Below are 57671 nucleotides of genomic sequence, written 5' to 3' on the forward strand. Positions count from 1 at the left end.
CATGCTGCGAAACCAGAGAACCGCGCTAAGGTAGGCGGTATCATGATTTCAGCCGCTTTAACTTCATTCTTAACCGGTATCACCGAACCCATTGAATTTGCATTCTTATTTGTAGCACCTGTGCTTTACGCTATTCACGCGGTATTGGCTGGTCTTGCATTTGTGATAACCAACTCTTTGGGCATGGTACACGGTACGTCATTCTCTCACGGTTTGATTGATTTCATCGTGCTATCGACTAATGCTCAGAAGTTCTGGTTATTCCCAGTAATTGGTTTGGGTTACGCAGCTATCTACTACACCGTATTCCGCGTAGTAATTGCTAAGTTAGACTTGAAAACACCTGGTCGTGAAGATGAAGATGATGCAACTGCAGCGGTTGCGGTATCTGAAGATGAAATGTCTAAGAGCTTAGTAGATGCCTTTGGTGGCAAAGCTAACATCGTAAGCTTAGATGCGTGTATCACACGTTTACGTATTCAAGTTAAATCTGTTGAGTCAGTTGACCAAGCTAAGTTGAAAGGCTTAGGGGCTGCGGGCGTAGTGATTGCTGGTCAAGGTGTTCAAGCTATTTTTGGCACTAAATCAGACAATCTTAAAACAGACATGGAAGCATACTTACAAACTGTTTAACGGTTAAAAATGCTTAAACAAAAAGGAGGCTTAGGCCTCCTTTTTTAATGGTTTATTAGAACTTAAAGCCGTTCGAGTTTTGCTTCTATTTCGGCAATCTTATTTGTGACTACCTTTTCTAGGTGTTTCAGTTCTGCAAGCACTTGTTGTTTAGTATCTTTCTCTTGTTGTTCCCTACGGGTAATTTTATCTAACTCTTCAACAATAAAGCGAAGATTGGGATTAATCTCAGTGGTATCTTTGTAAGTCCCTCTGCCACCATCTACTAGTACTGTTTTTTTCTGTCGTGGATATTTAAATTTGACACTGCGAGTAAGAAAGTCACCTTTTTCCTTATGGAAATAGATTTTGAGGGTGTCTGAATTAGCTTCTTGACGAAGGCTGTAGCGCTCAATTTCACTTGGATTGGTGATCCCAATACTCTTTAAGTTTTTATACATAGATTTTCCTTCGTAGCGAGTCGTTGTTCTAGTGCTGAATACAGTAACCGCGGTAATCATCTGCAGAGTCTGTATATAGCAGCATAGCCCAATAAAAATAGAAGGAGTGTGAACTAAGAAGGTTTTTAACAAGGAAGAGGGATAGTGGAACTAAACTCGAACAGCAAAGGCTGCTCGAGTTTACAATTGATTAGTTGTGAGCGTGTAGCTCTTCGTTTAAGGCAATAGCTGTTTTATTGGTTAAACATTCAATCGCGCCACTGATGCTGTTGCGGCGGAACAATAAGTCAGACTTGCCAGCTAATTCACGCGCTTTAATTGTTCCAGCTTGCTGTTTGTTTTCATCTATCAGGATAACTTTGGTCCCCGAGGTGATGTACAAGCCAGATTCAATGGTACAGCGGTCACCCAATGGGATACCAGTACCTGCGTTTGCGCCAATCAGTGATTCTTCTCCTACAGAGATGATAATGTTGCCACCACCAGATAAAGTGCCCATGGTGGAGCAACCTCCACCTAAATCAGAGCCTTTTCCTACAAATACACCAGCAGAAATACGTCCTTCAATCATACTGGTTCCGGCAGTTCCCGCATTAAAGTTACAGAAACCTTCATGCATAATAGTGGTGCCTTCTCCAATGTAGGCGCCAAGGCGAACACGCGAAGTAGCTGCAATACGCACGCCACTTGGGACTACGTAATCGGCCATTTTAGGGAACTTATCTACCGAGGTAACCTGAAGCAGTTCGCCTTTAGCGCGTGCGGCCAACTGGCGGCTTGGTAGTTCGGCTAAATCAACAGCACCTTGGTTAGTCCACGCAACGTTTGGAAGAACTGCAAAAATGCCGCTCAAATCTGTTCCGTGAGGTTTAACTAAGCGGTGAGACAGCAAATGAAGCTTCAAATATGCTTCAGGGGTCGACTCTGCAGCGTTATCTTCACTTAACAAACAAAGAACACGTGGCTGAGTACTACCTAATAAAGCTTGGTAAGCGATAGCTTGATCTTTAAGGCCTAGTGCTTCTGCGTTGGCGATTAGGCTGTTTAAGGCTGCGTCGTCTAATTCAATGTCTTGTTTGCCATTGTTGTAAGCTAAGCCTTTGGTTAGGGCGCTTACTTCTGCTTCACTTGGGTTTAATACAGGAGCAGGATAAAAAACTTCTAGCCATTGGCCCTTTGCGTTTTTACTTCCCACACCAACGGCGTAACTAAAAAAGTCTTTAGACATGATTGTCTCCAAATAGTGGTTGAGCTTGCTAAATATTATTGTTTGAGTGCTTGTTCCAGAATGCTTTTTAGCTGTTGCTTTTGCTCTGGGCTTAGCTTTTCACGTTCACAATTGCTAATGCTGAAAAAATCTTCAGCCTTTTCACCAATAGTGGTGACTTTGGCAGCGTGAATCGTATAATTAAAGGATTGAAATACGGCGCTTATTTTAGCCAATAAGCCTGGCTTATCCAAGGCCACAACTTCAATCAGGGTTCGATTGCCTTTGGTGGGTAAAAACTCCACGCGAGGGGCAATAGAGAATTGTTTAAACTGTCGAGGTAGTCGGCGTTGCTTTAGATCGATGGGCACAGCAACATGCAGCTTTTCAGCAAGTCTTTGTTGCAACAATATCCCGCGCTCTACCGATAGTGGTTCGCCATCTTGGTCAAGTACCACAAAAGTATCGAGTACAAAGCCGTCTCTGCTCGACATGATTTGCGCATCATGAATGTTAAGATTCTTTTGGTCCAACTCTGCAGCAACAGAAGCGAATAAATGCGGAATGTCTTGGCAGTGAATAAATATTTCGGTGCCACCGCGAGTGGCTCTGCGACTTACTAATACTAGAGGTTCGTCTTCACTGTGTCCCCATAAGTGGTCACTATGCCAGGCAATTTGTTGCGGGGTATGACGCAAGAAATAATCAACTCTAAAACGTTGCCATAGGCCACGAATTTGCTCTTCAGAATATCCTTTAAGGGCTAAGCGCTGAATGGCTTTCTTCTGCTTGTCACGAATAACACCGCGAATATCAACGGGGTTTTCTAAGCCGCGTCGCAGCGCTTTTTGAGTAGAATTATAAAGTTCACTGAGTAGTGTGCGTTTCCAACTATTCCAGGTGTCATCGTTGGTAGCGCAAATATCCGCTACCGTTAAACATAACAGCATGTCTAAATGGCGCTGATCGCGCACCACTTTAGCAAACTCGGTAATCACTTCAGGATCGTAAATATCACGCTTTTGCGCGGTAACCGACATTAATAGATGGTGTTTAACTAACCACGCTACTGTTCTGGCCGAAGGTTTGCTAAATCCATGGGCTAAACAAAATTCCTCGGCGTCTACCGCTCCTAGTGTGGAATGGTCGCCTTTGCGGCCTTTGGCTATGTCATGAAAAATGGCAGCCAATACCAGAATGTCTGGTCGTTCTAAACGCGGATAAACCTGACAACAAAGCGGGTGGACTTCTTTTGTCGCGGGGTCTTTAAAAGAGTGAATCTTTCTTACCAAACGATGGGTATGTTCATCAACAGTAAAGGCGTGGAACAAGTCAAACTGCATCTGACCAACAATCCGGCTCCAAGCGGGGAAGTAGGTGGACAACACTCCGTAGCGATGCATTAAGGTAAGCGGTAAGCCCGTTACATTAGGGTGTTTAATTAAACGCCTAAAGTATCGGCGACATTCAGGTAAATCTTGTAGCCAATGAGTCAAACGACGCCTTGCTTCACGCAACTGACGTAAGGTGGCCGAATAAATACCGGTAATTTTGGGGTTGTCTGCAATGTGTAAAAACATCACCAAAATTTGTTCTGGCTGCTCTAGGAACAGTTGTGAGTTAGCGCTATCGATTAAATTACCACGCAGCATGAAATTTTCATCTACTGGCTGCACATCCATGGCGGTATTGCCGAGAATAGCTTCATCAAATAGCTGCAGCAGCATTTCATTCAGTTCAGAGATTCGGCGAACGGTTTGGAAGAAATGTTTCATTAAGCGTTCAACCGGCGCGTTATGGTCACCGCTATAACCTAAAGATTGTGCGACCGCCAACTGGCGATCAAACAGCAATCGGTCGTCACTTTTGGTTAAGTGGATATGCAGAGCAAAACGTACTCGCCACAAAAAGTCGCGACAATCTTGCAGCTCTCTACATTCAGCCAGGGTGAGGAAGTTTTGCTTGGTCAGTTCTTCTAAATCACTACTGCCAAAGTGGCGTCCGGCTACCCAACAAATAGTTTGTATGTCGCGCAGCCCACCGGGGTTGGCTTTGATATCTGGTTCTAGTGAGTACGAGTTGCCCTTGTACTGGCGGTGACGGGATAACTGTTCGTCTTTTTTGGCGCGAAAAAAAGCTTCGCTAGGCCAAAAACTATCGGCGCAAACCGCCATACACAGCTCTTGATAGAGATTTTTATCGCCAAATAGTAAGCGTGATTCTTGCAAGTTGGTGGCAATGGTAATGTCTTCTAAACCGAGTTCTAGACATTCCTCTAAGGTACGCACACTTTGGCCCACGTCGAGGCGGATATCCCACAACAGGGTAATGAACTCACCAATCTTCTCGGCAATCTCGGGTTTTACTTGTTGGCGGCTAAGAATAAGAATGTCGATATCGGAGCGAGGGTGCAACTCACCTCGACCATAACCACCCACTGCGAGTAAGGATAGTTCTGGGTATTCAGCCAGTCCAAAATGTTGCCACAGACAGTGTAGTAATAGATCCATTTGCTGAGAGCGCGATTGAACTAACTCAACAACATGCACACCTTGGTTAAATTGATCAGCCAAGTACTCTTGGAGTTTATCTAAGTATTGCTTACTGCTTTTTAGTGAAATTTCTTCAAGGCAGGGCAAAGGCGGTGCTGCTAGCGTCGTTTCCATGACTAAACCTCTGTGACCGTTGTTGACTAGTGCTTAATAATGCGCGGTAGTTCTTCTTCATCACGAAGAGTCAGTACTTCTACGCCATCGTTGGTCACCAATAAGGTATGTTCCCATTGCGCTGAGTTTTTGCCATCGTTAGTGCGGGCCGTCCAACCATCTTCTTCATCAACCCAGTTGCCTTTTTTACCTTGGTTGATCATCGGTTCAATGGTAAAGCACATGCCGGCTTTTAATACGGTTCGGTCGTTGTTGCGGTAATGCATAATTTGCGGATCTTCGTGGAAGCCTTCGCCAATGCCGTGGCCACAAAAGTTATCTACAATGCCGTAGCGGTAGTTCCCCTTTTTCAAATACTTTTGAATGGCATTACCTATATCACTGACCTTGTTACCGGGCTTAACAACTTTAATCGCTTGATAGAGCGCCTGTTGAGTCACACGGCATAGTAATTTGTCGGCAGGTGTTGAGTTACCAACCAAAAACATTTTTGAGGTATCGCCATGATAACCATCTTTGATGACGGTGATGTCAATATTAATAACATCGCCATCTTGCAAAATATGGGTGCTTGAGGGGATACCATGACAAACCACATCGTTTACTGATGTGCAGATAGATTTAGGGAAGCCATGGTAATCAAGCGGAGCAGGTATGGCATCTTGCTCGTTCACTATATAGTCATGGCAGCGTTGATTAAGTTCTTCTGTGCTTACGCCCACTTTTACAAAGGGGCCAATCATGGTGAGAACATCGGCAGCTAATTGGCCGGCAACGCGCATTTTTTCAATTTGTTCTGGGGTTTTTATTACTATGCTCATGAGTCTGTATAGTTGAGTGTTTAGCTTGGTCTTGTGGCTAGTTTACCGTAAGGGGGAGGGGAGTTGTAGTAGCTAGAAGAATTAACAAAATGTTAGTCCTTTCCTTTATCAATTTCGCTAGATGTGGTATAAAGCGCGCCGTAAGTAATTACTCTGGATTTTCGAATTAGAGCCGATGCTTACATTAATTAAATATTTATTTTTTAATCACACACACACATCGGCACGTTTTCCGGGGTGCTGAGCGTTATAGCTTGGTCGGTAAAATGGGATGTGTGGAGGCCTAACCCCATTTGAGGAAATTTATAATGGCAAATGTTTCAATGCGCGATATGCTTCAAGCAGGCGTACACTTCGGTCACCAAACTCGTTACTGGAACCCAAAAATGAAGCCTTTCATTTTCGGTGCACGTAACAAAGTTCATATCATTAACTTAGAAAAAACTGTACCTATGTTTAATGATGCAATGTCTGTTCTTAAGAAAGTTGCATCTAAGAAAGGTAAAGTTCTTTTTGTTGGTACTAAGCGCGCCGCTGGTGACACCATCAAGACTGAAGCACTTCGTTCAGATCAATTCTACGTTAACCACCGTTGGTTAGGTGGTATGTTGACTAACTGGAAAACAGTTCGTCAATCTATCAAGCGTCTAAAAGATCTAGAAGCTCAAAGCCAAGACGGTACTTTCGAAAAGCTAACCAAGAAAGAGGCGCTTATGCGTACTCGCGAAATGGAAAAGCTTGAGAAGAGCCTTGGCGGTATCAAAAACATGGGCGGTCTACCTGACGTATTGTTTGTAATTGATGCTGAACACGAGCACATCGCTATTCGCGAAGCAAACAACCTAGGTATCCCTGTAATCTCTGTTGTTGATACCAACTCTGCACCAGACGGTGTTGATTACATCATTCCTGGTAATGACGATGCTATCCGTGCAATTAAATTGTACCTTGGCGCAGCTGCTGATACCGTGCTACAAGGTCGTCAAGACGACATCGTAGTACAAGCTGAAGAAGATGGTTTCGTAGAGGAAGCTGCTGAGTAATAAATGCAATAAACTGCATTTATTCTAAGTGAGCTTGATGAATAGCAGGGGACAAACTTGTCCCCTGAGTTTTATCCGATAAATAATCGAGGATCGAACAAATGGCAATTACTGCTGCCCTAGTAAAAGAACTGCGCGAACGTACCGGCGCAGGCATGATGGATTGTAAAAAAGCGTTGACTGAAACTGATGGCGACATCGAGTTAGCGATTGAAAATATGCGTAAAAGCGGTGCGGCTAAAGCTGCTAAAAAAGCGGGTAATATCGCTGCTGAAGGCGCAATTATTATTAAAGAAGGCGCAGGTTTTGCTGCCTTGTTAGAAGTTAACTGTCAAACTGACTTCGTTGGTAAAGATGCAAGCTTCTTAGCGTTCGCTGAAAAAGTTGCTGAAGCAGCTGCAGCGGCTAAAACTGATATCGATTCTTTGAAAGCTAATTTTGAAGAAGAACGTGTTCAGTTAGTAGCTAAAATTGGCGAAAACATCTCTATCCGTCGTGTTGAGTACTTAGATGGTGCTTCAATTGCTTCTTACCGTCACGGCGAGCGCATTGGTGTAGCTGTTGCTGGTGAAGCCGACGCAGAAACGCTTAAGCACGTTGCTATGCACGTTGCTGCTTCTAAGCCTGAGTTCTTATCTCCTGAAGATGTTCCAGCTGACGTAGTTGCGAAAGAAGAAAAACTTCAAATCGAAATCGCGATGAATGAAGGCAAACCAGAAGAAATCGCTAAGAAGATGGTTACTGGCCGCATGAAGAAATTCACCGGTGAAATCTCTCTTACTGGTCAAGCGTTCATCATGGAACCTAAGAAAACTGTTGGCGCAATCTTGAAAGAGAAAGGTGCTTCAGTAGCCGGTTTCATTCGTCTAGAAGTTGGCGAAGGTATTGAGAAAAAAGAAGAAGATTTTGCTGCAGAAGTTGCTGCACAAATCGCTGCAGCTAAAAAGTAATTTTAGTTGTACTTCAGGTTGCGGTATCATGCCGCAACCTTCTTATATTCTTTATTAATGAGAGAACATCATCGCTATGAGCACCAACCCTAAACCTGCATATCGCCGTATTCTTTTAAAACTTTCAGGTGAAGCCCTAATGGGTGACGAAGGTTTTGGTATTGACCCTAAAGTATTGGATCGCATGGCTCTAGAAATTAAAGAGTTAGTAGAGTTAGGTATCCAAGTTGGCTTAGTTATTGGTGGCGGTAACTTGTTTCGAGGCGAAGGCCTTGCTAAAGCAGGTATGAACCGTGTTGTAGGCGATCATATGGGCATGTTGGCCACCGTAATGAACGGTTTGGCGATGCGTGATGCGCTACATAGAAATTTTGTAAACGCCCGCCTAATGTCGGCCATTGAGCTGAACGGCGTGTGTGATTCTTACAATTGGGCAGACGCTATTAGTAACCTAAAAGCAGGTAAAGTAGTTATTTTCTCAGCGGGTACCGGTAATCCTTTCTTCACAACAGACTCTGCTGCTTGTTTACGTGGTATTGAGATTGAAGCTGAAGCCGTGCTTAAGGGCACCAAAGTTGATGGCGTATACACCGCCGACCCAGTTAAAGATCCTGCTGCTACTTTATATAGCGAGCTGGATTATAACGAAGTATTAGACAAAGAATTAAAAGTGATGGATTTAGCTGCATTCACTTTGGCCCGTGACCACAACTTACCGATTCGTGTATTTAACATGAATAAGCCTGGTAGTTTGAAAAATGTTGTAATGGGCTATGACGAAGGCACTACGATTTGTCACGTATCAAATAAAACAGAAACAGAGTAGGGATAGTTATCGTGATTAACGAAATCAAACAAGATGCTCAAACACGTATGGGTAAAAGCATTGAGTCTTTAAAAACTCAAATGTCGAAAGTACGTACCGGCCGCGCGCACACTAGTCTTCTTGATGGCATTGTGGTGCCATATTACGGGGTAGATACTCCGTTAAATCAAGTGGGTAACGTATCAACTGAAGATTCACGCACACTGACTGTTACTGTATTTGATGCCAGCCTAATTAGTGCTGTTGAGAAAGCAATTATGAGCTCAGATTTGGGTTTGAATCCTTCTTCTGCAGGCACGTTAATTCGCATTCCTTTACCGATGTTAACTGAAGAACGCCGTCGTGACCTAATCAAGATTGTTCGCGCCGAAGCTGAACAAGCTCGTGTCGCTATTCGTAATATTCGCCGTGATGCCAATGGCGATGTGAAAGAGTTACTGAAAGAAAAAGAGATTGGCGAAGACGACGACCGTAAAGCGCAAGATGACATTCAAAAAATCACTGATGCTGCAGTGAAGCTAGTGGACGAAGCTTTAGCCGCCAAAGAAGCGGAATTGCTTGAAGTTTAAGCGATTAATGAGTTAAAAATAGCCGTGTCTTGTTACACGGTTTTTTTTTGTAAGAACGAGTAGTGAATATGACCTTACCTGAAGCGCAGCAGTTAGCCGTAAAAGATGCTATGCCTAAACACGTTGCTATTATTATGGATGGCAATGGACGGTGGGCTCAGCAGCGCGGGAAATTGCGTATGTTTGGCCATCAAGCAGGGGTGAAGTCGGTAAGACGCGCAGTTAGTTTTGCCAATCAACTTGGCGTAAAATCATTGACCTTGTTTGCCTTTAGTAGCGAAAATTGGCGCCGTCCTGAAGAAGAAGTGTCAAGCTTGATGAACTTGTTTTTGACAGTTTTGCAACGTGAAGTTAAAAAACTGAAAAACAATAATGTACAACTAAGAATAATTGGGGATACTTCCCGCTTTAGTGACAAGTTGCAAAAACGCATTGCATTAGCTCAAAATGAAACCGCCAGCAATGATGGTTTGGTGTTAAATATTGCCGCGAACTATGGTGGTCGCTGGGACATTGTTAATGCTACTCAGCAATTGGCTCATCAAGTGAGTAAAGGTCGACTTAATGCTGAAGACATTAGCGAAGAGCACATTTCTGCAGTTATGGCTTCTGATACAGTTGGCGACGTAGATTTGTTGATTAGAACCGGTGGGGACCACCGCATAAGCAACTTTTTACTGTGGCAAACGGCTTATGCAGAGTTGTATTTTAGTGACGTATTGTGGCCTGATTTTGATGACGAAGCCTTTGGTAAAGCCGTGGCTGCGTTTGTTAGCCGAGAGCGCCGCTTCGGGTGTACCGGGGAACAGGTACAAGCCCTAATAAAAAATAAACAAGAAAATGAGGACCATTTTGCTTAAGCAACGAATCATTACTGCATTGGTACTAGCGCCGCTTGCGTTAGCTGCCATCTTCAAATTACCTTTATTTGCCCTCGCGGTAGTATTTGCTTTGGTACTGGTACTGGCTGCCAGAGAGTGGGCGCGCGTTGTTTCTAAAGACAACACTAAACGCGCTATTTTTATTGTTGTATTTGCTTTGGTTTTTGGACTGAGCTTATGGCAACTTCCCTTAGATTCTTTAGCTCAATCAAGTTGGTTCAGCGCTATGCTAAGCGTTTCGGTGATCGCTTGGTTAAGTAGTTTGTACTTGTTAGCGACTTATCCAAAAGCCGCTACTTTTTGGCACAACAGTTCCTTATTTAAGGTAATTGTTGGCCTCATTGTATTACTTCCGTTCTTTTGGTCTTTAATATATCTTCGCTCAATCGACGCTACCAACCCCCTCGTAGGTGGTGCTTGGGTGCTGTATGTATTGATGTTGGTTTGGGCGGCAGACACCGGTGCTTATTTTGCGGGTAAACAATTTGGTAAGCGCAAACTTGCAGAAAACGTTAGTCCGAAGAAAACCATAGAAGGTTTGTTGGGCGGTTTTGGTGTTGCAGCTTTAGTCACTATTACTGCTTTGTACTTTCTAGATATCCCAGAAGGTAAAGCTTGGATATTGGTGCTCGCCAGTGGGTTCACTGTGCTTGCATCAGTAGTCGGTGATTTGGTCGAGAGTATGTTCAAGCGACAAGCGGGCATTAAAGACAGTGGAAGCTTATTGCCTGGGCATGGCGGCTTGCTGGATAGAATAGACAGTTTAACTGCTGCAATGCCTGTATTTGCTTTCTTTTTCCTTCACTGGATGTAGGCTAGCATGAGCAAACAACTGCTTATCCTAGGCGCGACAGGATCTATCGGTAGCAGTACGCTAAAAGTCCTTCGTGAGAACCCCGATAGTTTTTCTTTATTCGGGGTAACGGGGGGGCGAAACGTATCTGCAATGCTCGAAATTTGTCGAGAGTTTGCCCCTAGATACACTGTTATGGCTGATCCAGCTAGTAACCAAGAGTTACGCAAAGCAATTTTGGATGCTTCTTTAACTTGCGAAGTGCTGGCAGGCGAAGACGCAATCACGCAACTGGCCGCTGAACCCGACGTAGATCTTGTTATGGCTGCTATTGTGGGGGCTGCAGGTCTGTTACCCACTTTGTCTGCGGTAGAGGCTGGTAAAACGGTCTTGTTGGCTAATAAAGAAGCGCTGGTGATGAGTGGCGCCATTTTTATGGATGCCGCAAAACGTAGCGGCGCCCAAGTATTGCCTGTCGATAGTGAGCACAATGCGATTTTTCAATGTATGCCTGAAGCGGTACAAAACACATTGGGATATTGTGATTTAAAGGCCGCAGGCATTAGTAAGATTTTACTGACTGGTTCTGGAGGCCCTTTTCGATACAACTCACTTGATAGTTTAGCTAGTGTTACTCCTGAACAAGCATGTGCCCACCCTAATTGGTCGATGGGTAAAAAAATATCGGTAGACTCAGCGACTATGATGAACAAAGGTTTAGAGTATATTGAAGCCAAACGCTTGTTTAATACTCAGCCTAAACAGATTGATGTGATTATCCATCCACAATCGATCATTCACTCGATGGTGCAATATTGCGATGGTTCTGTATTGGCCCAGATGGGACAGCCGGATATGGCGACTCCTATTGCACACGTGATGGCCTACCCAAAACGGCAAACGTCGGGAGTGGAAGCGTTGGATTTCTTCTCTATTGGTGAACTCAGCTTTATCCCCCCCGATTACTCTCGCTACCCTTGCCTCAAGCTTGCGATTGATGCTTGTTATGATAGCCAAGCTGCGACTACTTGCTTAAATGCTGCAAACGAAATTGCCGTTGACGCTTTTTTAGCAGGGAGAATAAAATTCATCCAAATTGCTGACGTTGTAGCCAGTTGTTTAGATAAACTCAGTTATATTGGCCAAGAGACTGAACTTTCAGTTTTACTCGAGGTCGACCAAAAGGCGCGATTGCATGCTGGTGCAGCGGTTAAAAGGATCTGTGCATGAACGAAGTAATTTGGAATACCTCATTTTTTATTATTGCCTTAGGCATTTTGGTCACGGTTCATGAATTCGGCCATTTTTGGGTAGCACGTCGTTGCGGCGTTAAAGTAGTGCGCTTTTCTATTGGTTTTGGCAAGGCGCTATGGCGCAGAACCGCGAAAGATGGCACTGAATATGTTGTGGCGATGATTCCTTTAGGTGGCTACGTAAAAATGCTCGATGAGCGAGTTGCTGAGGTGCCAGAATCACTTCGTTCCCAAGCATTTAACAACAAAAGCTTAAGCCAGCGTAGTGCAGTTGTTGCGGCTGGACCTATTGCCAACTTCTTGCTAGCAATTTTAGCCTTCTGGATTATGTTTGTTATCGGCGTTCCTTCGGTAAAGCCGGTGCTAGGTGGGGTTGCTCCTAATAGCATTGCCGAACAAGCAGGCCTTCGTTCAGGGCAAGAGATTGTTCAAATTGCGGGCCAAGAAACACTTGACTGGGAAAGTGTTAATTTAGCATTAGTGGGTGAGTTGGGTGGTGAAACATTGCCTATCCAGGTTGTTGACACGGAAACGTCGCAAAGTTCCACCGCGTATTTGGACATTCGGCAGTGGCAGCTAGATAGCGAGCAGCAAAGTCCTATATTGAGTTTAGGCCTAAAACCGTTTAATCCGACAATATCTTTAGCAGTAGCTAAAGTCGTTGAAGGAAAACCCGCTGCAAATGCTGGGATTAAAGAAGGTGATGTTTTAGTTGCTTTAGATAGTGTTAGCTTGTCTTCGTGGCAAGATTTTGTGGATTATGTCCAAGCTCGCCCTGAAGAAAATATTCGTCTAGATATTTCACGCGATGGAAATGCCTTACAAATGGATTTAGTGCCCGAGGCACGCGAATATCAAGGGCAGATTTCGGGTTATGTCGGACTCGCGCCAGAAATTGGCGAGTTTCCGGAAGAGTACCGTATCGACTTACATTACGGATTTGTTGAATCAATAGGCAAATCCTTGGAACGAACTTGGCATTTAAGCAAATTGACCGTATCTATGATCGGTAAATTGGTGACAGGGGTGGTTTCATTAGATAATCTTAGCGGTCCAATATCTATAGCCAAAGGCGCTGGAGCAACTGCAGATTATGGCTTGGTATATTTCTTGGGTTTTGTCGCTTTAGTTAGTATTAATTTAGGCATTATTAACTTGTTTCCATTGCCAGTATTAGATGGCGGTCATTTGGTGTTTTTTGCCATCGAAGGGATCACTGGTAAGCCTGTTTCAGAACGCGTGCAGGAAATAGGATTTCGAATCGGTGCAGTATTAGTGATGGCTCTTATGAGTCTTGCTATTTTTAATGATTTTATGCGCTTATAACAATTAAATAGGACGTTCTTTTTTCTTATGTTCAAAAAGCAGTTGGTTGTTGGACTTTTTCTGGCCTGCATTAGCGGTACCACTTTAGCGGAAGGGAATTCTTCTTTCACTGTAGCTGATATTCGCATCGAAGGTTTACAGCGAGTTTCATTAGGTGCCGCCTTGTTACAAATTCCTTTGCGGGTTGGTGACGATGTCTCCAGTTCCGAAGTGAGTGACAGTATTAAACGTCTATATAAGAGCGGTAATTTTGAAGATATTCAAGTTTATCGCGATGGCGAAGCATTGGTATTTAAAGTCTTGGAACGCCCTACCGTGAGTAACATTGAGTACTCAGGCAATAAAGATATTAAAACTGAGCAGTTGGAGGAGTCTTTACGCTCTTCAGGCATCAAAATAGGCGAGCCTCTTGATAAAACTAATCTTCGAAATATCGAAAAAAGCTTAGAAGACTTCTATTACAGTGTGGGCAAGTACAGTGCGCGTGTTAAAGCGATTGTTACACCACTTCCGCGCAATCGAGTTGATTTGAAGTTTAACTTCCAAGAAGGCCTATCAGCTGAAATTGAACAAATAAACATCATTGGTAATGAAAGGTTTTCATCGGGCGAGTTGTTAAAACGCATGAGCTTGACCGACAAAGTACCTTGGTGGAACGTTCTCGGTGATAAAAAATATCAAAAGCAGAAGTTAGCTGGTGATTTAGAAACTATCAACAGTTTTTATTACGACCGTGGTTACATTCGCTTTAAAGTTGATTCCACTCAAGTAGCTCTGACTCCAGATAAAAAGGGTATTTACATTACCCTTAATGTCGAAGAGGGAGACATCTACAATGTAGAGAAAGTGGAACTGGCTGGTAACTTGTTAGATAAAAGTACCGAACTCAATGGATTAGTCAGTATTAAGCCTGGCGATGTATACAGCGGTGCTGAAGTGACTAAAACAGAAGATATGTTATCTAAGTTTCTAGGTCGCTATGGTTATGCTTACCCTCAGGTGAATGTTTTTCCGGTGATTAACGACGAAGATAAATCTGTGGTGTTAAATATCAACATTGACCCAGGTAGTAGGGTTTATGTTCGCCGAATTAACGTAAGCGGCAATACAATCACAAAAGATGAAGTGATTCGCCGTGAAATGCGTCAAATGGAAGGTACTTGGTTATCAAGCCGATTGGTTGAGCAGTCTAGAGCGCGCTTAAGTCGCTTAGGTTTCTTTGAAACTGTTGAGGTTGAAACTACTAAAATTCCGGGCTCTGATGACCAAGTTGACGTGAGCTTTGTCGTTAAAGAACAACCTTCTGGCTCCTTTAATGCGGGCGTTGGCTTCGGTACTGAATCAGGCTTAAGCCTCTCTGCCGGTGTTCAACAAGACAACTTTTTAGGGACAGGTAATAGAGCGGGTATTAATGTTAGTACCAACAAATACTCTAAAAACTTTGATGTAAACTTTACTGACCCTTACTTTACTAAAGATGGCGTGAGTTTCGGCGGCCGCTTTTATTACACTGACTTTGAAGCGTCTAAAGCCGACATTGTTGACTATAACAATGAAACGATTGGTTTACGCGGTACGCTAGGTTTTCCTGTAAATGAATATAACCGCTTAAGCGCGAGTTTAGGTCTTGAGCAAAACAAAATTTCTCAGTTAAACGCTTATGCTCAGATTCAACAATTTTGGGATATTTATGCACCACACCGAAATGACGATGGCTCATTAACCTTTGGTTCTTTAGATACCACCTTAGGTTGGTCTAGAAATACTTTGAACAATGGCTCGATGCCAACCGCGGGTTCTTCGCAAAAGTTTGATACCAAGATTACTATTCCAGGTTCAGATGTTCAGTACTTCAAAATGAGTTTTGATACTCGACATTTCTTCCCTATCACTACCAACCATGACTGGGCTTTCGCGGTGCGTGGTAAAGTTGGTTATGGTAATGGTTATGGGCAAATTGAAGGTAACGATCAAATCTTACCTTTCTTTGAGAACTTTTACGCAGGTGGTTATTCCACCCTACGTGGCTTCCGTTCGAATACAGTAGGACCGAGAGCACTGTATTTGGTTGATAACAATGGTAGTTCTTATGTGACTGCTTCTGATGACTCAGTTGGTGGTAACGCACTAGCCGTTGGTTCTGCTGAGATCATTTTTCCAACACCTTTTTTAGATGAAGCCTATATTCGACAAGTTCGTACTACAGCGTTCATTGATTTTGGTACTGTTTGGGATACTGAGTTCGATTATGAACGCTTTAGTCAAATGCAATGTATTAGCTACTGTGACCGACTGGGCGATTATTCTTCACCCGACCGAATTCGAGCTTCGGTTGGTGTATCTATTCAGTGGTTCTCCCCTATGGGGCCATTGGTATTCTCATTTGCTAAGCCAATAAAGAGTTACGAGGGTGATCGTTCTGAGAACTTCTCGTTTAACATTGGCCAAACCTTTTAACTGTTTATTTTAGGAGTATTCTTTTGAAAAAATTAATCGCTGCAGTTGCACTTGCTGTAACTATGATGACGCCAAGCTTCTCTGCTCTAGCAGAAGCAAAAATTGCTGTAATTAACATTGCTGATGTTTTTCAACAATTGCCACAACGCGATACTTTACAAAAAACACTGAAAGATGAGTTTGAAGTTCGTGTACAAGAAGTGCGCGGTTTAGAGGCTGAAATGCAGCGTCTTTATGATAAGCGTGAAAAAGACGGTGAGCTATTAGGCCAGCAAGAAGTGACAAAAATAACTCGCCAATTAGAAACTATGCAAGCTGAGTACAAACTTAAGCGCAAAAACCTAGAAGAAGATCAGCGTCGTCGCGGTGCCGAAGAACAACAGAAATTGATGGTTAAAGTTCAGGAGGCCATTGTTGAAGTATCTAAGTCTCAAGGCTACGATTTAGTATTGCCTTTAGATGCAACAGCCTACGCTTCGGATTCTCTTGATATTACCAAGCTAGTTATTCAACAAGTTAGTAAGAGTAAGTAAATATGCCTTTGAGTCTTGGCCAAATAGCTGAGCAGCTCGGATTAACCCTTGTTGGTGACGCCGAGCGAATTATATCTCGTATTGCCTCCTTTGAAAAAGCGGGTGATGAAGAGATAAGTTTTTTAACTAATGCTAAATACAAACCATTATTGGCGAGTAGCAAGGCTGCAGCGCTTATCTTGTCTAAAGAGCATGCTGAAGAGTTTGCAGGCAATTCGTTGGTTAGTGACGACCCATACGTGAGCTACGCACAATTAGCGCAATTGCTGGACTCAACGCCAGCTTGTGCTAAGGGTATTCACTCTAGCGCTGTTATAGATAGCAGCGTGAAATTAGGTAGCGACGTTAACGTTGGTGCCAATGCAGTTATTGAAGCGGGTGTGACGCTTAACGATGGCGCTCAAATTGGTGCGGGTTGTTTTGTGGGGCAAAATGTCACCATCGGCTGTAATACAAAGCTGTGGGCAAATTGTACTATTTATCATGAAGTGGACATCGGTAACAATTGCCTTATCCAAGGTAACACTGTGATTGGTTGTGATGGATTCGGGTATGCAAACAAGCAAGGTCAGTGGATAAAAATACCCCAACTTGGCACCGTAATTATTGGTGACAACGTTGAAATTGGTGCGTCTGTTTCTATCGACCGAGGAGCACTGGATAACACTGTTATTCACTCTAATGTGATTATCGATAATCAAGTGCATATTGCACACAATGTAACGATTGGTTCTGGGACGGCTATAGCGGGTGCTACAGGCATTGCTGGAAGCACTAGCATAGGACGTTATTGCATTATTGGTGGCAGTGTTGGCATAAATGGCCATATAGATATTTGCGATCAAGTTACCATTACCGGTTATTCCATGGTGACTAAGTCAATTACAGAACCTGGCGTGTTCTCATCTGGGATGCCTGCGCAACCCAATCGCCAGTGGCGTAGGTCAATGACTCGACTCTCTCAGATTGACGACATGCATAAAAGAATAGTTAGCTTAGAGCGCAAACAAAGCGCTAAGCAAGATTAACCTAGGAAAAGATTTTGACTAAACAACTTAACCGCTTAGAAATTCAAGACATAATGGAATTGTTACCACATCGCTACCCATTTTTGTTGGTTGATCGTGTGCTTGATTTTGAAGTGGGTAAAACGCTACATGCCGTTAAGAATGTTACTTTTAATGAACCATTTTTTACTGGTCACTTCCCGCAGCAACCAGTATTCCCTGGCGTACTCATTTTAGAAGCGTTGGCACAATGTACTGGTATTTTAGCGTTTAAATCAACGTCAAAACCTACTGAAAATGAGCTTTACTACTTTGCAGGAATCGATAAAGCGCGATTTAAAAAGCCAGTTGGCCCAGGTGACGTTTTGCATTTAGAAGTTGAACTACTGCGCGATCGTCGCGGTGTTGGTAAGTTTGACTGTGTAGCCAAAGTAGAAGATGAAGTAGTATGTAGCGCAGAGATTATGTGTGCTCGCAGAGCCTACAAATAGGTGAACCTTATGATTGATAGCACGGCTAGTATCCACTCTACGGCGATTATTGAAGGTAATGTAAGAATCGGCGCCAACACTACCGTAGGGGCGTTCACCATTATTCGTGGTGAAGTTACCATTGGCGATAACTGCCAAATTGCCTCTCACGTTGTGATTAAAGGGCATTCTAAAATTGGCAATAATAACCGAATTTTTCAGTTCGCTTCTGTAGGAGAAGATTGTCAAGATTTAAAATATGCTGGTGAAGATACCTATCTGGAGATTGGTGATAACAATACGATACGTGAGAGCGTCACTATTCACCGCGGTACAACTCAAGATAAGGGCTTAACAAAAATTGGCAGTAATTGCTTATTTATGATTAACGCCCACGTTGCTCATGATTGTGTCGTTGGCAATGGTTGTATTTTTGCCAATAATGCCACTCTAGCGGGTCACGTCACTATTGGTGACAACGTTATTTTTGGTGGGCAAGCAGCAATTCACCAGTTCGGTAAAGTAGGTTCTTATGCCTTTGTTGGCGGTTGCGCAGCCGTAAATAAAGATGTCCCACCGTATGTTATGGCTGTTGGAAACTACGCCCGACCTGTCGCTGTGAATACTGAAGGTCTGTTACGTCGTGGTTTTAGTAAAGACGCAATCAAAGCCATTCGCCAAGCCTATAAAACCTTATACCGTAGCGGTAATACTTTAGACGAAGCGCTTAGCCAAATAGAGCTCTCTGCAGAGCAATTTCCCGAAGTGAAACTATTCGCCGATTTCTTAAAAGAAAACGGCCGAGGTATCGTTCGCTAATGGCGCAATCTCCTTTGCATATTGCCATCGTCGCCGGGGAAGTCTCCGGCGATATTTTAGGTGCTGGTCTTATATCAGCGCTTAAAAAACAATATCCTGATGCGACTTTTTCCGGAATTGCTGGTCCGCTGATGCAAGAGCAAGGATGTAAGGCCTTGTTTGAAATGGAAGAGTTATCGGTAATGGGCTTGGTTGAGGTCTTGGGTCGTTTGCCTAAAATCTTAAAGATCCGTAAACAGCTACTTCAGCATTACCAGAATTCTCCGCCTGATGTTTTTATTGGTATCGATGCACCTGACTTTAATTTAGGTGTTGAGCATAAGCTACATGCTCAAGGCATTAAAACGGTTCATTATGTGAGTCCTTCTGTATGGGCTTGGAAACAGAAGCGTGTTTTTAAAATTAAAGAAGGCTGTAACAAGATTTTAGTCTTTTTGCCCTTTGAAAAAGCATTTTATGATCGCTTCGACGTGCCATGTGAATTTGTAGGCCATACCTTGGCTGATCAAGTTCCAATGGATAATCCTCAAGCGCCTGCTGTTCAACAATTGGGCTTGAACCCTGAACATAAGGTGTTAGCGATTCTACCAGGCAGTCGTAACGCCGAGGTGGGATTACTAAGTCCGGTGTTTTTTGAGTCTGCTAAGCGCTTAGTAAAGCAGTTTCCTGGACTACAGTTGGTTGCCCCCTTGGTCAATCAACGGCGCCGTGAGCAGTTTGAAGCTTTAGTAGAAGAGCATGCACCTGACTTAGATATTAAGATTGTAGATGGTCAAGCTCGAACAGTGATGACCGCAGCTGATGCGATACTGCTAGCATCTGGCACCGCAACGCTTGAAGCTATGTTAGTCAAGCGACCTATGGTTGTAGCCTATCGCTTTAAGCCGCTGACCTACAGAATCGCTAAACTTATTGTTAATGCCAAATTTGCCGCATTGCCAAACTTGTTAGCTGACGAGATGATTGTTCAAGAGTACGTACAAGAAGACTGTACCAGTGATAATATTGTCGCTGAGCTAAGTCGCTTGTTAAGCTCCGACAATAGCGCGTTGTTAGATAAGTTTTCTGAGTTACACCAAAAGATTCGTTGCGACGCTGATAATAAGGCTGCTCAAGCAGTTGTCGACGTTATAAATAGCTAGTTTCCCCTAGTAAGTTTTGCCCTTCAACGGAGTAGTAATGACACCATTTATCTATCCTTCTGGTTTTTCTTTATTTGCAGGTGTCGACGAAGTGGGGCGAGGCCCTTTGGTAGGCGACGTAGTCACAGCAGCTGTCATTCTTGACCCCAACAAACCTATTACCGGCCTTAATGATTCCAAAAAACTATCAGAAAAAAAACGACAAGTGCTAGCTGAAGAAATTAAAGCCAAGGCTCTTTGTTGGGCATTAGGCCGCGCTAATCCGCTAGAGATAGACCAACTTAATATTTTGCATGCCACCATGCTAGCAATGACTCGAGCAGTAGAAGCCTTAAGCGTTACCCCAGAGTTTGCTCTGATTGACGGGAATCGAGAACCTACTTTAAGTATTCCCTGCCAAGCTATTATTAAGGGCGATGGCCTAGTGGCTGAGATAAGTGCTGCTTCTATTATCGCAAAAGTAGCACGAGATCATGAGATGGACGTGCTTGACGCTCGCTATCCGGAATACCAATTTGCAAAACACAAAGGTTACCCTACCGCTGTTCATTTAGAGATGCTAGCGAAGCACGGGCCTATTGATGAACACCGCCGCAGTTTTAAACCTGTTAAGCGTGTTTTAGGAGAGTTGTAGTCTTGTCTGAGATTGCTCAAACGCCTGCTTTTATCCACCTTCGGGTTCACTCCGATTTTTCCATGGTGGATGGACTAAAAAAAGTTAAGCCGATTGTCGCTAAGGCGGCAGAGCTTAATATGCCAGCGATCGCCTTAACCGATCAAACTAACTTTTGTGGTTTAGTGAAGTTTTATGGCGAAGCTCATAACCAAGGAATTAAACCGATTGTCGGTTGTGATTTTTATGTGCAATCGGAAGAGTTTGGCGATGACTATTTCCGCCTGACTTTGCTAGCAAAAGACAATCAAGGTTATCAAAACCTTACGATGCTTATTTCTCGCGCTTATTTAGGTGGGCAGCATCTTGGTAAGCCGGTTATCCAAAAACAATGGTTAAGTGAGCACGCCGAAGGCGTTATTGTTCTGTCTGGAGCGCGCGAGGGCGATGTCGGCAAAGCCTTGTTAAAAGGCAACCAAGATATCGTAGAGGCAAGCCTTAGCTTCTATCAGCAATATTTTCCTAACCACTATTTCCTAGAGTTAATCCGTACCGGGCGACCTGACGAAGAAAATTACTTGCATATGGCGGTAGCTTTAGCGGCAGATAAAGGCTTGCCGGTGGTGGCTACCAATGAAGTGGTGTTTCTAGAAGAAGACCAGTTTCAGCCTCATGAAGTGCGAGTGGCGATTTATGACGGATTTGCAATCGATGATAATCGTCGCCCTAAAAAATATAGCCCCCAGCAGTATTTGCGCACTGAACAGGAAATGCTGGAGCTATTTGCTGATATACCTGAAGCATTACAAAACTCTGTAGAAATTGCTAAGCGCTGTAATGTTACCGTTCGTTTGGGTGAGTACTTTTTACCAGACTTCCCCACAGAAGGGCTGCCCATTGAAGAGTTCTTTTGTAAGGTGTCTTGGGACGGCTTAGAAGAACGCTTAGAGTTCTTGTTTCCCGATCCGGAAGTACGTGCCGCAAAACGACCAGAGTACGATGAGCGTCTGCAAATTGAGTTAGACGTAATCAACCAAATGGGATTCCCCGGTTACTTCCTAATCGTAATGGAGTTTATTCAGTGGAGTAAGGATAACAATATTCCGGTTGGCCCAGGGCGAGGCTCTGGTGCGGGATCCTTAGTTGCCTATGCACAAAAAATTACCGATTTAGATCCATTAGAATACGATTTACTGTTCGAACGTTTCTTGAACCCAGAACGGGTATCAATGCCCGATTTTGACGTCGACTTCTGTATGGATCGCCGTGACGAAGTGATCGACCACGTTGCCGAGCTCTATGGCCGCGATGCGGTATCGCAAATTATTACATTCGGTACCATGGCCGCTAAAGCGGTAATTCGGGATGTAGGCCGAGTAATGGGTCACCCCTACGGCTTTGTAGATAGAATTTCCAAGCTGATTCCACCCGATCCTGGAATGACCCTTGAAAAAGCCTTTGAAGCAGAACCTCGTTTGCCAGAGTTATATGACGGTGACCACGAAGTTCGTGAACTTATCGATATGGCGAGGATCCTTGAAGGGGTTACGCGTAATGCAGGTAAACACGCCGGTGGGGTGGTTATCTCCCCAACTACGATCACCGATTTCGCCCCCTTATATTGTGACGCCGAGGGTAAGAACCCAGTTACTCAGTTCGACAAAAACGATGTTGAATATGCAGGGCTGGTAAAGTTTGATTTCTTGGGCTTGCGTACCTTAACCATTATTCAATGGGCTTTGGATATGCTTAACCCTGTGCTTGAGGCTAAAGGTGAGCAGCCAGTAGATATTGCGGCTATCTCTACCACCGATCAAAAGTCCTTTAAATTATTACAAGACTGTAAAACAACCGCGGTATTCCAGCTGGAATCTCGTGGTATGAAAGACTTAATCAAACGTCTCAAGCCCGATTGTTTCGAAGACATGATAGCATTAGTGGCGTTGTTCCGTCCGGGACCCTTACAATCAGGCATGGTAGATAACTTTATCGAACGTAAGCACGGTCGAGAAGAAGTGTCTTATCCCGACGAAACTTGGCAACACGACAGTTTACAGCCGATCCTAGAACCTACTTACGGCATTATCTTGTATCAAGAACAAGTGATGCAAATTGCTCAGGTCCTTGCTGGTTATACCCTTGGTGGCGCCGATATGTTACGACGGGCCATGGGTAAGAAAAAACCCGAGGAAATGGCCAAGCAGCGGGCAGTATTTGAAGAAGGTTCTATTAAGAACGGAGTCCATGGCGAGTTGGCCATGAAGATTTTCGACTTGGTGGAAAAGTTCGCAGGCTATGGCTTCAACAAGTCTCACTCGGCAGCTTATGCATTAGTGTCTTACCAAACACTATGGATGAAAACACATTACCCAGCCTATTTTATGGCGGCGGTAATGTCGGCCGATATGGACAACACCGACAAAATTGTTACCTTGGTTGACGAGTGTAGCAATATGAAATTGAAACTGGTTCCGCCCGATGTGAACACGGGGTTATTTAAGTTTTCGGTCAATGCCGACGAAGAGATTGTTTACGGCATTGGTGCTATTAAAGGTGTGGGTGAAGGCCCGATTGATGCGATTTTGGCTGCGCGTGAAGGCAAACCCTTCATTGATTTGTTTGATTTCTGTTGTCGACTCGATTTAAAGAAAATAAATCGACGAGTGATTGAAAAGCTTATTATGGCGGGCGCTTTAGATAAACTAGGCCCTCACCGAGCAGCAATGATAGCTAACTTGCCCACTGCAATGAAGGCGGCTTCGCAGCATGCTCATGCCTCCGCACGGGGTCAAGAGGATTTATTTGGCGTTATTGCTGAAGAAGATGATGTTCGTCCTGAATTTCTACCCGCAGAAAAATGGACCGAGAAAGTATGGCTAGAAGGGGAGAAAGAAACCCTAGGCCTATATTTAACCGGCCATCCCGTTAATCGCTATGTGAAAGAGTTTCGTCATTATACTACTGGTCGTTTGGTGGATATTCGTCCAACAGCCAGAGGGAAAACTTCCACAGTGGCCGGCTTGGTGCTCTCTACTCGAGTGATGATGACCAAACGTGGTGCTAAAATGGGCATTCTGCAGCTAGATGACAGAAGTGCTCGATTAGATGTTATGTTCTTTAGTGATGCCTACGACACTTACCAAGATTTATTAGAAAAAGATCGCATGTTGGTGATTCAAGGAGAGGTCAGCGTTGATGATTTCTCCGGAGGCATTAAAATGACAGCTCGTGAAGTCATGGATTTGTCGATGGCCCGCGAGCGTTGGATGAAAAAGCTGCGTTTGAGCATGTGCCGAGATCAACTTGATGAGGTGTTCTGGCAGCGATTTTACCAAGTATTAGAGCCTTACCGAGCGGGAACCTGTCCGGTAACAATAAGTTATGAGGGCGATCATGCCAGCGGCATGTTAAGCTTAGGCACCGATTGGCGAATTACGCCAAGTGAAGATTTAATAGAGGCGTTGACCCAACTATTGGGGCAACAGCAAGTCACCCTAGAATTTAATTAAGAAAAAGATTATATGAATCCGAATTTTCTAGAGTTTGAGCAGCCGATTGCTGAGCTGCAAGCGCAAATCGAAGAATTGTGCATTGTGAATGAAGAATCTGGCGTAGATGTAGATTTACAGGAAGAAATCTCTCGTTTGCAACAAAAGCAAAACGATTTAACACAAAAAATATTCTCAGACTTAGGTGCTTGGCAAGTGGCGCAACTAGCGCGTCATCCAAATCGTCCTTACATGTTAGATTATATCGAACACATCTTTACTGATTTTGATGAACTAGCAGGCGACCGAGCTTACGCAAACGATGAAGCGATTATTGGCGGCATGGCCCGTTTAGACGGTAAACCTGTAATGGTTATTGGCCAACAAAAAGGCCGTGAAACCAAAGAAAAAATTCGCCGTAATTTCGGTATGCCAAAACCTGAGGGTTACCGAAAAGCGCTACGTTTGATGGAAATGGCTGAGCGATTCAAAATGCCTATCATCACGTTTATCGATACACCTGGAGCATATCCTGGAGTAGGCGCTGAAGAACGGGGCCAAAGTGAAGCTATTGCCAAAAACCTATTAGTCATGGCCGGTTTAAAGGTGCCAACCATTTGTACCGTTATTGGCGAAGGTGGCTCGGGTGGCGCGTTAGCCATTGGTGTGGGCGATCGTGTAAATATGTTGCAATACAGTACTTACTCGGTAATTTCTCCTGAAGGTTGTGCGTCTATCTTGTGGAAGAGTGCTGATAAAGCGCCAGTAGCTGCTGATGCCATGGGTATTACTTCAGAACGCTTGAAAGAGTTGGATTTAATTAACGATATCGTTGCCGAACCATTGGGTGGCGCGCATCGAGATATTCCAACTATGGCACATAACCTTAAAGCAAAATTAACCAGTGACTTAGATGCACTATGTGCATTAGATGTTGATACCTTGCTTGAGCAACGTTACCAACGTTTAATGTCTTACGGTTACTGCTAAACACAGTCTCAAGGCATTGAGTTGTTTAACTCAATGCCTATTAATGAGGTTTCTTTTTGTCTATCCAATCTCTCTTTAATCACTCCTTCAAACAACTTCCCACATCTATTACTCGTATTGTGGTTGCTTACAGCGGCGGCTTAGATTCTCGAGTATTGCTCCATTTAGCGGCCGAATATGTGCGTTTGCAAGCTGATGTTGAACTGCTAGCTGTGCATGTTAATCACGGTTTACAGCATTCTGCAGCGCAATGGCAAGAGCATTGCCGCCTGCAAGCGAACGCTCTGTCGGTTGAATTTGTTGCTGAACAAGTATCGGTTGAAGTGAAGCCAAGAGAGAGCTTAGAAGCAGTGGCGCGTGAAAAACGCTACGCTGCGTTAGCAAAACATATCGATGCTAAAAGTTGCTTGCTTACGGGTCACCATGCTGATGATCAGTTTGAAACTTTTACCTTGGCTTTAAAAAGAGGCAGTGGATTACAAGGCTTAGCGGCTATGCCGCTATGCCGCAGTTTTGCCAAAGGTGTACTGCTGAGACCACTATTAACGTGCAGCAGGGTAGAGCTAGAAACCTACGCTAAACAACAGGGCTTAACCTGGGTGGAAGACCCCAGTAACCAGAGCTTAGAGTTTGATCGTAATTTTGTTCGACATCAAGTGTTACCAACATTTAGTAAACGCTGGCCCCAATGGTTACATACAGCGCAAAGAAGTGTTCAGCACTTACAAGAAGCCGTGAGCTTGCTTGATGAGCTGGCCGAGTTGGATTACCAGAACTGTATTAGCGCCCAGGCTTTGGTGATTGCGTCACTAACAACGCTTTCACAAGCGAGACAAAAGAACTTAATTCGCTTTTGGTTTAAGCTGCTAGATTGGGACTATCCAAGTCAAAGCCAGTTAGCGCAAATTATGCAGCAAATCGAGGCTAAGGACGACGCTAAAGTCGCGATTACCTTTTCTGAAGGGCAGCTGCGTAGGTTTAAAAACAAGCTGTATTTGGTGAATTCTAAAACTCTCGTTGAAACGAATTCCACCGTAGCTTGGTTGTGGGATAGGCAGCGAATTCTCAATCTTCAGAACAACAGTCAAATTAGTTGGCAAGCTGGCGGCAGTTTATTGCCACCTAACAAAAATCAGCAGGTAACTATTCGTTTTAGACAACAGGTAGAGCAGGGTAGCTTTGATGCCTTAGAGCGTAATGGGAATCGTAGTATTAAAAAGCTGTTGCAAGAAGCCGGGTTAGCACCTTGGCTGCGTAATAGAATACCCTTTGTTTTCTATAATGATGATTTAGTGGCGATTGGCCATTTGTACACCCATCGCCAGTTTAATAGCACTAATAATCAAGGTGTTACACTTAACTGGCAGTCGGTTTGTTAGCGTAAAGTTGTTCATCGGCGAGTTGAATAAGCCGTTCGCTGTTACAACCCGGTGCCCACTCACTTACTCCTACACTGGCAGATACATCGTATTGCGCTAGTTGTGGCGACTCTTCTAGTTTGGCGTGTAAGCGATTAATCACTTTCTTGGCTGATTGCTCTGTGGCTGGTCGCAACAACATGGCAAATTCATCACCGCCAATCCTAAATGCTTGGTCGCCGCTACGAATAACGGTTTTTAGCACTTCGGCAAAATTGATCAGTACTTGGTCACCAACAGGGTGGCCTAGGGTGTCGTTTACTTGCTTAAACTTATTCAAATCCAACAGCATTAATACCAAGCCACCTTGTTCTCTGTTTTGGCGAGTTTGCTGTTCAATAGAGGTATGTAAGGATTCATCAAAATGTGCTCGGTTACCAATTCCTGTTAAGTAGTCGTTACGCACTCGTTCCTGTAAGCGTGCAATTTGTAGTGCATGTTTAAGGGGGGCTTGTAAGATCTGGCTTAACTGACGCAGTTGTTCAATTTCACTGCGTTGAAAGGGGGTATCACGAGTAAATGTCGCAATCGCTAAGGGTTGATTGTTGTGATTTAAACTAAAGCTGCGGTAGTAGCGTTGTCCTTCAAACAAATTCACTTCTGTTTGAATAGCATCGCTGACTAAGCGGATAGCGGAAAACTCTACATAGTTGGTTGCCACTGCGGCAAAGTTTTGCAGTAGCTCGTCGAGCTGCAAGCTGTCCTGCAAAGACTCAATGATATTGAGTTTTTGTGCCGGGTTAAGCTGAACTGTACTAGAAAAATGTGATATTTTTCTAGGGCTTACCACGTTACTTTGAGCCAATTGTAATGAATCCATACTTACTTTACTCTTTGTTTAAACATCCAACGAGGTGTCAAAAAACACCACTGCATGAGAGTAAAGCAAATACTAGGCCAGCTAGTTTTCTAAAAAAGCCAAAATTTTGTCAATTTGCTTAAGCGTATCCTGATAGCCCTCTCTTATCAGATAGTTAGTGTAAGCCTGCTCGAACATTAAAAAGCTAGTAATTGCCGAAGGTTTATCTTTTTTAATACCAAGCGTGGCTAGCATTAAGCGAACGCTAAGCGGAAGGTGTGAGTAGTGGTCGTGGGCGATTTGCTCAAAATCTATCTTAGGTTTAATACTTAAAGAGGTGACAGGTCTGAGATCCAATTGCTGTTGTTGTTCTGCGTTGAGCAGCTCAATGGTGCGGTTAATTCGTTGTAAGCGTTCCAAGTCTGAATTAAGCGTATCAGAAAAAATAGAATCCAGTAGATGACCAGCAATAGCCGCACTGTTTGGTGGGGGGCAGTCTATTGCACACGCTGGCTTTCTTGGCTGCTCCAAGTGAATCGCCAGTATTTTGTCTGCGCCTAAATGAATTGCCGGGCTAAGTGGGCAAAGCTGGTGAATTGACCCATCACCATAATAATCTTGACCTACTTTGGCTGCAGGGAAAATGAGAGGAATAGCTGTGGATGCCATTAAATGGGTGGTATGGATCTGCGTTTTTTTGCCGTGACGCCGGGCCCGTTGCCAGTCTTGCTGTTGCTGAGCAGCTTGAAAGAAAGATAGAGACTGGCCATCTTGGTAGTTAGAAGCTGTGACCGATAAAGCATCTAAGTAATTACGGGCAATGTTTTGGTCAATACGCTTATAGTTTAGGTAGTTATTTAACAGTTCTTGCAATGGCTCATTGTTGAGTAATGAGAAACCGTTTCGTTTACTGTAGTCAGCATGTAGGCTTTTACACAGCATTGAAGATAGTTGTTTAGCAATGGCTAGCCCGTCGGTTCTAAAAACTTGCTTACATTGGAAGTTACGCCAAATATATTCGAGTTTTTTAACCCCAAGGCGAAAGCAAGAAGCATATACCGCCAGCGCAGTTGCATTGATTGCTCCAGCAGAAGTACCGCAGATTACAGAGAAAGGGCTAGCGTGATTGCGAGGGTATTGTTCGGCAATGGCTTTTAGTACGCCAACTTGATAAGCAGCCCGTGCGCCACCACCTGTGAGAACAAGCGCGACTTTTTGTTTGGATTTTGCTCTAGGCTTTTGATTCATAATTATATGTTAGCACAGCGTTATTTGGCCGCTTGTCAGAATCATCACACACCAGAAACAAAAAAGCTGGCTAAAGCCAGCTTTTAGTTGAAGCAAGTATTAACTTAGAATTGATTGAAAATGTCTTCAATTGCTACTTCTGTTTTCTCGCCACTACGGCGATTTTTGTATTCGATCACGCCTTTGTCTAAGCTGCGGTCACCAATCACGATAACGTGAGGGATACCAATTAGCTCGATGTCTGCAAACATTACTCCAGGACGTTCTTTACGGTCATCAAACAATACATCGATGCCTCGCTCTTTGGCTTCTTCATAGAGTTTGTTGGCAACTTCCTGTACGCGATGAGACTTATGCATATTCATTGGCACAATCGCCAGCTTGAACGGTGCAATACTATCAGGCCAAGTGATTCCGTATTTGTCATTGTTCTGCTCTATAGCAGCAGCCACAATTCGAGATACGCCAACACCATAACAGCCCATGGTTAGGGTTTGATTTTTACCCTGCTCATTCAGTACCGCTGCATTCATTGATTCCGCATAAGCTTCGCCTAATTGGAAGATGTGACCGACTTCAATGCCGCGTTTTATCGCCAAGGTACCTGAGCCACAAGGGCTTGGGTCACCTTCAACTACATTACGTAAGTCTGCAACTTGGCCTAGCGCTACATCACGCTCCCAGTTAATGCCAAAGAAGTGTTTATCATCAACGTTAGCACCTGCGCCAAAATCACTACAATGCGCAGCTGCGTAGTCTACAACAACAGGCATTGGCAAATTAACTGGGCCTAAAGACCCCGGTCCGGCACCTACTGCTGCTCGTATTTCTTCTTCGCTAGCGAACTCTAACGGAGAGGCTACATCGGCTAACTTCTCTGCTTTAATGTCGTTTAGTTCGTGGTCACCACGAATGATCAAGGCAATAAGCTGATGCTCAGATTCTTCGGTGGCTTTAACAATCAGCGTTTTAACTGTTTGTTCAATTTTAAGTTCAAATTGCTCAATCAGTTCAGCAATGGTTTTAGCATTTGGTGTTGCAACTTCTTGCATCTCTTGGCTTGGCGCTGGGCGGTCGCCTGCTGGTGCTATGGTCTCTGCTTTTTCGATGTTTGCCGCGTAATCGCTACCATCAGAGAATACAATGGCGTCTTCACCTGATTCTGCTAATACGTGGAACTCATGCGATACACTGCCACCGATGCTACCGGTATCAGCCAGTACAGGGCGGTACTCTAAACCTAGACGTTCAAAGATACGGCAATAACCCGCATACATTTCATCGTAGGTTTTCTGTAAACACTCTGGAGATAAGTGGAATGAGTATGCGTCTTTCATCAAAAATTCACGCGAGCGCATTACACCAAAGCGTGGGCGAACTTCATCACGGAACTTGGTTTGAATTTGGTAAAGGTTAAGTGGTAGCTGTTTGTAGCTGTTAACTTCTTTACGCACTAATTCTGTAACAACTTCTTCGTGGGTTGGGCCTAGAACAAAGTCGCGCGAATGACGATCTTGAAAACGCAACAGCTCTGGGCCAAATTTGTCCCAGCGACCTGTTTCTTGCCATAAATCTGAAGGTTGAACAGTAGGCATGTGGATTTCGATAGAGCCACAGGCGTTCATTTCTTCTCTTACAACTTGTTCTACTTTATGCAGAACTCTCACCCCATTGGGTAGCCAAGTATATAATCCAGAGGCTAATTTTCTGATCATGCCGGCACGCAGCATTAGCTGGTGAGAGACAACCTCGGCATCGCTTGGCGTTTCTTTCTGAGTTGCCAGAAGATATTTGCTAGAACGCATATCTATCCTATCATTTTTGCTATTAAATTCCGGCGATTGTAACAGGCAAATTTCGCTCTGTCAGGCCTTGTCACGACGGTCGCCAATGATTTTTGCAGGGTTACCTGCAACGATGGCCCATTCTGGTACATTTTTAGTCACCACTGACCCCATTCCTACCACTGCGTGGTTGCTTATATTCACGCCGTCTGTGATACAAACATTGGCGCCAATCCACACATCTTCACCAATGTTTATACCTTGTGACTGACTGTTTTGTTGCCATATAGGTTGGTCGGGGTGCATGCCATGATTAAAGGCATAAATTTTCACCCCATTCGCTATTCTAGAGTTTTTGCCAATGCTGACACCCTTTTGACCGCCATCAATGGAGCATCCGTGGTTAATTGCTACATGTTCGCCAATAGATAGAGGCCCATGCAAAAAGCACTGAGCGGCCACAAATGAGTTTGCTGCAATATCGATTAAGCGACCTGGCTCAGCAAATAACTGCGCATCGGGTGCGATAAAGCAGTGCTCGGCCAAGGTGACCGTTTCAACAGCTTGTATGTGTTGTTGAATTGCTTGCTGCCAGGGCTTAGCCCATTCAAGATGCTTGTCTTTTAAGCGGTAGTACAACCACGGCATCCAAGCCAAGCGTTGTTTGTGCTGCTGCTGGTAATCTTCAGGGCTAAGTGGCATAACTCACCGACATCACTGTGATGTATTGTTGCCCCTGCGGGTTAATGTTTACTTTCCAGCGAATGTTTAAATCAAACAAAGCCACGCCATATTCTTTATCATCTGCTTTATGTTGCTTGTAAGCAGGCCGAGGATCTTGTGCTAAGACCTGCTCAATCACCAGGTGTTGCTGCTCGCTAAGTGCCAAGGTTTGAGATTGTTGTTTGGCCTGAGGAGAAAAGCTCACTGGCAATAAAACTGACGGTGCTTGCTGAGCATAACCTGCCAATGCATCGGGTTTACTGTCTGAGTAAGGTAAGTAGGGTTTAACATCGTAAATAGGTGTGCCGTTAACTAAGTCTCCACCTCTAAAGTGCAGAGTAGGGCTTTTCGTATCGCGCTCTACGTGGCTCAGTTCCATTAAGGACAAGCCTAAATGGTTAGGTCTAAAACTAGAGCGAGAGGCGAGTACACCCACTTTTTTGTTACCGCCTAAGCGGGGAGGGCGCACTTTCGCTTTCCAGCCTGCCGCTATATTTTGATGAAAAGCGAACATTAACCATAAGTGGCTGAACTGTTCTATTTCAGCCAACATGTCTAGATCGTTAAATGGTTCACACAAGACTAATTTACTGCTTGTTGCGGTGACTAAATTGGCTTGTCTAGGCACCGAGAATTTTTCTTGGTAAGGGGAATGAATATGTCCCAAAGGTTCTATGGTTAAGGTCATAAGCTTAAATTTTGTAGGCCTTACCAAAACAGCTCATCATAGCGATACACGCAGCGGGGTCTTTAATGGGGTAGCATTGCTGTACCGTTACCGCGTTTGCACCAATACTAGCCGCTTGAGCACGTAAGTCATTACGGGCATCCACTTCTTGAGGTGGCGCTTGGTTGGTTTTTTCTTGGCAGCTTACCCCCTCTACAATACCTATATATTCAGCATTCAGTGGGTCAATATCCTCTGCTTGATACACTGTAACGTCGGCCGCGGGTACGTAGTTCTCGAAGTTCTCTTTATCTACGTTGGTATTGAATGAGTAATTGCCACTGCACCCTAAAATGCTAAGGCTTAATGCTGCTGTTAAAATGAAGCGCATAACTATCCTATTGATAAAATACTTGAAGCTGGTCATTGGCTGGTACAATTGACATATACTTATTGATAATACAGGGTTTATTATAACATCACTTACTTTCGCTTGCTGTTTCTAGTTTCATGCTGAATAGCGAAAATAATCCTGTAAGGATGGTTTACCAAGGATAGGGTAATGTTTAAACCTTGTTTCAGCATGTTTCAATCTCTCGATCTGGCTTGGCGTCATAGCGTAGGCTTGCTTTTTTCACTTGTGGTGGTGGTGGCGTTAGCCTTTTGGGGGCAAAGCGTTGACGCTACTGTGCCGCCGTTGGCTTCGTTGCTTGTGGCCGTATTCAGTATTATTTTGCCTTTATCTGTTGGCTTTATGTGTCGCAGATTTTATCGAAAAAAATACAGCTATACCATGTTGGTATTTGGTGCTGCCTTCTTCTCCGTCACGGGCTTAGAACTGTGTTACTTCGCACTTCATCACCAATCCTTTTTATCACCGTTACCTCACTCTTCTAACATAGTTGCAGTATGGGCCGGGTTAATCACACGCGGCTTTTTAGCCGCGGTACTCTTGATATGCGGAATATTGCTGAGTCGTTATGAACGTTTAGCTAATGGCGGAAAAATGAGCATTTCGGTATTGGCTATTGGTAGCATTATTTTTGCTGTGCTTAGTGTGGCTTTTCTGTATGTTGTTTCGCTACCTTTCATGCAAGTCACCCTAGATCATTTACGTTCGGTACTTGAACTGCTTGTTACGGTTATTTTTGCCGTAGCAATCGCTTATTTTGGTTGGCGAGGTCGGTGGTTACATTGCACTTTAGAGTGTGGTGTTTTTGCCTGTGTTTGCATTCAATTTATTTTGTATTTTTGGCCTGTTTCGCCAGAACTTGGTGCCAACAGCTTAGCGGTATTTTGTTTGGCGCTAATTAAACTCATAAGTTACTTAGTGGTAAGTATTGCCATTTATATTGAGCTTAAAGCGCCAGCCCCGATGAGTGATGTTGAGCGAGAGCATCGACGAGAAGATCGTTTAATTCGTTTAATGGAGAGGGCAAGAGCGAAGAATCACTCTTGGTTTACACGTACCAAAAGCTCGATTAGCACTTACGTTACTTTGCTCAGTGGCTGTTTGGTGGCTGCTGGAGTGCTGGTTACTTATTTGATTTTCTATTTTTCTTTTGTGTCTAGTTTAGAGCTTGAGCGTAAACAGCAGCTGAGTTTGCACAATGCTATTCAAGTGGAACGTTTAGACCGTGAAATAGACCACGCCTATGAAGAAATTCAACATTTTGCTGAGCCAGCGTTGCTTAGTGGCTTTATTCAACAGCAGTATGTTGATGGGCAGTTTTTAAATATCGAACCGGCTTTTTGGAAATCGCGAATAGAAAATGATATTCGCCACGAACTAAAGCGTGAAAAAGCTCTTGTTGCAGTACATTTAGTGATAGTTGCTCAGGGACAACAAATTGATTATTTGTCAGTGGGTAAACAATATGGTCAAACCTTACCTAAAACCTTATTAAAAAAGGCAGAGCTAGCACCTAATGCGGCCCACGCTCAAACCATTCGCCAAGCTAACCAAGGATTTTGGTATTTAGCGCATGGTGTGCAGCACCATTCTGGCGAAGTGGCTGCGATTTGGTTATTTCAGTATCAACTAGACGAACTGTTCAAATCCTCTCAACGTAACTCTACTTATGGACTGCTTGGTGAAGCCAATCAACATAGTGGTGGTCCTTTATTGGTGTTTGATGTAAATGGTGAACGGCTGTGGCGAAGTAAGCTGAATAAAAACGACAGTGGCAGGTTTCAGGCGTCAGAATACCAACGTTTGAAAGAGTTGATCGACTCACCCGTTAAAGATGTTGCCAATCAAGTGATAACCTTTGGTTCCTATATACTCAGTATTCAGCGGCTTTCTTATTTCGCTAATAATAAAAAGGAACATTTGGATCTAGTCCAAATAGCTAATTATCAAGATACCATTGCTGCATCACAAATGGCGGCTAAACAAGCGTTGCTCGCGGCAACAGTAGTGACGGGTTTAATGGTATTGGTCGGGTGGTTTTTTGCGCACACCATTGTATCGCCGCTGCGTTACATTACTAATGCTACTTTATTGTTTGGTGAGCGTAATATTAGAGTCACCTTGCCAGAAAAATCTCACGATGAAGTGGGCGTGTTAGCTAAAGCAATTGGTCAAATGACAGAAAAGGTAGACGCTCGCACCGATCAGCTAAACAATGAAATTGCTCAGCATCAGAAAAGTCAAAAGCAACTATCTTTAGCGCAAAAAGAAGCAGAAGCTGCCTCGTTGGCAAAAAGTGATTTTTTAGCCATGATGAGCCACGAAATCCGTACTCCCTTAAATGGCATTATAGGTATGGCGCAGTTACTGAGTGCTTCTTCATTGAGTGCTGAACAAACCGAACATCTCAATACTATTCGTTTATCAGGTAAAGCCTTATTGGTGATAGTGAATGATGTACTGGACTTTTCTAAAGTTGAAGCTGGCAAAATGGAGCTGCGTTTAGACGCCTTCAACTTAAAACTCACGTTGTTAGAGGTGGTTAAGCTATTTTCACCTCAAGCGAAATCTAAGCATATAAAACTGCAGTTAGATTACCCTGAACACTTGCCTGCTGTGTTTATTGGAGATCAGGGGCGAGTGCAGCAGGTCTTCATAAACCTTGTTAGCAACGCCATTAAATTTACTGAGGTTGGAACCGTAAACCTAAGCGTAGAATATTGTCCTGATGTCAGCATTGAAGAGACTGTTGTTCTAAGAGTTACCGACAGTGGTATTGGCATAGCGGAAGAAGCCATTGCCGATTTGTTTACTCCTTTTGCTCAAGCTGATAATTCAACCACTCGTCGTTATGGTGGTACTGGATTAGGCTTGGCTATTTGTCATCGTATTGTATCATTAATGAACGGTGACATTAGTGTGCAATCTGGCTTAGGTGTGGGATCTGAGTTTCGCGTTAGTTTGCCCATGCAAAGTGTAGAAGATGATGTATTGAGTGTTGGGACTAAGGAGGAGCGAGAACACATCGAACTTAGTCGCTTAAGTGGTCATGTTCTTCTGGTGGAAGACACTCTAGTAAATCAACGCGTAGCAAGTCATATGCTGAATAGTTTTGGTTTGAAGGTGATGATCGCCAGAGACGGCCATGAAGCGATAGACTTGTTCAAGCGTTGGGGCTCTAAGTTGTCGCTGATTCTCATGGATTGTTTGATGCCAGATATGGATGGTTATGAAGCCACCACAGTGATCCGCGAGTTAGAAAACCACGCACAGCGTATTCCTATTGTTGCATTAACGGCCAGTGTTAGTGTTGAAGCCAAGCAAGCTTGCTTTGACGCAGGCATGGATGATTTTGTCACTAAACCTTTTGACCGCGTTGGGTTATATGTTTGCCTGCGTAAATGGTTGAGCGCGCGTAACGAGCGAGGGCGCAATTTATCTAGCCATCAAATGCCTGCCCCAAAAGACTACCAATACATCACTGCGGCTGATCTAGATAACTTAAGCTCAAGCATGGGAGAAGAGTTTGAGTCATTGCTACATGAGTACAAAAAAGGTGCTGAAGCCATGATTGTTGAATTGACTCAAGCGTTAAGTGCAGAGCGCTATCAAGAAGCCATTCGCCTAGCCCATGGCTTAAAATCAAGTAGCAGCTATTTTGGTGCCAGCCGTTTGCAGCACTTGTGTTTTCAACTTGAAGAAGGATTGAAAATTAAACCGATAACACACGAAATATTAGGACTTGCTGCTGCTTTAGAGGCTAACCTTCAAGAAACTATGCTGGAAATAGAACAGCATATGCGCTTATATTCTAAGTGATATCTATTTGGGTTTACCGGATGTAAACCCAATCGCTGGATAACGCCTCCAAGGTCTTGGCTTATCTTCAGCATCTTCACTTCAATAAAGGGAGCTTTGTCAGTGTCTATTTCCAATAAACTATTATCAGCGTTTGGCTTTATGGCTGTATTAATGGTTATTTCTGCTTTCATCGTATTTGTTCAACTAGGCAGCATTACTCAAAAGGAACGGCAAATAGTTGAAGTTAGTGTTCCTGTTGTTGCCCAAAGCAAAGAAATTGAAAGCCAGTTGCAGTTAACCGTTAGTTCGCTGCGTGGTTATCTTATTCATGGAGCCGACAAACAACGTGCCGAGCAGTTTCAACAGCAGTTTGAGCAATCATGGCAAAATATAGCGGCTAGCCTAGAGCACCTTCAAGCTTTAACTACTGCAGGTGTGCCTGAACAAACAACCGCGAGTTTTGAGCAGCTCAAAGCGTTACAGCAACAAATTATTAAGATTTCAAACAGTGAAGACAACTTACCTGCTCATGCTCTGTTGTTATTTGATATAGCGCCCTTAGCAGAAGAAGCGATGAACCAAGTGTCTAGCGCTGTTACCGAAGAGGTATCACAGTCAGGTCTTTACAGCCCTAAAAAACGAGTACGTTTGTTGGCTGATATGAGCGAAGCACGTAATGAACTGGCTAATGCTTTAACCAGTTTAAGAAGTTTTATTATTACAGGAGATAGCTACGAGCAGAAAAAATACCAAGAATACTTTGCCAGACATAAGCAACGGGTGGCAGATGTAGAGGCCGCCAGCAGCCTGTTTACAGAAGAGCAAGCCAGGCTTTGGCAGCAATTTGTAGAGTTGGTTGATATATTCGTCCCCTTGGTAGATGAATTGTTTGTGATTCGCGCAGCCGAGGATTGGAATATCGCTAACTATAGAATGGCTAATGATGTTATACCGCTGGTGGAAGATATTCAGGTTCAGTTAAATAGTTGGAATCAACAGCAGCAACAACAGTTAGAGGACCACCAATCGCAATTGGAAACTCTGGGTAAACAAATCGTGTTTGTGGTGTTTGCTGGCGCCGCTATCGCGGCTTTGCTCGGTGGTATAGTTGTTTTATGGTTAACGCAGCAAATTAAAACGAGCTTGGGCTTGGTTAATCAGAGAGCCGTAGAAATTGCTAATGGTAATCTGTCTAACCCACCCTTAAAGGTAACAAATAAAGACGAAGTAGGATTATTGACCACCTCTGTTAACGCTATGGCTGAGCAGTTACAGGGGCTCATCGCCGAGGTTAATCAAACGGCTGCAGACGTTAGCCAAAGCAGTGTTCAAGTATTTGATAAAAGCAGCGGTATTGGTGCAGCGCTAGATGAACAACGCTCAAAAGTAGACTCTGCAGCCACCGCGATTGAAGAAATGTCGGTTGCCGCTCGAGAAATTGCACAAAATACTTCGCAAGCTGCTGACCACGCTAGAGAGTGTGGAGAGGTAGCCGAGCAAGGTGGTGGCGTAGTGACTGACACCATTTCCATTATGAAAAAAATTGAAGGTTCAGTAGGGGACAGCAATCAGCATATTGCCAAACTAAATCTAGCCGGGGCAGAGGTTGAGAAAATCACCGATGTTATTGCAGGCATCGCCGAGCAAACTAATCTTCTTGCTTTAAACGCTGCAATTGAAGCCGCTCGTGCTGGTGAGCAAGGGCGGGGCTTTGCAGTGGTGGCTGACGAAGTGAGAAGCCTCGCTAGCAGAACCAGTGAATCTACAGAAGAAATTGCACGTATCATTAATCAAATTCGCAGCCTCACAGAAGCCGCAAACCAAAGTATGAGCCAAAGTACCGAATTGGTATTTAGTGGTAGAGAAGTGGTGAACAAAGCTGGAGATGCTTTACAACAAGTCATTGGCACTACTCAGGGGGTAACTGAAATGGTGACTGCAATTGCCGCAGCTACTGAAGAGCAATCTGCAGTGGCTACAGATGTAGCCTCTACGTTAGAAACTATTGCGTTGATTGCTCAAGATTCGGTTAGTGAAGCTCAGTCAAGTGTGAATGATGCTAAAGCCTTAGAAGAAAAGTCGATTCAATTGAAACAACAAATCCAACGTTTTGTATTGTAGAATTGGCGCTTAGATAATTAACAGTAGAACTATGTAATGAAGCAGCCCGCTATTTTTCTCGACCGTGATGGTGTAATTAACCACGACCGTGGCTATGTTTCTAAGGTCGACGACTTTGAGTTTATCGACGGCGCTATAGAAGCAATGCAACAACTAAAGAAAGCTGGATGGCTTTTAGTGGTAGTCACCAATCAAGCGGGTATTGCTCGAGGCTATTTTAGCGAAGAGCAATTTGTCAGTTTGACTGAATGGATGGATTGGTCATTAGCAGATCGTGGCGTAGATCTAGATGGTATCTATTTCTGCCCACATCATAGTAAATATGGTGACGAAACTTACCGTCAAGATTGCGATTGTAGAAAACCACAACCTGGTATGTTGTTAGAAGCGGCCGCTGAACTAAATATCGACTTATCTAAATCTTGGTTAGTCGGTGACAAAGCATCTGATCTTCTTGCAGCTAAAAATGCTGGTGTACCTAATCGATTATTGGTTGAAGGCCAGTATCCAATATCAGAACAAGAAGCAAAGCTAGCCATAGCCAAAGTTGCTTCTCTACAAGATGCTGCAGTGTATATTCAACAGCAGGGTTAGCTCATTAGCTAAATGATGAGTTTTCCATTCCGAATATCTCTTTTGGTCTGCGCAAACTCTCTTTTTTTAACTTACTTTTGTTGTATTTTTAGTCAAAAATGACCGTTTTGTTTAGAATGTGAGCAAACGGTGCGGTAAAGCGCATTTTTGGTAAAAAAACGCTTGCACCAGAATCGCGGATCCCTATAATGCGACTCCACTGACACGGCAAGCGGCGCTGCAAAGCGATGTAGAAACGAGGTCAGGGTTGGTAAGGCCTGAGGCTTTATTAGCGGCGCAAAAACTTCTTCTTAATTAATATTAAAAAGCGGTTGACAGCCACAGAGGAAAGCGTAGAATGCGCACCTCGCTTCGGCAACGAAGCAACGCTCTTTAACAATTTATCAAGCAATCTGTGTGAGCACTCACAGGGCATTAAGCGAAAAAATTAGCTTAAGTGAACTGGATGCTTGCACTGTTTTAACAGTAATAATTTTCAGTTTTTACTTTGAGCGAAAAAACTTTGATTGAAGAGTTTGATCATGGCTCAGATTGAACGCTGGCGGCAGGCTTAACACATGCAAGTCGAGCGGTAACATTTCTAGCTTGCTAGAAGATGACGAGCGGCGGACGGGTGAGTAATGCTTGGGAATATGCCTTTACGTGGGGGACAACAGTTGGAAACGACTGCTAATACCGCATAATGTCTTCGGACCAAAGGAGGGGATGCTTCGGCACCTTTCGCGTAGAGATTAGCCCAAGTGGGATTAGCTAGTTGGTAAGGTAATGGCTTACCAAGGCGACGATCCCTAGCTGGTTTGAGAGGATGATCAGCCACACTGGGACTGAGACACGGCCCAGACTCCTACGGGAGGCAGCAGTGGGGAATATTGCACAATGGGCGAAAGCCTGATGCAGCCATGCCGCGTGTGTGAAGAAGGCCTTCGGGTTGTAAAGCACTTTCAGTCGTGAGGAAGGGGTAGTAATTAATACTTGCTATCTTTGACGTTAGCGACAGAAGAAGGACCGGCTAACTCCGTGCCAGCAGCCGCGGTAATACGGAGGGTCCGAGCGTTAATCGGAATTACTGGGCGTAAAGCGTACGCAGGCGGCTTTTTAAGCCAGATGTGAAATCCCCGGGCTCAACCTGGGAATGGCATTTGGAACTGGGAAGCTAGAGTTTTGTAGAGGGTGGTAGAATTTCAGGTGTAGCGGTGAAATGCGTAGAGATCTGAAGGAATACCAGTGGCGAAGGCGGCCACCTGGACAAAAACTGACGCTCATGTACGAAAGCGTGGGGAGCAAACAGGATTAGATACCCTGGTAGTCCACGCCGTAAACGATGTCTACTAGTTGTCTGTGAGTTTAACTCGTGGGTAACGCAGCTAACGCATTAAGTAGACCGCCTGGGGAGTACGGCCGCAAGGTTAAAACTCAAATGAATTGACGGGGGCCCGCACAAGCGGTGGAGCATGTGGTTTAATTCGATGCAACGCGAAGAACCTTACCTGCCCTTGACATACTAAGAACTCACTAGAGATAGTTTGGTGCCTTCGGGAACTTAGATACAGGTGCTGCATGGCTGTCGTCAGCTCGTGTCGTGAGATGTTGGGTTAAGTCCCGCAACGAGCGCAACCCCTATCCTTATTTGCCAGCACGTAATGGTGGGAACTCTAGGGAGACTGCCGGTGATAAACCGGAGGAAGGTGGGGACGACGTCAAGTCATCATGGCCCTTACGGGCAGGGCTACACACGTGCTACAATGGCATGTACAGAGGGATGCGAACTCGCGAGAGTAAGCGGACCCCAAAAAGCATGTCGTAGTCCGGATCGGAGTCTGCAACTCGACTCCGTGAAGTCGGAATCGCTAGTAATCGTAGATCAGAATGCTACGGTGAATACGTTCCCGGGCCTTGTACACACCGCCCGTCACACCATGGGAGTGGGCTGCAAAAGAAGTGGGTAGTTTAACCTTCGGGAGGACGCTCACCACTTTGTGGTTCATGACTGGGGTGAAGTCGTAACAAGGTAGCCCTAGGGGAACCTGGGGCTGGATCACCTCCTTATTATGATGCTGATGTCCCTGTGACGTGTTCACACAGATTGCTTGATAGAAAGTATAGAGAACGTTGGAACCTGTTTAGGTCTGTAGCTCAGCTGGTTAGAGCGCACCCCTGATAAGGGTGAGGTCGGCAGTTCAAGTCTGCCCAGACCTACCAAGGGTCCAACGGTTAGTAAGAAAATGGGGCTATAGCTCAGCTGGGAGAGCGCCTGCCTTGCACGCAGGAGGTCTGCGGTTCGATCCCGCATAGCTCCACCATTTCTTACCTAAAAACCAAAGATAAGTCGCCGATACTTGGCCATTTAGCTTTGGTTTTTTTGATGAACCAATGCTCTTTAACAATTTGGAAAAGCTGATAAAAAATATCTCAAAAATACGAGTTAAATAACAAGTGTTTTTGGTATTCAAAAAAATAAGGTGATCGTACTCGAATGGCAGGACTTATACAGCCTGACCATTCAAGTTAGTTAAGCGACAACATTTAGGTGTTGTATGGTTAAGTGACTAAGCGTATACGGTGGATGCCTTGGCAGTCAGAGGCGATGAAGGACGTGTTAATCTGCGATAAGCCATGTTAAGTCGATAAAAGACGTTATAGACATGGATTTCCGAATGGGGAAACCCACTGCATTTTATGCAGTATCGCAACGTGAATACATAGCGTTGCGAGGCGAACCCGGGGAACTGAAACATCTAAGTACCCGGAGGAAAAGAAATCAACCGAGATTCTGGTAGTAGCGGCGAGCGAACCCGGATTAGCCCTTAAGCTTTTATGTGATTAGTGGAATGTTCTGGAAAGGACAGCGATACAGGGTGATAGCCCCGTACATGAAAATCTACTTTAAGTGAAATCGAGTAGGACGGCACACGTGATATGTTGTCTGAATATGGGGGGACCATCCTCCAAGGCTAAATACTCCTGACTGACCGATAGTGAACCAGTACCGTGAGGGAAAGGCGAAAAGAACCCCTGTGAGGGGAGTGAAATAGAACCTGAAACCGTATACGTACAAGCAGTGGGAGCCCCCTTGTGGGGTGACTGCGTACCTTTTGTATAATGGGTCAACGACTTAATTTCAGTAGCAAGGTTAAGCGAATAGCGGAGCCGTAGGGAAACCGAGTGTTAACTGCGCGCATAGTTGCTGGGATTAGACCCGAAACCCGGTGATCTAGCCATGGGCAGGTTGAAGATTGGGTAACACCAATTGGAGGACCGAACCGACTAATGTTGAAAAATTAGCGGATGACTTGTGGCTGGGGGTGAAAGGCCAATCAAACCGGGAGATAGCTGGTTCTCCTCGAAAGCTATTTAGGTAGCGCCTCGGACGAATACTAGTGGGGGTAGAGCACTGTTAAGGCTAGGGGGTCATCCCGACTTACCAACCCTTTGCAAACTCCGAATACCACTAAGTACTATCCGGGAGACACACGGCGGGTGCTAACGTCCGTCGTGGAAAGGGAAACAACCCAGACCGTCAGCTAAGGTCCCAAAGTCATAGCTAAGTGGGAAACGATGTGGGAAGGCTTAGACAGCCAGGATGTTGGCTTAGAAGCAGCCATCATTTAAAGAAAGCGTAATAGCTCACTGGTCGAGTCGGCCTGCGCGGAAGATGTAACGGGGCTAAGCTATGCACCGAAGCTACGGATGCTTACTTTGTAAGCATGGTAGAGGAGCGTTCTGTAAGCCGTTGAAGGTGAATCGTAAGGTTTGCTGGAGGTATCAGAAGTGCGAATGTTGACATGAGTAACGATAAAGGGGGTGAAAAGCCCCCTCGCCGAAAGACCAAGGTTTCCTGTTCAATGTTAATCAGAGCAGGGTGAGTCGGCCCCTAAGGCGAGACTGAAAAGTGTAGTCGATGGGAAACAGGTTAATATTCCTGTACTTCGTATAATTGCGATGGGAGGACGGAGAAGGCTAGGCCAGCATGGTGATGGTTATCCATGTTTAAGGTTGTAGGCTGGACACTTAGGAAAATCCGGGTGTCTAAGGCTGAGAATTGATGACGAGTGTCTACGGACATGAAGTGGTTGATGCCCTGCTTCCAGGAAAAGTCTCTAAGCTTCAGATTATACGAAACCGTACCCCAAACCGACACAGGTGGTTGGGTAGAGAATACCAAGGCGCTTGAGAGAACTCGGGTGAAGGAACTAGGCAAAATGGTACCGTAACTTCGGGAGAAGGTACGCTCTTGATGGTGATGGGATTTACTCCCTAAGCTGCTGAGAGTCGCAGATACCAGTTGGCTGCAACTGTTTATTAAAAACACAGCACTGTGCTAAATCGAAAGATGACGTATACGGTGTGACGCCTGCCCGGTGCCGGAAGGTTAATTGATGTGGTTAGTCTTTGGACGAAGCTATTGATCGAAGCCCCGGTAAACGGCGGCCGTAACTATAACGGTCCTAAGGTAGCGAAATTCCTTGTCGGGTAAGTTCCGACCTGCACGAATGGCGTAATGATGGCCAAGCTGTCTCCACCCGAGACTCAGTGAAATTGAAATTGCCGTGAAGATGCGGTGTACCCGCGGCTAGACGGAAAGACCCCGTGAACCTTTACTACAGCTTGACACTGAACATTGACCCTACATGTGTAGGATAGGTGGGAGGCTTTGAAGCGTTGTCGCTAGATGATGTGGAGCCGACCTTGAAATACCACCCTTGTAGTGTTGATGTTCTAACGTTGGTCCCTTATCGGGATTGCGGACAGTGTCTGGTGGGTAGTTTGACTGGGGCGGTCTCCTCCCAAAGAGTAACGGAGGAGCACGAAGGTTGGCTAAGTACGGTCGGACATCGTACGGTTAGTGCAATGGCATAAGCCAGCTTAACTGCGAGACAGACACGTCGAGCAGGTACGAAAGTAGGTCATAGTGATCCGGTGGTTCTGTATGGAAGGGCCATCGCTCAACGGATAAAAGGTACTCCGGGGATAACAGGCTGATACCGCCCAAGAGTTCATATCGACGGCGGTGTTTGGCACCTCGATGTCGGCTCATCACATCCTGGGGCTGAAGTCGGTCCCAAGGGTATGGCTGTTCGCCATTTAAAGTGGTACGCGAGCTGGGTTTAGAACGTCGTGAGACAGTTCGGTCCCTATCTGCCGTGGGCGTTTGAGAATTGAAGGGAGCTGCTCCTAGTACGAGAGGACCGGAGTGGACGAACCGCTGGTGTTTGGGTTGTTATGCCAATAGCATTGCCCAGTAGCTACGTTCGGAACTGATAACCGCTGAAAGCATCTAAGCGGGAAGCAGGCCTTGAGATTAATTCTCACTGGGACTTTAAGTCCCCTGAAGGGCCGTTGGAGACTACAACGTTGATAGGCAAGGTGTGTAAGTGCTGTGAGGCATTGAGCTAACTTGTACTAATTACCCGTGAGGCTTAACCATACAACACCTAAGTGGTGTGTATGTTTGATGAAGATTATCTTATTTAGAAACCAAGAGTGCTTGTTAGACTCGTGGGATGTTTCAGCTTTTTCGAATGTTAAAGACAACAAGTTTTTGCCTGGTGGCAATAGCGTTGTGGACCCACCTGAACCCATGCCGAACTCAGAAGTGAAACGCAACTGCGCCGATGATAGTGTGGGGTTTCCCCATGTGAAAGTAGGTCACTGCCAGGCTCTTATTAGATGACCCCATTGTCGCAAGACAGTGGGGTTTTTTATTGGACAAAAAAAGTGGGCTACTTTCAAGTAGGGCGAAGGCCGCCAGGAAAAGCGTGCTTTTTAGGCCGAAGCGGAAGCAGCTATGCTGCGCCCCTGTTCCACCGCCAGGCTCCAAATACTAAGCCCGCTCAATGAGCGGGCTTTTTTATTGCCTGCGATTTATCGCTCGAGGCAATTTACTCTGCGTTTTTAAAAGAGCTTTATTCTACCCTTTCCCGCTTATCACTTTCTTGAACATACAAGGTAGACCAGTGGTTTTTGGTAAGGCCTGAGAACCTAGAAAGTGTCTAGGATTCTCAGGCCTTACCAATAAGATTATTACTAGTAGAGAGTACGTTCTTATAGAAAAGAATGGGTATTCATGATTTAAGTTGTGGTAGGGCTAAATGTTGGGGAGGGCTTTCAAAGCGCTAGTTAAGCGCTTTGAAGTGTTGAAGCTTAAAGCTTAAGTTCAGATAGGTATTTTGTGAATCTATCCTTTAGTTCAGGATGGCGTAATCCGAACTCAACGATAGCTTTCATATAGCCAAACTTGCTACCACAGTCATGGCTTTTTCCTACCATGTAATAGGCTTGGGTAGCTTCTTTAGTCATTAGGCTGTCAATTGCATCGGTAAGTTGAATCTCATCGCCAGCGCCTGGAGCGGTTCTTTCTAGCTCATTCCAGATCTGTGCAGAAAGCACATAGCGACCAACAACCGCTAAGTTTGAAGGTGCGTCCTCAATAGCTGGTTTTTCCACAGAGCCTATCATATCTGCTGATTCACCTGGTGTAAGCTTCTTGCCGTCAATATCGACAATACCAAACTTACTTACATCCTCTTTAGCAACAGCTTCAACCATTACTTGGCTAGAACCCGTTTGATTAAACTTAGCAACCATATCCGCCAAGTTTTCAGTACGAAGATCTGAAGTTGAGTCATCAAGTATAACGTCTGGTAGTAGCACGGCAAATGGTTCATCGCCAATAAGAGGATGAGCACAGAGAATGGCATGCCCCAGTCCTTTTGCGACACCTTGGCGTATGTGCATGATGGTTACGTCTTTAGGGCAAATCGAACGCACTTCTTCAAGCAACTGGCGCTTGACGCGTTTTTCAAGTGTGGCTTCTAACTCAAAGCTGGTATCGAAATGGTTTTCGATTGAATTTTTACTAGAGTGGGTCACTAAGATGATTTCTTTGATGCCAGCGGCGATTGCCTCTTGAACCACATACTGAATTAGCGGTTTGTCTACTATCGGTAGCATTTCTTTGGGAATAGCTTTTGTTGCTGGCAACATCCTTGTGCCAAGTCCAGCCACTGGCAGTACAGCTTTTCGTACTCTTAGGGTCATTTTCAGTCTCTTGAAAAGTAATGGTAAATGCTGGGCTAATGTAACATGTGAAAGTGACATTTTAAATTGTGATAAATCAGATCTGCGGGGATATATAATTAAAGACTTACGAGAAGAAGAGCAGTCGCCCTAGTTTATGCAACTAGCTGCGGACGATGCTTGTTTAGGAGTTAGTCGACGTACATTCGATCTTTATTATCTAGGTAAATTTTTTCTCCTATGCCTGGTACCAATACAATTTGTTCTACGTTTTTGAAGTTCCCATTTTGCTGACGATATTTAACAATTGCCGCTGATTTTGATATTCCTACTCCTTTTAGCTCATCAAGCTGCTCAGCGCTGGCGGTATTTAAGTTAAGTTGGGCAGTGGGCTCATTGGCTAAAGCATTGCCTAGGCCAATTGCACTGAATACGATAGCGATGAGTAGTTGTTTGAAATTCATGGTTATTCTCCTTTTTGATAAAACCATGAATAAATGTAGAGCAACAACCAAATAGGTGAATCACTCATTTGAGTGAAATTGCTAGAAAATCGAAGTGAAAATGAAGAAAAGGCGAGAGAGACTCGCCTTTTAATAGGCTAGGGAAGTACTTTTTTGAAGGGTTTAACAGTTACATCGGCATAAACCCCTGCATCAATATATGGGTCTGCATCTGCCCAGCTCTGTGCCTCTTCGAGACTAGCAAACTCGGCAATCACTGTTGAGCCGGTAAAGCCAGCTTCAGCGGGGTCTTCAGCATCAATCGCTGGCATTGGTCCTGCGACTAATAAGCGCCCTTCGTTAAGCAAACTATTCAGTCTTTCTAAGTGAGCCGGACGAGCTTGTTTGCGCATATCTAAACTGTTTTCAACGTCTTGGGCATAAATTACGTACCACATGCTAAATATCCTTTTTCTGAGATAAAGACTCTTGCTGACCTTTAGGTAAGTGTTTATACAAATAACCCACTGTTCCTAGGGTAAATACTAGTGTTAACCCGAGTAAACCAAACACCTTGAAGTTTACCCAAAACTCTTCTGAATAAGTAAATGCAATATAGAGGTTCAAGGTACCGCAGGCGATAAAAAACAATGCCCAGGCAACGTTTACTTTTGACCAAACTTGATCGGGAAGGGTCATCTCTTTACCCAACATTTTTTTAATCAATGGGCTGCCGAAAGCAAATTGACTCACTAATAAAACCAGTCCAAAAATCCAGTTGATGACCGTTGGTTTCCACTTGATAAAGTCGTCATCGCGTAAAATTAAGGTTAAGCCACCAAAAACCAAAATCAGAATAAAAGAGATGAGATGCATTTTCTCAACTTTCTTATTTTTAATGTAAGAAATAGCCAGCAATATGGCAGTTGAAATGATTAATGCCAGCGTAGCGGCATAAATGTCCTGCATTTTGTAGACAGCAAAAAAGATAATTAGGGGAATAAACTCGAAAAACTGTTTCATAATTCCTCAATAGTCGCGGTTAATAAAAAAGCCGCTAAAAAGCGGCTTTTGATAGTATCAAGAAGCGTGCTTAAACGGTAGCCGCTTTCATTGAGCTAGCGAAACCACGCAGGGTTTCTAGCATTAGCGGTTTGTTTTCTAGGTTACTTTCGATAATTTTTACCACTGCCGAACCAGAGATTGCTCCCGCAGCGCCTGCTTCTATCGTTTCAGCAACCTGCTCGGGTGTAGCGATACCAAACCCAAGTAAGGCAGGGGGCGCGTTAAACTGTTTTAATTTACTAAGCAGTTTGCCAACAGGCACTCCAGCTTTGGTTTCTGCGCCAGTGACACCAGCACGACTAACTAGATAAGTATAACCTTGGCCGTACTCAGCTACTTTCGCTAAGGTTTCATCATCAGCATTTGGCGGTGCAATAAAAATGCTTTGCAACCCGTGTTTGTTAGCTGCTTCTCTAAATGGCGCAGATTCACGTATTGGTACATCGGCGACTAACACGGAATCTACGCCAGCTGACGCTAACTTTTGGTAAAAGGTTTCAATACCAGTTGAGTAGACTAGGTTCGCGTAAAGCAGAAGGCCAATAGGTACTTCTGGGTATTTTTCACGAATTGCTGTGAGCATTTCTAGGCACTTTGGCGGGGTAACATTCGAGGCTAAAGCGCGTACGTTTGCACCTTGAATGGTTGGCCCATCAGCTACTGGATCCGAAAAAGGAATGCCGAGTTCCAGCGCATCAGCACCGCCTTCCATCAGAGCATCAACAATCGCTAGGGATTGTTCCAAATCAGGATCGCCCAAAGTAACAAAAGGAACAAAGGCACCTTGTTTTTCAGCGCTTAAACGCTGGAATAGATTAGCGTAACGTTGAGTCATTATAGGCTACCTCGTTCTTCGAATATTTCAGCTACGGTGAAAATGTCTTTATCACCACGACCCGATAAGTTCACCAGTAGAATCTGTTCTTTGTTTTTATCTTGCTCCGCCAATTTAAGGGCATAAGCTAACGCGTGGGCAGACTCTAGGGCTGGGATAATACCTTCGCTCTCTGCTAAGGCTTGAAAGGCTGCTAATGCTTCTTCGTCGGTGGCTGACTCATAACTTGCACGACCAATCGCATTAAGGTGAGCATGTTGAGGACCAACTGATGGGAAATCCAAACCTGCTGAAATTGAGTATGACTCTTCAATTTGGCCGTTAGGATCTTGCATTAATAACGAGTGCATTCCAAAGAACATGCCTTTGCGACCATGTTTAAGTGGTGCGCCATGTTGGTCGGTATCAATACCTTTGCCGGCAGGCTCTACACCAATCAGTTGAACGTCTTCTTCTTTAATAAAGTCGGCAAACATACCAATAGCATTTGAACCTCCTCCTACGCAGGCGATAACCGCATCGGGTAAACGACCTTCTGCTTTAATGATCTGCTGTTTGGCTTCTTCGCCAATCATCTTTTGAAATTCGCGTACAATGGTTGGGAAAGGGTGAGGCCCTGCCGCAGTACCCAATAAATAGTGGGCAGTGTCGTAACTGCCTGCCCAGTCTCGCAGGGCTTCGTTACAGGCATCTTTAAGCGTAGAAGAGCCGCTATGAACGGGAATAACTTCTGCGCCCATGAGTTTCATACGAAACACATTGGGTTTTTGGCGCTCACAGTCAATCGCACCCATGTAAACACGGCATTTTAACCCCAGTAAAGCACAGGCTAACGCTGTAGCTACGCCATGCTGGCCAGCGCCAGTCTCAGCAATAATTTCTTTTTTACCCATGCGTTTTGCGAGTAGAGCTTGGCCCAATACCTGGTTGGTTTTATGGGCGCCACCGTGAAGTAAGTCTTCACGTTTAAGGTAAATTTTGGTTTTTGTTCCAGCAGCTAAGTTGCGACATAGCGTTAACGGGGTAGGTCGGCCAGCATATTCACTGAGCAAACCATTAAACTCTTCCAAAAATTCTGGGTCTTGCTGGGCGTCAATAAATGCTTGCTCTAATTGATCGAGAGCAGGCACTAAAATTTGTGGCACAAACTGGCCACCAAATTCGCCAAAATAGGGATCTAATTTATTCATTGTTGACTCATACTTTTAATAATTGGCTAACGTGTCTTAATCTTTGGCAGATTAGTACTGTCTAATTTTCTCAAATGCCGCTTCAATTTTTGCAAGGTCTTTTATTCCCGGAGATTGCTCTACTCCTGAGTTTAAATCTAACCCGGCGGCAGCAAACGCTAATGCGTCTTGAATGTTAGCTGGGCTTATACCGCCAGCTAACATCGCACCTTGACTGTGCTCACCTAATAATTGCCAATCAAAGGTTTGGCCTGTGCCGCCACTTTGGCCTGCGACCTTACTATCGAAAAGTATTTTGTCGGCATTATTAGGAGCACTAGGCAGTTGTTCACTTACGCCCAGCGCTTTCCATACTAAGCTGCTATCAAGTTGCGTTTTTAGTTGTTCAATGTAGCTTTCATCTTCATCGCCGTGTAATTGCACCGCGTGAAGTTGTAACTGATTGGCTATCGTTGCTACGTTACTTACTGAGCTATTTACAAACACACCCACAAAATTAAGCGGAGCGGCTTTCACTAGCTGTTCGGCTTGCCCTAGATCTACACAGCGTGGAGATTTTTCGGCAAAAATTAAACCTCCGTATACCGCACCCGCTTGGTAAACCGCTTGTACATCTTGCTCTCGGGTTAAACCACATACTTTGTTTTCGCCTAAAATGAGCTTACGACAGGCCATATCCACATCATCTTTGCTCATTAGCGAACTACCCACTAAAAAGCCGTTAGCATATTTAGCCAACTCGCGAACTTGTTGATGTTGGTAGATGCCTGATTCTGAAATAATGATTCTATCTTCAGGGATCTGCTTCGCTAGTTCAGGAGTACGGTCTAATGTAATCGAAAGATCGCGCAAATTACGATTATTTATTCCAATCACTTTGGCATTTAACTCTATGGCACGCTCTAGCTCTTGTTGGTTACTCACTTCTGTGAGTACACCTAAGTTGAGTTTATGGGCCACGTTAGCCAATAGGCGATATTCGTTGTCATCCAATACCGACAACATCAACAAAATGGCATCAGCTTTGTAGTAACGCGCAAGATAAATTTGATACTCGTCAATGAAGAAGTCTTTACACAATACCGGTTGCTCAACCTGCTCACGAACTTGCGTAACGTAGTCAAATTCTCCTTGAAAATACTTGGTATCGGTAAGCACTGAAATGGCCGCGGCGTAGTTTTTGTATACGCCAGCAATTAAATCCAAATCAAACTCAGGGCGAATCAAACCTTTCGAAGGAGAGGCTTTTTTACATTCCAAAATAAACTTAGCTGGGCTGCCGCTCAAGGCTTGATAAAAATTGCGCTCGGTGGGCTCAACTTGGTCAATAAAGCTGGCTAAAGGTTGCTGTTGCATACGCTCGGCTAACCAGATTTCTTTATCTGCCACAATCTTGTCGAGAATGGTGGCTTGTTTTTCTAATTGTTGGCTCACTGGCTCATCTCCGCCAATTGGTTTGCTAAGGTCAATGGTCGGCCAGAGGCCATTTCATCTATGGCCATTTGAACGCCTTGGGCGACGCTATCAGCTTTACCCGCTAGTTTTAGAAGCATTGCCACGTTTACTGCTACAGCGGCTTGCTGTGCGGCGGAGGCTTTGCCTTGTAATAGGTCTATGGTAATCGCCTTGTTTTCTTCTGGGGTGCCGCCTTTAATAGCAGCTAAGTCTGCTTGCTCAACCCCAAAGTCAACAGGGTTTAAGGTATATTGTCTAACCTCACTACCATTAATCTCTGCAATTTGAGTGGGGCCGTGTATTGCCACCTCATCTAGGCCAGCGCCATGCACCACCATGGCTTTTTTCATGCCCAGCTGTTGCAGGGTTAGGGCGATAGGTGAAACAAGCGCTGGGTCATAAACGCCCATGACTTCCATAGTAGGGTGAGCTGGATTAATTAGCGGGCCAAGCACGTTAAAAATGGTTCGCGTTTTTAGGGTTTGGCGAACCGGCATGGCATGGCGTACCCCTGCGTGGTATTGCGGCGCAAACAAGAAACACAAACCTAATTCGTCTAAACAGCGGCGTGCTGTTTCTGGTGTCATCTGAATATTGATACCCAGTGCGGCTAATAAATCAGACGAACCTGATTTACTGGATACACTGCGGTTACCATGTTTTGCCACTTTTACCCCAAGGCTGGCTGCCACAAATGCTGAGGTGGTGGATATGTTAATGGTGTTATGGCCATCACCGCCAGTGCCTACAATATCGGCAAAGTCGTAATCAGGACTAGGAAACGGCGCTGCATTGTTTAACAAGGCTTTAGCCGCGCCAGCAATTTCTTGTGGTTGCTCGCCTTTAATTTTTAAAGCGGTAAGTAGTGATGACAATACAATAGGGTCTACTTCACCTTGAATCACTTGACTAAACACTTGCTGTGCTTGCTCGGTGCTAAGGTTTTGTCCTTGATATAGCTGCTCTAAAATAGCCTGCATTACGTTTGCTCCTGCTGTGTTGCCCAGTCTAGGCTGCGGGCTAACAACGTTGCCCCTTCGCTGGTTAAAATGGATTCTGGGTGGAACTGAAAGCCCACGACTTTATCGGCTTCATTAATTATTGCCATTGGCATCTTTTGGTAATGCGCGCTTACTGTTAAACCCTCTGGCATAGAGGTTGCCACGAGAGAGTGATAACGCGCCACCGGCAGTGGGTTGGTAAGCCCTTCAAACATGAGTTTGTTGTCGTGGTCAATGGCCGACGATTTACCATGAACAATTTCATCGGCTTTACCTACCACGCCGCCGTAGCTTTCTACTAGCGCTTGATGGCCCAAGCAAATGCCAATAATGGGCACTTGGCCTTTACACAAATCAATCAGCTCTAACATGCAGCCAGCCTGTTGCGGGTTACCGGGGCCTGGAGAAAGCACTAATACCGGTGGAGTCGGGCTGTCGTCTATATGCTGTTTGATTTCACTGGCGCTCAAATGATTACGGTAAATTCGCACATCTAAACCTTGGCTACGAAACTGATCCACTAAGTTGTAAGTGAATGAGTCAAAGTTATCGAGTAAAAATACACTATGAGTCATGGCTAACGTCCTTCAAAGTAGAGCCGTGGGCGCGGGCAATGGCATTTAATACAGCAGCGGCTTTACTGCGGGTTTCGTCTGCTTCTGCTTGTGGCAATGAATCATACACGACACCTGCGCCAGCTTGAACATGGGCGACCTGATCTTTTACAAAGGCTGAACGAATAACAATACAGCTATCCATGTCACCATTACCTGCAAGATAACCTACCGCGCCACCATAACTGCCTCGGCGTTGTTGTTCTACCGAGCGAATCAGCTCTGCTGCTCTAATTTTGGGGGCACCCACCAAGGTGCCCATATTCATACATGCTTGATAAGCATGCAGTGCATCTAAATCGCTGCGTAAAGTACCAATGACTCGTGATACTAAGTGCATAACGTGGCTATAGCGGTCTACCTTTAGCAAATCGGCTACATGGCGAGTACCTGGCTCACTGATTCTGGCTACGTCGTTGCGTGCTAAATCAACCAGCATGATATGTTCTGCGGTTTCTTTTTTGTCTAAGCGCAGCTCTAGCTCCAAGCGGCCATCTAAATCACGGTTAATTGAACCATCGTCATTAAAACCGCGCTTACGGGTGCCGGCAATGGGGTAAATTTCTACATCGCGGCTGTTTGCAGAATATTTAATGGCGCTTTCAGGGGAGGCTCCAAACAATACAAATTCGCTATCTTGCAAATAGAACATGTATGGGCTTGGATTAGTGATTTTAAGTTCTCTATAAGCCGCTAAGCTATCTGGGCAAGAGAGTTTGAAACTGCGAGAGGGAACCACTTGAAAGATGTCGCCTTGGCGAATGTAGTCTTTCATGGTTTCAACATTTTGGCAGAAATCACGGTCGCTAATATCTGCTTCTATTTTACCTTGGTAGCCACTAAAGTCGGGCTCAGCTTGTTGGTGATTCTCATGTTCACACAGCTCAACCAAATGCGCTAAGCGTTGGTTGATACGCGCTTGTTCATCGTCATGATAGAGCGAACCAATTAAATGGGTTACCTGCTCTTGATGATCAATGAGCAATAAGGTTTCAGCTAGATAAAATTGGTAATCTGGGCAGATGTTAGTGCTTTCGGCTACGTCTTGAAGTTGCTCAAAGCTGGCAATAAAGTCATAGGCAAACACCCCACCAATAAATACACCCTTGTCGTGCTCGGTAAGATCGCCATAAAGGGCAATAATTAATCGCAAAGCATCTACCGGAGAATTTGCTTTTAAACGAGAATCTTCATCTAGGTTAGTGGCTGGGAGAGGGTAGTGCAGAACCAGTTGAGTGGCAGATTGTTGAGTAATAAGAGAAGCGTCGGTTTTGCTCGCTATTGCGGCTATTACTGCTTCACCATTCAGCGAAATAGCAGAGAAGTTTACTTGCCGCCCGGTGCACGTAATCTTTAGCGCCGCATCGGCCAAAATCAAACTCTGTAAATTCTCTTTACTGTCAATTTCTGAAGACTCTAGCAATACGTTGTGCTGGCTTTCTTTACACAATTCTTGATAGAGGCTTAGCGGATCGTGCACATAGCTCGCATCTATCACTTGGTTGTTTAGCTGCACCCTAGGGTGATTACTCATGGTTCGTTACTCCTGGATAAGGCCGTAGCGTAAATATAAAAAAAGCCCGCGTTAAGCGGGCTTTTTGTTGTTCTGTAAAATGTATTGGAAATACAACAACTCACACCCGTTTATTTCGGAGTGCGCCACCACCAAGATTTGTTGGTAAGAAGAAAAGTTGTCATGTTTATCCTAAGTCATTCTGATAAACTAAGTTAACTGTAAATGACATAACCAAGTCAAGAAAAATATTAGGAAATTTAATGCGATTTGATTTGCATTGCCATACTACTGCCTCCGACGGCGGCTTAACGCCAACGGAAATAGTAATGCGTGCTGAAAACATGCAAGTCGACGTTTTGGCTATTACTGACCACGATACAACCGATGGCGTGGCCGAAGCAAAAGCGAGCGCAAAACACCTACAAATTATCGCCGGCACTGAAATATCTACTGCTTGGCATGCCTTTGACATTCATGTAGTAGGTTTAAATCTTGATACCTCAAATTCCCTACTTCAACAGCATTTGCTTGAGCAAAGAGATAAGCGTGAAATAAGGGCTAAAGAGATGAGCCGCCGTTTAGAAAAGGCCGGTATAGATGGTGTTTATAGTGAGGCTAAACGCCTGGCAGGCACTGCGCCTATCACTCGCTCACATTTTGCTAAAGTGTTGATAGAGCGGGGCATAGCCAGCAGTTTCAATAAGGTATTCGATAAGTACTTAAGCCGCGGTAATACCGGCTATGTGCCAAATAATTGGATGAGCATTGCCGAGGCAGTAGCGGTTATTCATCAAGCGGGTGGAGTGGCTGTATTAGCTCATCCAACTCACTATGACTTATCGAATAAGTGGATCCGTAAACTGGTCGCTGAGTTTGCTGATGCTGGCGGAGACGGTATGGAAATAGCCATGCCGCAAATCTCCAAAGACCAGCTGAAGTGGCTTGCTGAATTAGCGGAACAACATGGCCTAAGTGCCTCGCAGGGTTCAGATTTTCATCATCCTTCTCCTTGGCGAGAACTGGGTAGAGGTTTACACTTACCCGAGAAGTGTCAGCCTATTTGGCTACGCTGGCAAAATCAATAATCTGCAAATGCCAATGGGGCATTCGTAATAGCAGGGATCGTTATGAGTCAATTTTTCTATGTACATCCAGACAACCCTCAGCAGCGTTTAATGAAACAAGCTGCTAGCCTTATTAAGCAGGGTGGTGTGGTGATTTATCCCACGGATTCAGGCTATGCCATTGGTTGTCATATTGGTGACAAGGCTGCGTTAGAGCGCATTTGTCGTATTCGTCAGCTAGATAAAAGCCACCATTTCACTTTAATGTGCCGCGATTTGTCAGAATTATCGGAATACGCGCGAGTGGGCAATCAGGCTTACCGCTTATTGCGTAATAATACCCCTGGACCATATACCTTTATTTTTAAGGGAACCAAAGAAGTACCGCGCCGTTTACTAAACCCTAAACGTAAAACTATCGGTATTCGAGTGCCCGACAACAAAATTGCCTTAGCCATGCTAGAAGAGCTTGGTGAGCCGTTAATGTCTTCGAGCTTAATTCTTCCGGGTAATGACTTGACTGAGTCTGATCCGGAGCAAATCCGTGATGACTTAGAACACCAAGTTGATCTCATTATTAATGGCGGCTATCTAGGAGAGCAACCTACAACGGTGGTTGATTTATCGGAAGATGAACCTGAAGTGCTTCGTAGCGGCGCGGGCGACACTAGCCCCTTCGAATAAATGCAAGATAAGCTTTCGCCTACTCAACAGCTAACGCTTGCCAGTGTAAATGGCGAGCCTTGGCTGGATATTCCCGATGACTTGTTTATCCCACCCGATGCTATGGAAGTTATTCTTGAGCAGTTTGAAGGGCCTCTAGATTTATTGCTGTACCTTATTCGCAAGCAAAAACTCGATATAGAACGCTTGCCAGTATTGGCCATTACCCAACAATACATGGAATACATTGAAGCCATGCGTATGCTGAAACTAGAGCTGGCGGCAGAGTACTTGGTAATGGCAGCTTTACTGACAGAAATAAAATCGCGTACTTTGTTGCCGGTTCAAGAGCATGAACAAGAAGAGCTTGATCCGCGTGCTGAGTTAATTAGGCGCTTGCAAGAATACGAACTGTACAAAGACGCGACCGAAAAGGTAGATACACTGCCGCGTCAACAACGCGATACTTTTGATGTTTTGGTGGCTAAACCTGATGAGCTACCGGTGAATGTTATCTACCCAGAAGTAACCATGGATGAATTGCTGCAAGCTATGCGGGGTATTGCTCAGCGAGTGGTTAATTTTGAGCACCACGAGATAAAGCGTGAGAAATTGTCTACACGACAACGTATGAGTGACATTCTTGCTAAATTACAAGCGCATCAATTTGTTGAATTTACTCAACTGTTCTCTTTAGATGAAGGGCGTAGCGGTATAGTGGTGAGCTTCCTGGCGATTCTTGAGTTAGTTAAGGAAGGCTATATTAAGTGCGTACAAAGCCAGCCATTGATGGCGATTCAAGTCATACTCGTTAGTGCGGAAGAAGTATAGATGACAGTAAAACCCAACTTAGTGAAACTAGTCGAAGCTGCTTTGTTTGTTGCTGGCCGGCCACTTAGTGTTAAGGAGCTACAAGCAACGGTATTGGCCGAGGTGGGTTTAGCTCGTACGCAGGTTAATATGATTTTGGAAGAATTAGTGCAACGTTACCAAGATTCTGGCATTGAGTTAGCGGAAACGGCTTCCGGGTTTCAGTTTAAAGCTCGGCAACAGTATGCTCCGCATTTGGCTAATTTATGGGCCGAAAAAGCCCCCAAATTTAGCCGCGCCATGTTAGAAACACTGACCTTAATTGCCTATCGGCAACCTATTACTCGCGGTGAGATTGAAGCTATTCGTGGGGTTGCGGTGAGTAGCCATATCATTAGCGTGCTTAAAGAACGTCATTGGATCCGCAGTGTTGGCCATAAAGAAATACCCGGCAGACCTACCTTGTTTGCTACCACTAACAACTTCTTAGATTACTTTGGTTTGAAAGATCTGGCTGATTTGCCAGAATTAGATCAATCTTTACTTGAAAAACTGCCGCAAGACTTTCAGACTTAGCGCACTTTATCATTCGGATAAGAAAAATGAGTGAAAAACTTCAAAAAGTCCTGGCCCGTAGCGGTTTAGGCTCACGTCGTGAGATGGAAGCTGTAATAGACGCAGGGAGAGTTAGCGTAGATGGGGCTATCGCCAAGTTAGGCGACCGCATCGAAGAAGGGGCAGAAGTTAGAGTGGATGGTCGAGTTATCGACATTCAGAAAGTGGAAGATACTATTTGTCGAGTACTGGCTTACCACAAATCAGAAGGTGAGATCTGTTCTCGAAGCGACCCTGAAGGTCGTGAGACGGTATTTGACCGCTTGCCACGCTTACAACATGGTCGCTGGATTGCCGTAGGTCGTTTAGATATTAATACCTCTGGTCTGTTGTTGTTTACAACCGATGGTGAATTAGCCAACCGCTTAATGCACCCAAGCTTTGAAGTTGAGCGTGAATATGCCGTGCGTGTATTTGGTGATGTAAATGACGAAGTCATTCAAACGTTACGCAGTGGTGTGGAACTAGAAGATGGTCGTGCTGCGTTTACCACGGTAAGGCGTCAAGGCGGTGAAGGTATCAATCAGTGGTACTCGGTAACCTTAAGTGAAGGCCGAAACCGCGAAGTGCGTAGAATGTGGGAATCACAAGGCATGCAGGTTAGCCGTTTGATTCGAGTACGCTATGGTTTAATTCCATTACCTAAAGGTTTGCCTCGCAGTGGCTGGCAGGAAATGCCATTAGAGCAAGTTAACTATTTGCGTGGTTTGGTGCAGTTAAGCAAAGAAGAGAATACTGTTATTAAGATTGATGACAGAGTGCGTAGTAGCCAACGTATTAGAAAGTCAGTACGAAAGCATCGCTCACGTACCCAAAGCCAAGCGGCAAAAAGAAGACGCTTAAAATAACAGTACATGTAAAAAAGCTCGCTAATTAGCGAGCTTTTTTA

Annotated in this window: 46 protein-coding genes, 2 tRNA genes, 3 rRNA genes and 1 pseudogene (1 of these 52 running past the window's edge); 32 read left to right on the forward strand and 20 right to left on the reverse strand. The window is 44.6% G+C overall.

Going from position 1 to position 57671, the window contains the following annotated elements; genetic code table 11:
- A protein-coding gene (gene ptsG, locus ACLD71_RS13665; protein ID WP_411991039.1) for a PTS glucose transporter subunit IIBC crosses the window boundary here: on the forward strand, window positions 1–633 show its final stretch. It extends 801 nt beyond the left edge of the window; the window shows 633 of its 1434 coding nt (coding positions 802–1434); its start codon lies off the left edge, out of view; its stop codon occupies window positions 631–633.
- A 62-nt stretch (window positions 634–695) separates the two neighbouring features.
- Here ptsG and ACLD71_RS13670 read toward each other — a convergent pair whose 3' ends face one another.
- The 4 genes and pseudogenes from ACLD71_RS13670 to map form a co-directional block, all read right to left on the reverse strand.
- Window positions 696–1073: a DUF3461 family protein gene (locus ACLD71_RS13670; protein WP_411991040.1), complete on the reverse strand. Its 378-nt coding sequence runs from the start codon at window positions 1071–1073 to the stop codon at window positions 696–698.
- A 190-nt stretch (window positions 1074–1263) separates the two neighbouring features.
- Window positions 1264–2301 (reverse strand): 2,3,4,5-tetrahydropyridine-2,6-dicarboxylate N-succinyltransferase, encoded by a 1038-nt coding sequence (gene dapD, locus ACLD71_RS13675; protein WP_411991041.1) that lies wholly within the window; start codon window positions 2299–2301, stop codon window positions 1264–1266.
- 35 nt (window positions 2302–2336) lie between these two features.
- Window positions 2337–4946, reverse strand: coding sequence for a bifunctional uridylyltransferase/uridylyl-removing protein GlnD (gene glnD, locus ACLD71_RS13680; protein ID WP_411991042.1), 2610 nt, complete (start codon window positions 4944–4946; stop codon window positions 2337–2339).
- A gap of 26 nt (window positions 4947–4972) precedes the next feature.
- A pseudogene (gene map, locus ACLD71_RS13685) lies at window positions 4973–5782 on the reverse strand (type I methionyl aminopeptidase); the annotation flags it as partial.
- Window positions 5783–6075: 293 nt separating this feature from the next.
- Between map and rpsB the strand changes: the two are divergent.
- The 18 genes from rpsB (at window position 6076) to tilS (ending at window position 26306) form a co-directional block, all read left to right on the forward strand.
- Entirely contained in the window at window positions 6076–6810 is a 735-nt protein-coding gene (gene rpsB, locus ACLD71_RS13690; RefSeq protein ID WP_137672852.1) for a 30S ribosomal protein S2, read from the forward strand.
- 101 nt (window positions 6811–6911) lie between these two features.
- Entirely contained in the window at window positions 6912–7760 is an 849-nt protein-coding gene (tsf, locus tag ACLD71_RS13695) for a translation elongation factor Ts (RefSeq protein ID WP_137672853.1), read from the forward strand.
- A 76-nt stretch (window positions 7761–7836) separates the two neighbouring features.
- Window positions 7837–8586, forward strand: coding sequence for a UMP kinase (gene pyrH / locus ACLD71_RS13700; RefSeq protein WP_137672854.1), 750 nt, complete (start codon window positions 7837–7839; stop codon window positions 8584–8586).
- 11 nt (window positions 8587–8597) lie between these two features.
- A complete protein-coding gene (gene frr / locus ACLD71_RS13705; RefSeq protein ID WP_137672855.1) occupies window positions 8598–9155 on the forward strand; it encodes a ribosome recycling factor in 558 nt (185 codons plus the stop codon).
- 68 nt (window positions 9156–9223) lie between these two features.
- Window positions 9224–10015, forward strand: a complete 792-nt coding sequence (locus tag ACLD71_RS13710) for an isoprenyl transferase (RefSeq protein ID WP_137672856.1) — start codon at window positions 9224–9226, stop codon at window positions 10013–10015.
- Window positions 10008–10850, forward strand: coding sequence for a phosphatidate cytidylyltransferase (locus ACLD71_RS13715; protein ID WP_411991043.1), 843 nt, complete (start codon window positions 10008–10010; stop codon window positions 10848–10850). The genes ACLD71_RS13710 and ACLD71_RS13715 overlap by 8 nt, the downstream gene beginning before the upstream one ends.
- Before the next feature lie 6 nt (window positions 10851–10856).
- The gene (ispC, locus tag ACLD71_RS13720) at window positions 10857–12059 is read left to right on the forward strand and encodes a 1-deoxy-D-xylulose-5-phosphate reductoisomerase (RefSeq protein WP_411991044.1); all 1203 of its coding nucleotides are present in this window, start codon (window positions 10857–10859) and stop codon (window positions 12057–12059) included.
- Window positions 12056–13408 (forward strand): sigma E protease regulator RseP, encoded by a 1353-nt coding sequence (gene rseP / locus ACLD71_RS13725; RefSeq protein ID WP_411991045.1) that lies wholly within the window; start codon window positions 12056–12058, stop codon window positions 13406–13408. The genes ispC and rseP overlap by 4 nt, the downstream gene beginning before the upstream one ends.
- Window positions 13409–13435: 27 nt before the next feature.
- Window positions 13436–15865, forward strand: coding sequence for an outer membrane protein assembly factor BamA (gene bamA, locus ACLD71_RS13730; RefSeq protein ID WP_411991046.1), 2430 nt, complete (start codon window positions 13436–13438; stop codon window positions 15863–15865).
- Between the two features lie 23 nt (window positions 15866–15888).
- Window positions 15889–16398 (forward strand): OmpH family outer membrane protein, encoded by a 510-nt coding sequence (locus tag ACLD71_RS13735; protein WP_137672861.1) that lies wholly within the window; start codon window positions 15889–15891, stop codon window positions 16396–16398.
- A 2-nt stretch (window positions 16399–16400) separates the two neighbouring features.
- The gene (gene lpxD, locus ACLD71_RS13740) at window positions 16401–17426 is read left to right on the forward strand and encodes a UDP-3-O-(3-hydroxymyristoyl)glucosamine N-acyltransferase (protein ID WP_411991047.1); all 1026 of its coding nucleotides are present in this window, start codon (window positions 16401–16403) and stop codon (window positions 17424–17426) included.
- A gap of 14 nt (window positions 17427–17440) precedes the next feature.
- The gene (fabZ, locus tag ACLD71_RS13745) at window positions 17441–17896 is read left to right on the forward strand and encodes a 3-hydroxyacyl-ACP dehydratase FabZ (protein ID WP_137672863.1); all 456 of its coding nucleotides are present in this window, start codon (window positions 17441–17443) and stop codon (window positions 17894–17896) included.
- Window positions 17897–17905: 9 nt separating this feature from the next.
- Entirely contained in the window at window positions 17906–18694 is a 789-nt protein-coding gene (lpxA, locus tag ACLD71_RS13750; RefSeq protein WP_411991048.1) for an acyl-ACP--UDP-N-acetylglucosamine O-acyltransferase, read from the forward strand.
- The gene (lpxB, locus tag ACLD71_RS13755; protein WP_411991049.1) at window positions 18694–19836 is read left to right on the forward strand and encodes a lipid-A-disaccharide synthase; all 1143 of its coding nucleotides are present in this window, start codon (window positions 18694–18696) and stop codon (window positions 19834–19836) included. The genes lpxA and lpxB overlap by 1 nt, the downstream gene beginning before the upstream one ends.
- A 37-nt stretch (window positions 19837–19873) precedes the next feature.
- Window positions 19874–20470, forward strand: coding sequence for a ribonuclease HII (gene rnhB / locus ACLD71_RS13760; RefSeq protein ID WP_137672866.1), 597 nt, complete (start codon window positions 19874–19876; stop codon window positions 20468–20470).
- Window positions 20471–20532: 62 nt separating this feature from the next.
- On the forward strand, window positions 20533–23958 hold the full coding sequence (gene dnaE, locus ACLD71_RS13765; RefSeq protein ID WP_411994864.1) for a DNA polymerase III subunit alpha: 3426 nt from the start codon (window positions 20533–20535) through the stop codon (window positions 23956–23958).
- A gap of 12 nt (window positions 23959–23970) precedes the next feature.
- Window positions 23971–24927 (forward strand): acetyl-CoA carboxylase carboxyl transferase subunit alpha, encoded by a 957-nt coding sequence (gene accA / locus ACLD71_RS13770; protein ID WP_137672867.1) that lies wholly within the window; start codon window positions 23971–23973, stop codon window positions 24925–24927.
- Window positions 24928–24983: 56 nt separating this feature from the next.
- Window positions 24984–26306 (forward strand): tRNA lysidine(34) synthetase TilS, encoded by a 1323-nt coding sequence (tilS, locus tag ACLD71_RS13775; protein WP_411991050.1) that lies wholly within the window; start codon window positions 24984–24986, stop codon window positions 26304–26306.
- Here tilS and ACLD71_RS13780 read toward each other — a convergent pair.
- The 6 genes from ACLD71_RS13780 to rcsF form a co-directional block, all read right to left on the reverse strand.
- The gene (locus tag ACLD71_RS13780) at window positions 26284–27165 is read right to left on the reverse strand and encodes a GGDEF domain-containing protein (RefSeq protein WP_137672869.1); all 882 of its coding nucleotides are present in this window, start codon (window positions 27163–27165) and stop codon (window positions 26284–26286) included. The genes tilS and ACLD71_RS13780 overlap by 23 nt on opposite strands.
- Before the next feature lie 81 nt (window positions 27166–27246).
- Entirely contained in the window at window positions 27247–28392 is a 1146-nt protein-coding gene (locus tag ACLD71_RS13785; RefSeq protein ID WP_303553807.1) for a patatin-like phospholipase family protein, read from the reverse strand.
- 104 nt (window positions 28393–28496) lie between these two features.
- The gene (locus ACLD71_RS13790; protein ID WP_411991051.1) at window positions 28497–30197 is read right to left on the reverse strand and encodes a proline--tRNA ligase; all 1701 of its coding nucleotides are present in this window, start codon (window positions 30195–30197) and stop codon (window positions 28497–28499) included.
- Window positions 30198–30257: 60 nt separating this feature from the next.
- Window positions 30258–30878 (reverse strand): acyltransferase, encoded by a 621-nt coding sequence (locus ACLD71_RS13795; protein WP_137672872.1) that lies wholly within the window; start codon window positions 30876–30878, stop codon window positions 30258–30260.
- Entirely contained in the window at window positions 30868–31587 is a 720-nt protein-coding gene (gene tsaA, locus ACLD71_RS13800; RefSeq protein WP_137672873.1) for a tRNA (N6-threonylcarbamoyladenosine(37)-N6)-methyltransferase TrmO, read from the reverse strand. Before tsaA ends, ACLD71_RS13795 begins: the two co-directional genes overlap by 11 nt.
- A 4-nt stretch (window positions 31588–31591) precedes the next feature.
- Window positions 31592–31957, reverse strand: coding sequence for an Rcs stress response system protein RcsF (gene rcsF / locus ACLD71_RS13805; protein WP_161985123.1), 366 nt, complete (start codon window positions 31955–31957; stop codon window positions 31592–31594).
- A gap of 171 nt (window positions 31958–32128) precedes the next feature.
- Between rcsF and ACLD71_RS13810 the strand changes: the two genes are divergently transcribed.
- From ACLD71_RS13810 to rrf, 8 genes are all read left to right on the forward strand, one after another.
- Window positions 32129–35797, forward strand: a complete 3669-nt coding sequence (locus ACLD71_RS13810) for an ATP-binding protein (RefSeq protein ID WP_411991052.1) — start codon at window positions 32129–32131, stop codon at window positions 35795–35797.
- Window positions 35798–35899: 102 nt separating this feature from the next.
- The gene (locus ACLD71_RS13815) at window positions 35900–37900 is read left to right on the forward strand and encodes a methyl-accepting chemotaxis protein (RefSeq protein WP_411991053.1); all 2001 of its coding nucleotides are present in this window, start codon (window positions 35900–35902) and stop codon (window positions 37898–37900) included.
- A 36-nt stretch (window positions 37901–37936) separates the two neighbouring features.
- Window positions 37937–38494 (forward strand): D-glycero-beta-D-manno-heptose 1,7-bisphosphate 7-phosphatase, encoded by a 558-nt coding sequence (gene gmhB / locus ACLD71_RS13820; RefSeq protein ID WP_137672877.1) that lies wholly within the window; start codon window positions 37937–37939, stop codon window positions 38492–38494.
- A gap of 503 nt (window positions 38495–38997) precedes the next feature.
- Window positions 38998–40540 (forward strand): 16S ribosomal RNA (locus ACLD71_RS13825).
- Between the two features lie 76 nt (window positions 40541–40616).
- Window positions 40617–40693: transfer RNA gene (locus tag ACLD71_RS13830), tRNA-Ile, on the forward strand.
- Window positions 40694–40718: 25 nt separating this feature from the next.
- Window positions 40719–40794 (forward strand) — tRNA-Ala (locus ACLD71_RS13835).
- Window positions 40795–41030: 236 nt separating this feature from the next.
- Window positions 41031–43919 (forward strand): 23S ribosomal RNA (locus ACLD71_RS13840).
- Between the two features lie 117 nt (window positions 43920–44036).
- A 5S ribosomal RNA gene (rrf, locus tag ACLD71_RS13845) occupies window positions 44037–44152 on the forward strand.
- Together the 16S, 23S and 5S rRNA genes with 2 tRNA genes alongside form the textbook arrangement of a ribosomal RNA operon.
- 483 nt (window positions 44153–44635) lie before the next feature.
- On the opposite strand, the gene galU is transcribed toward rrf, so the two are convergent.
- The 10 genes from galU to ACLD71_RS13895 form a co-directional block, all read right to left on the reverse strand.
- Complete coding sequence (galU, locus tag ACLD71_RS13850) at window positions 44636–45532, reverse strand: UTP--glucose-1-phosphate uridylyltransferase GalU (RefSeq protein WP_411991054.1); 897 nt, start codon at window positions 45530–45532, stop codon at window positions 44636–44638.
- Window positions 45533–45702: 170 nt separating this feature from the next.
- Entirely contained in the window at window positions 45703–45975 is a 273-nt protein-coding gene (locus tag ACLD71_RS13855; RefSeq protein WP_411991055.1) for a ComEA family DNA-binding protein, read from the reverse strand.
- Between the two features lie 137 nt (window positions 45976–46112).
- Entirely contained in the window at window positions 46113–46412 is a 300-nt protein-coding gene (locus ACLD71_RS13860; RefSeq protein WP_411991056.1) for a YciI family protein, read from the reverse strand.
- A 1-nt stretch (window position 46413) separates the two neighbouring features.
- On the reverse strand, window positions 46414–46977 hold the full coding sequence (locus tag ACLD71_RS13865; protein WP_411991057.1) for a septation protein A: 564 nt from the start codon (window positions 46975–46977) through the stop codon (window positions 46414–46416).
- Window positions 46978–47047: 70 nt separating this feature from the next.
- On the reverse strand, window positions 47048–47854 hold the full coding sequence (gene trpA, locus ACLD71_RS13870; protein WP_411991058.1) for a tryptophan synthase subunit alpha: 807 nt from the start codon (window positions 47852–47854) through the stop codon (window positions 47048–47050).
- Window positions 47854–49044: a tryptophan synthase subunit beta gene (gene trpB / locus ACLD71_RS13875; RefSeq protein ID WP_137675347.1), complete on the reverse strand. Its 1191-nt coding sequence runs from the start codon at window positions 49042–49044 to the stop codon at window positions 47854–47856. Before trpB ends, trpA begins: the two co-directional genes overlap by 1 nt.
- Window positions 49045–49095: 51 nt before the next feature.
- Complete coding sequence (trpCF, locus tag ACLD71_RS13880) at window positions 49096–50478, reverse strand: bifunctional indole-3-glycerol-phosphate synthase TrpC/phosphoribosylanthranilate isomerase TrpF (protein WP_137675348.1); 1383 nt, start codon at window positions 50476–50478, stop codon at window positions 49096–49098.
- Window positions 50475–51479 (reverse strand): anthranilate phosphoribosyltransferase, encoded by a 1005-nt coding sequence (trpD, locus tag ACLD71_RS13885; RefSeq protein WP_137675349.1) that lies wholly within the window; start codon window positions 51477–51479, stop codon window positions 50475–50477. The genes trpCF and trpD overlap by 4 nt, the downstream gene beginning before the upstream one ends.
- On the reverse strand, window positions 51479–52075 hold the full coding sequence (locus ACLD71_RS13890; RefSeq protein WP_137675350.1) for an aminodeoxychorismate/anthranilate synthase component II: 597 nt from the start codon (window positions 52073–52075) through the stop codon (window positions 51479–51481). Before ACLD71_RS13890 ends, trpD begins: the two co-directional genes overlap by 1 nt.
- A complete protein-coding gene (locus tag ACLD71_RS13895; RefSeq protein WP_137675351.1) occupies window positions 52065–53648 on the reverse strand; it encodes an anthranilate synthase component 1 in 1584 nt (527 codons plus the stop codon). Before ACLD71_RS13895 ends, ACLD71_RS13890 begins: the two co-directional genes overlap by 11 nt.
- A 242-nt stretch (window positions 53649–53890) precedes the next feature.
- On the opposite strand from ACLD71_RS13895, the gene rnm reads away from it, so the two are divergent.
- Genes rnm through rluB form a run of 5 tightly spaced genes read left to right on the forward strand, consistent with a single transcriptional unit; the run spans window position 53891 to window position 57630 of the window.
- Complete coding sequence (gene rnm, locus ACLD71_RS13900; protein WP_137675352.1) at window positions 53891–54715, forward strand: RNase RNM; 825 nt, start codon at window positions 53891–53893, stop codon at window positions 54713–54715.
- A gap of 42 nt (window positions 54716–54757) precedes the next feature.
- On the forward strand, window positions 54758–55378 hold the full coding sequence (locus ACLD71_RS13905; protein WP_137675353.1) for an L-threonylcarbamoyladenylate synthase: 621 nt from the start codon (window positions 54758–54760) through the stop codon (window positions 55376–55378).
- On the forward strand, window positions 55379–56188 hold the full coding sequence (locus ACLD71_RS13910; RefSeq protein WP_411991059.1) for a segregation and condensation protein A: 810 nt from the start codon (window positions 55379–55381) through the stop codon (window positions 56186–56188).
- Window positions 56189–56743, forward strand: coding sequence for an SMC-Scp complex subunit ScpB (gene scpB, locus ACLD71_RS13915; protein WP_411991060.1), 555 nt, complete (start codon window positions 56189–56191; stop codon window positions 56741–56743).
- A gap of 26 nt (window positions 56744–56769) precedes the next feature.
- Window positions 56770–57630, forward strand: a complete 861-nt coding sequence (gene rluB, locus ACLD71_RS13920; protein ID WP_137675356.1) for a 23S rRNA pseudouridine(2605) synthase RluB — start codon at window positions 56770–56772, stop codon at window positions 57628–57630.
- Window positions 57631–57671: the final 41 nt, after the last annotated feature.

Origin of the sequence: Agarivorans sp. DSG3-1 (assembly GCF_046774965.1) — a bacterium.
Taxonomy (GTDB): domain Bacteria; phylum Pseudomonadota; class Gammaproteobacteria; order Enterobacterales; family Celerinatantimonadaceae; genus Agarivorans.

Bases quoted from the DNA above. Each gene is read 5' to 3' on its own strand.
- ACLD71_RS13670 (WP_411991040.1), bottom strand. From the start codon at position 1,073: ATGTATAAAAACTTAAAGAGTATTGGGATCACCAATCCAAGTGAAATT.
- dapD (WP_411991041.1), bottom strand. From the start codon at position 2,301: ATGTCTAAAGACTTTTTTAGTTACGCCGTTGGTGTGGGAAGTAAAAAC.
- glnD (WP_411991042.1), bottom strand. From the start codon at position 4,946: ATGGAAACGACGCTAGCAGCACCGCCTTTGCCCTGCCTTGAAGAAATT.
- rpsB (WP_137672852.1), top strand. From the start codon at position 6,076: ATGGCAAATGTTTCAATGCGCGATATGCTTCAAGCAGGCGTACACTTC.
- tsf (WP_137672853.1), top strand. From the start codon at position 6,912: ATGGCAATTACTGCTGCCCTAGTAAAAGAACTGCGCGAACGTACCGGC.
- pyrH (WP_137672854.1), top strand. From the start codon at position 7,837: ATGAGCACCAACCCTAAACCTGCATATCGCCGTATTCTTTTAAAACTT.
- ACLD71_RS13710 (WP_137672856.1), top strand. From the start codon at position 9,224: ATGACCTTACCTGAAGCGCAGCAGTTAGCCGTAAAAGATGCTATGCCT.
- ispC (WP_411991044.1), top strand. From the start codon at position 10,857: ATGAGCAAACAACTGCTTATCCTAGGCGCGACAGGATCTATCGGTAGC.
- rseP (WP_411991045.1), top strand. From the start codon at position 12,056: ATGAACGAAGTAATTTGGAATACCTCATTTTTTATTATTGCCTTAGGC.
- bamA (WP_411991046.1), top strand. From the start codon at position 13,436: ATGTTCAAAAAGCAGTTGGTTGTTGGACTTTTTCTGGCCTGCATTAGC.
- lpxD (WP_411991047.1), top strand. From the start codon at position 16,401: ATGCCTTTGAGTCTTGGCCAAATAGCTGAGCAGCTCGGATTAACCCTT.
- lpxA (WP_411991048.1), top strand. From the start codon at position 17,906: ATGATTGATAGCACGGCTAGTATCCACTCTACGGCGATTATTGAAGGT.
- lpxB (WP_411991049.1), top strand. From the start codon at position 18,694: ATGGCGCAATCTCCTTTGCATATTGCCATCGTCGCCGGGGAAGTCTCC.
- rnhB (WP_137672866.1), top strand. From the start codon at position 19,874: ATGACACCATTTATCTATCCTTCTGGTTTTTCTTTATTTGCAGGTGTC.
- dnaE (WP_411994864.1), top strand. From the start codon at position 20,533: ATGGTGGATGGACTAAAAAAAGTTAAGCCGATTGTCGCTAAGGCGGCA.
- accA (WP_137672867.1), top strand. From the start codon at position 23,971: ATGAATCCGAATTTTCTAGAGTTTGAGCAGCCGATTGCTGAGCTGCAA.
- ACLD71_RS13780 (WP_137672869.1), bottom strand. From the start codon at position 27,165: ATGGATTCATTACAATTGGCTCAAAGTAACGTGGTAAGCCCTAGAAAA.
- ACLD71_RS13785 (WP_303553807.1), bottom strand. From the start codon at position 28,392: ATGAATCAAAAGCCTAGAGCAAAATCCAAACAAAAAGTCGCGCTTGTT.
- ACLD71_RS13790 (WP_411991051.1), bottom strand. From the start codon at position 30,197: ATGCGTTCTAGCAAATATCTTCTGGCAACTCAGAAAGAAACGCCAAGC.
- ACLD71_RS13795 (WP_137672872.1), bottom strand. From the start codon at position 30,878: ATGCCACTTAGCCCTGAAGATTACCAGCAGCAGCACAAACAACGCTTG.
- tsaA (WP_137672873.1), bottom strand. From the start codon at position 31,587: ATGACCTTAACCATAGAACCTTTGGGACATATTCATTCCCCTTACCAA.
- rcsF (WP_161985123.1), bottom strand. From the start codon at position 31,957: ATGCGCTTCATTTTAACAGCAGCATTAAGCCTTAGCATTTTAGGGTGC.
- ACLD71_RS13810 (WP_411991052.1), top strand. From the start codon at position 32,129: ATGTTTAAACCTTGTTTCAGCATGTTTCAATCTCTCGATCTGGCTTGG.
- gmhB (WP_137672877.1), top strand. From the start codon at position 37,937: ATGAAGCAGCCCGCTATTTTTCTCGACCGTGATGGTGTAATTAACCAC.
- galU (WP_411991054.1), bottom strand. From the start codon at position 45,532: ATGACCCTAAGAGTACGAAAAGCTGTACTGCCAGTGGCTGGACTTGGC.
- ACLD71_RS13855 (WP_411991055.1), bottom strand. From the start codon at position 45,975: ATGAATTTCAAACAACTACTCATCGCTATCGTATTCAGTGCAATTGGC.
- ACLD71_RS13860 (WP_411991056.1), bottom strand. From the start codon at position 46,412: ATGTGGTACGTAATTTATGCCCAAGACGTTGAAAACAGTTTAGATATG.
- ACLD71_RS13865 (WP_411991057.1), bottom strand. From the start codon at position 46,977: ATGAAACAGTTTTTCGAGTTTATTCCCCTAATTATCTTTTTTGCTGTC.
- trpA (WP_411991058.1), bottom strand. From the start codon at position 47,854: ATGACTCAACGTTACGCTAATCTATTCCAGCGTTTAAGCGCTGAAAAA.
- trpB (WP_137675347.1), bottom strand. From the start codon at position 49,044: ATGAATAAATTAGATCCCTATTTTGGCGAATTTGGTGGCCAGTTTGTG.
- trpD (WP_137675349.1), bottom strand. From the start codon at position 51,479: ATGCAGGCTATTTTAGAGCAGCTATATCAAGGACAAAACCTTAGCACC.
- ACLD71_RS13890 (WP_137675350.1), bottom strand. From the start codon at position 52,075: ATGACTCATAGTGTATTTTTACTCGATAACTTTGACTCATTCACTTAC.
- ACLD71_RS13895 (WP_137675351.1), bottom strand. From the start codon at position 53,648: ATGAGTAATCACCCTAGGGTGCAGCTAAACAACCAAGTGATAGATGCG.
- rnm (WP_137675352.1), top strand. From the start codon at position 53,891: ATGCGATTTGATTTGCATTGCCATACTACTGCCTCCGACGGCGGCTTA.
- ACLD71_RS13905 (WP_137675353.1), top strand. From the start codon at position 54,758: ATGAGTCAATTTTTCTATGTACATCCAGACAACCCTCAGCAGCGTTTA.
- ACLD71_RS13910 (WP_411991059.1), top strand. From the start codon at position 55,379: ATGCAAGATAAGCTTTCGCCTACTCAACAGCTAACGCTTGCCAGTGTA.
- scpB (WP_411991060.1), top strand. From the start codon at position 56,189: ATGACAGTAAAACCCAACTTAGTGAAACTAGTCGAAGCTGCTTTGTTT.
- rluB (WP_137675356.1), top strand. From the start codon at position 56,770: ATGAGTGAAAAACTTCAAAAAGTCCTGGCCCGTAGCGGTTTAGGCTCA.